This window comes from Streptomyces sp. NPDC051567, from assembly GCF_044454165.1.
Lineage (GTDB): Bacteria > Actinomycetota > Actinomycetes > Streptomycetales > Streptomycetaceae > Streptomyces.
In genome coordinates this window covers 57672-106350 of record NZ_JBITDK010000023.1, presented here as the reverse complement: position 1 = coordinate 106350, position 48679 = coordinate 57672, and the positions used below count along the sequence as shown (strand labels likewise).

Below are 48679 nucleotides of genomic sequence, written 5' to 3'. Positions count from 1 at the left end.
GGGGGGGGGGGGGGGGGGGGGGGGGGGGGGGGGGGGGGGGGGGGGGCGCCCCCCCCCCCCCCCCCCCCCCCCCCCCCCCCCCCCCCCCCCCCCCCCCAGCGCCCCCCCCCCCCCGCGCGGCCGCGTACTCGTCGTGGCCGCGGATCACGACCTCGATGCGGCCGTCGGTCGTGGAACCTCCCACTTCGAGCCGATCGCCGAGCACCCTCCGGAGCAGGCCTGTCCCGTGGGGCGCGCATACCGCCTGGATCTCAAGGGGCGTTCGCTTGCGGTCGACCTCGTCGGCGATCTCGCGCCAGCTCTCGGCGAGGTCGAAGTCCTCGGGTCGGTGCACGGGACCGTCGGTCGGGTCGGCGGACGACACGCGGTCGATCCGGAAGGTCCGCCGGCCGGTCTCGGTGCTGGAGACGAGGTACCACGACGGACCTTTGGCGACGATGCCCAGCGGGTGGACGGTTCTCTCGGTTTCGGCGCCGTTGCGGTCGACGTAGCCGAGCCGCACCTGGACACCGCGGATCACCGCGTCCTGGAGTTCGTCGAGGAAGCGAGGTGGTCGGTGCTCGACCCGGCTCGCCCCCCATCGTCGCGGGTCCGTGACCAACGACGACGCCGCTGCCTCGGCCTGCACCCGGAAGGGCTCCGGCAGGGCATGGACGAGCTTGCGCAGAGCTGCTTTCACAGCAGGCGTCGCAGCCGAGGCCGGGCCGGCGACCAGGAACAGGGCGCGGGCCTCACTCGCGGTCAACCCGGACAGGTCGGTGCGGGCGCCGCCCACGAGGCGCCAGCCGCCGCCTCGGCCCTGCAGGGAGTACACGGGCACCCCGGCCGTGGCCAGGGCGTCGAGGTCGCGGCGGGCGGTGCGCTCGGAGACCTCCACCTCTCGGGCGACCTCTGCTGCTGTCACCTGCTCGCGCCGTTGCAGCAGGAGGAGGATGGCCACCAGCCGGTCGGTTCGCATGCCGACGACACTTCCACATGAAACCGGTCGTGGGGTGACCGGTTTCGGTCACCAAGATGGTGACATGACCTCACCGGCGAGTCCCACCACCCACGACCGTATCGACCCTCGGCCTGTCAGGGGTGCGCCGACGCCGTCTTCGGGAACCTTCGCCGCCTGATCACCCCAGAAAGATGGAGAGGAAATTCCATGTTCGATCCAACCGATTTCCCCAGGCCCACCCTTGTTCCAGTCAACGGTGTGGAGCTCGAAGTCTTTGAAGCAGGCCGGCAGAATGCCGGAAATCCCATTGTGCTCTGTCACGGCTGGCCGGAGCACGCCTTTTCCTGGCGCCATCAGGTGCCCGCCCTCGCCGCAGCGGGCTACCATGTCATCGTCCCGAACCAGCGGGGTTATGGCAACTCATCCCGTCCGGCCGAAGTGACGGACTACGACATTGAACACCTGTCGGGTGATCTCGTCGCACTTCTCGATCACTACGGGTACGAGGATGCCACCTTTGTCGGTCACGATTGGGGTGCAATGGTCGTCTGGGGACTGGCCCTGCTGCATCCGAACCGTGTAAACAAGGTGATCAACCTGAGCCTGCCTTACCAGGAGCGCGGAGAGAAGCCCTGGGTCGAGTTCATGGAAGACGCACTTGGCGGCGACTTCTACTTTGTCCACTTCAATCGGCAGCCAGGCGTCGCGGACGCCGTGTTCGAAGAGAACACATTCCAGTTCCTTCGCAACCTGTACCGGAAGAACAAGCCCCCCAGGGAGCCTCAGCCTGGTATGGCGCTGATCGATCTCGCCAGAGCGGGAACGCCACTCGGTGATCCCGTCATGAGCGACAGCGAACTGGCCGTTTTCGTCTCCGCCTTCGAATCGACAGGGTTCACGGGCAGTGTGAACTGGTACAGGAACTTGGACCGCAACTGGCGCTTGCTGGCGGACGTGAACCCGGTCATCCAGCAGCCCACGCTCATGATCTACGGCGACCGGGATGTGGTCCGGAGGTCTGAGAAGCTGGCGGAGTTCGTACCCCATGTGGAAGTGGTCGATCTGGATTGCGGTCATTGGATCCAGCAAGAGAAGCCGGAAGAAACGAACCAGGCGATGACGAAATGGCTGGAAAAGCAGAGCGCCATTTAGTTGCTCGTGATCCGGTTCGTGATCCGGTTCGTGATCCGGTTCGTGTCGCCTGAAGCTCTTCGAGTCGTCGGGCCGTGTGTGAATCCCTCTTCGATCGAGGCCCGAGCAGTCCCGCCGGCGCAGCGAGCGGTACGGACGGAAGCCGGCCTGTCCCGACTGCGGACGGGCGGCGGCTCCAGCCCGGGGAATCCCCGGCGCCTCGCACACGAAGCGCCGGGGACCTCGAAGGGTATTCCTTACTCGCGACCCTTTACCCGCGACCCCTTACCGGAGCTCCCGTCGAGGAGGCGGTGGGCGTCAGCGCTTCCAGACGGTCGCACGCCAGGTCGTCGCGTTGCCGGCGCCGTCGGTACCGACGGCGAATCCGGCGATCACTCCGGCGTCGTTGATCGCGAACGCCGCGGCATAGGGACCGAGAGACGACGGCGGCAGCGGGACGACCGTACCGTCAGGCTTCCACAACAGGGCCTTGTCCAACGCGGGGTTACCGGCCGGCGGCCACGCGTACCCGACGGCCGTCCCCCGGTTGTTGATCGCCAGTACCTCCCCGGCCTCTTCCGCCGGATTGGCGAGCACGGTCCGGGTGCCGTTCGCGTTCCAGCGGGCCGTGTCACCGTTCGGGTCGTCCTCCAACGAAGCCCCCACGGCGGTGGCCGCCCGGTTGACGTCGTATCCCCGCCCGCGCCCGGCGTCGCGGACGGTTCCGTCGGCCGCCCACACCAGGACCCGGTCGTACTCCGTGCTCCCGGCGAGCCGCCCGTGACCGAGGACCACGCCGTTGTCGGTGATCCGGCTCGTCCGGGCCGCGTCGAACCCCGCCGGGAGGGGCAGCGCGCTCACGACACCCGCCGCGTTCCAGCGCACGGGGTGCGCGGGGTGCGCGGGGTGCGCGGGGCCACCGGTGCCGTCGCGCTTCTCGGTCCACCCGACCGCCGTGCCCGCATTGTTGACCGACGTCGCGGTGCCGCTGTTGTCGCCGGGCAGCACGGGCAGGTCGGTCCTGGTGCCGTCGGACTGCCAGCGCAGGGGGTGGGAGCGGTTGCTCTCCTCGGACGCGTCGCCGACCGCGACCCCGGAGTCGTTGACGGCCGACGCGTTACCGCCGCGAGACCCACCGGGAAGCGTCAACCGTGTCGGGGTGGCGCCCGGTGTCCAGCGGACGGGGTGGGAGTTGGGCAGGCTGTTGTAGGACAGGCCGACCACCCATCCGCGGTCGCTGAGCGCGGTCGTGCGGCTGAACTGTTCACCGGGCAGCGGCGCCAGGCGGGTGTAGCCGGGGCGGCCGGCGTTCCACCGGATCGCGAGTGGCCCGTCGGAGCCCTCCACGTAGTACTCGCCGATGACCGTGCCGCTGCTGTTCAGCCCCTTGACGAAACTGTGGAGCCCTCCCGGCGGGATCGGGAGCAGCCGTGACGTCGGCAGCAGTTCGAAGGGTTCGGCCACCGCCACGGGCGCCGAACCCAGGAGGAGCAGGGCGGTCGCCGCCGCGGCGGCAAGGGTTACAGGTCGGGGAGAGCGCAAGCGGGCCATCCGGACACTCCTGATCTCTTCAAGGACATCGGCATACAAGTGCATGGGCATTCGTCTGTTCCAGGCCGGCTGGGAACCCGCTTCGCGGCTCAAGTTTCCGCCCCTGGTGATCCGTTGACAGCCAGATCTCCGAAACGGCTGGATTCGTACGCCCGTTCACTTTGCTCTGCGCCACCCGCTGTCCGACATGGCCGCCCCGCCCCACGGACGGGCCCGGCCTCCAGGTGACGGCGCCCCAGCAGCACTTCCGGTCCCACGGCTACGGTCGCGGCCGACGGCCGGTGAACGCCCTCGCCCGCCCGTGCACGGCAGGAGACCACGGCGACTTCCGGCCACCCGCTCGGCCCCCATGCCCCCGCGCGGCACCACCCCCCGGGCCGACCGGGGGCAGCCCAGGCATCCTCAGGCGGTGCCATCGAGCAGTGGGCGCCGGTGGCCCCGGGGACGAGAGCGTGCTGCGGGCGGCCGTGGCACACGGCCCGGTACGCGCCAGGATCGATGCCTCCCACGTCAGCGCTGTACTCCACCGGCGTCCCATGAGCCTGAGATTCGCGCAAGAGTGCACGGGTTGACGGCGCTCCGCCCCGGGGGCCGACCGTCCTTGCTGTGCTACGGGACGGGCAAGCCAGTCCCCTTACGCGGAGACCTTGATGAACGCGCCGCTGCCCCTGGGGTTGCAGACATGTGCATGGCGCCGGCCCCGGAGGCAGGCCCACCTTGACCTGCACGGAAGTGGTCCGGGCCAGGTGCTGCCGGTCCCGGCGGGAACCCCTGCCGGACGCTCCGGGGCGGCTCCGGTCACCCACTGGCCGTGTGAAACTGCCCGGGAAGTACCGGGCCGCTGGGCAGGGACGTCATGAGCAGCAGGGGGAGCGCGGTTCACGTGGCCGACGCGTACGAGGCGTACGAGGCGTACGAGGCGTACGAGGCGTACGAGGCGTACGAGGCGTACGAGGCGTACATCGAGGAGGCCGGGTTCTCCGAGGTTCCCTACGGCGGCACACCGCGCGAACAAGGAGACATGACCACGGCGGCGTGACGCAGACGCCCGGTGGTACGGGTGGCCGGTGTTGTCGTCCTCCGGCCACCCGTACCTTTGGGGCGGGTTACTTCCAGACGGAGATCTGGTACCTCGGGAAGTAGATGTGGCCGGGCCAGACCTTCTTCTTCCAGATACCGAAGGCGAGGACGACGCCCTTGCCCCGCTGCTTACGCTTCTTGTCGAACTGCTTGCCGATGGTCTTGGCCCCGACGCCCACGACCGCCAGGGCCGCGCTCAGAGCGGCGAGTACCCCGCCGCTGCCGACACCGATCGCCGCGCCGATGATCTTGGCGGCGTTGCCGCCCCACTTCAGGGCGTTGGCGAGCTTCTTGACCTTGCTGTCGTAGAGGTAGTAGCGCCAGACCTTGCTCCAGCCACGGCCGTCGAGGTCCACCATGGAGATGGGGTCGGCGGGGTAGCCGTAGTAGTTCGGCGAGCCGGAGGGGACGGGGTCGGGGGACAGGAAGCGTCCGGTGACCGGGTTGTAGAGGCGCACGCCCATCAGCTGGATGCCGGTGAGGGTCTCGCTGGAGCGCTGCTCGGTGCCGAGCCAGTTGTAGCGGGTGGCGGGCTGCCCGGTGCGGGGGTTGCCGTACTCGTCGTTGTCGAGGACCAGGGGGGCTTCGGCCGGGTCCAGCGGGAGCTGGAGGGCGATGTCACCGTGGAGGTTCGACAGTTGGAGGGTCACGCCGCCCTGGGCGGCGGTGGTGGCGGAGAAGAGCCCGCCCGCGGCTTCGACGTTCCGGGTGACCTGGCCGGTGGCCACGTCCTCGACGATCCAGCGGGGGTTGTCGCTGTTGCCGTCGTAGTGGTTGCGCTTGTTCTGCTCGGGCACCCAGGTTCCGGCCTGGTCGCTCTCCACCGTCCAGCCGCGCAAGCGGTGGGCGGCGTCCAGGGTCCAGCTCTGGCGCCGGCCGTTGGCGGTCTGCTGCCGGACCAGGTCGTTGTTGTAGTAGGCGAAGGTGCTGCCCTGCTGGGCGGTGGTCCGGCCGAACGCGTCATAGCTGGTGCCGGCCTCGACGAGCCGGTCACCGGTGTCGTAGGCGTAGGTCTTGCCGGTGCCTGCGGTGGTGGGGCAGTCGGTGCCGGGGGCGCCCTCGATGGTGGTCAGGCCGGTGCGGTTGCTGCGCTTGTCGAAGGTGTAGGTGCGGGTGGTGCAGGTCTCGCCGACGGTGTCGCTCACGCGGGTGAGGCGTCCGGCCCGGTCGTAGCCGAAGTCCTGGGCGGACCAGCCGGAACGGGAGACGGCCTGCCCGTGGGCGGAGGGGGTGACGGTGTCGGAGTAGACGGTGACGCCGTCGATGTCACGGGTGTAGACCCGGGACAGCGGGGTGCCGGTGGCGTCCTCACGGCTGGTGAGGGTGTAACCGCCGGAGAGCTTCTCGCTCGCGACCCGGCCGTCGGCGTCGTAGGCGGCCGAGAAGGTGCCCGCGACGGAGTCGGTGGTGGAGGTGACCAGGCCGCGCGGCTCGATGGCGTGGTCGTAGGCGTAGGCGACGGTGGACGGCACCGAGTCGGTGATCTTCACCGGACGGTTCAGCAGGTCGTACTCGGTACGGGTGACGCCGCCGTCGGCGTCGGTGTAGGAGATGAGACGGCCGAGCTTGTCGTACTGCTCACTGATCGTGCCGCCGGTCGGCGCCGTCGTCTTCACGACGTTGCCGGTGTGCGGGTCGTACTCGAAGGTCTGGTCCGGCACCGCGGCGCCGGTCCCGCCCATGGTCTTCACCGAGACGGTACGGCCCGCGTTGTCGATCTCGGCGAGCGTGGTGCGGGTGACACCGTTGGCGGTGGCGACGGTCTTGAACTCGTCGCCCCACCAGGTGTATTCGACGGTGGTCACCGGGAGTTCGGCCGGGGCCGTGCCGCCGCCGGTGGTGGCCGCGGCCGGGCCCGTGGAGCAGGGCAGATCGGCCCACTCCGGGCGGCCGGCGCAGGCGCCGGTGCCGGTCGCGGACCAGTAACGGGTCACGAAGGTGGCGGCGTCGGTGCCGCTGGACCCGGCCCGCAGGGACTTGACCGCACGGCCCTGGGCGTCGTACTCGGTCGCCTCGGTGATCGCCAGACCGGCCGGGTCCTGGATGGTGCGCAGGGGCAGGCCCTTGGCCCAGTCGTAGACCGTCTGGGTCACCCGGGCATCGGCGTGCAGGGTCGGGTGGATCAGCAGCTGGGCACCCTTGGTGACCTTGGTGACCTGGTCCTCGACGGTCGCGCTGCCGTCGGTGGGGCGGCCCGCGTCGAACTCGTTCACGTCCCAGTTGCGGGCGACGACCGAGGTTCCGGCGGGGGCGATGGTGGTGCTGCCGGACTTCAGGTCATCGGTCAGGGTGACCCGCCGCAGCGGACCGAGCTCCTGGAGCTCACGGGTGCCCTTCTCGTCGAAGGACGAGCGGGTGGAGAGGAGTTCGGCACGGTCGGCGGTGGGCAGGCCGTTGATGCCGAGGTCGGCCAGCGTGGCCCGGTCGGCCTCGGTGGCGCCCAGGGCCAGGGCCCGGTTGCCCTCGGTCAGCTCACGGACGCTCTCGCCGTGGTTGTTGTAGGCGCTGGCGGAGATGTGGCCGCCGGGAGCGGCGGCGTTGACCTCGCGCCCGGAGGCGTTCAGGTAGGTCACCGAGGCGCGCCGGTAGTCGGCGGCGGCCAGGGTGGCGCCGTCGTGGCTCGTGGGGACGGTGTCTGCGGGCAGGACGGCGGTGGCGTCGGTGGGGGCGTCGCTCTGGCCCCAGGCACGGACGTTGTTCGCGCCCATCTGGTACGGGGCGCTCGCGCCGGTCAGCGGGACGTCGTAGACGAGGCTGGTGTGCGCGACGCCTTCCTCGACATCGGGAGTGCCCTGCTTGAGGCCCTTGCGGGACGCCTTGAGCAGCATGCCCTCACCGGCGGTGGCGGCGTTGCCGACCTTGCCGTAGGCGAAGTCCCAGCCGAGCTCCGACTTGGTGTGGTACCAGGTGATCCGGCCCTGCGCGTCGTAGGAGTACTGGGTCTGCATGCCCTGGTTCAGGTGCGGGTTCCACTGCTGGCGGAGCCTGCCGCCCAAGTCGTAGCTGTAGACGGCGACGGACTGGGAGGTGGCCGTGGCGGCCCCGCCCCAGGTGGACCACAGCCGGATCTCCTTGACCTGACCCGCGACGTCACCGAAGTCCGCGCCGCCCGACCAGCCGGTGGCGGTGGTCGTGGTGGCGTAGACGAACTCCAGGATCCGGCAGCCCTTGGTGGCCGGGGTGGTCGCGCAGGTCGCCGCGGGCACCGCGGAGGTCGGGATGATGACCCGGTGCGGGCGGGTGAGGGTCTTACCGCCCTCGGTCACGGTCTCGGAGATCACCGTGGTGGTGGAGTTGTCCACCCCGTCCTTGCTGACGCTGCTGACCGGCCAGTTCTGGCCGTTCGGGCCCGCCTTGGCGAAGGTGACGACGGCGCCGTCGGAGTCGGTGAGCGTGAAGGTGCCGGTCAGCGCCCCGGTGAGGGCCAGGTGCCCGGCGCCGGGCTCCGCCTTCCAGGTGCCGCCGGCGGCGGCGGTGAAGCCGGTCTCGGTGCCGGTGTCGTCCACGGCCGCGACCGAGGTGGCCGAGGTCTGCTTCAGATAGACGTAGGAGGTCTCGCGGCCCTCGGTGCTGGTGCCTGAGGTCCACTCCTTGCCGAAGATCGCGGCCTGGCCGTCCTCGACCGCGCCCGCGCCCGGCTCCCGGGAGGAGGCGGTGCGGGTGACGGAGGTGCCGAACGCGTCCGCGTCGGTCTCGGTCAGCGCGAAGTCACCGGTCAGCAGATTGACCGTACCGGGACCTATGGGGTTGCTGGGTGCCTCGCCCGCGGTGCGGTCCACCGTCACCGTGTGGTGCGGTGAATAGAGGTAGCCGGCGGTGCCCGAGGTGAAACCGGCCCGGACGTCGATCGCGCCGTCCGTGGTGAGGGTGTCGGTGATGTTCCAGGTCAGACCGGCCGGGTTGCCCTGCGGGGCCGGGGCGGGCCAGCCCGCGAGGGCCGAGCCGTCGGCCTTGCGGACGTTGGCGGCCGGAACGTCCTTCCAGGTGTCCGTCTCACCACGGCGGTACTGGTAGACGACGCCGGTGTGGTTGTCCTTGCCCTGGGCGGACAGGCCCACCCGGCGGGCCGGACGCTCGCCCTCACCCGGGGTCAGCAGGGCGGCGCCTGCGCCGGCGGCGAAGGTGTAGGAGGTCTCGGCCGAGACATTGCCCGCGGCGTCGACGGTGCGGGCCTTCAGGGTGTGCTCGCCCGCGCCGAAGGTCAGGGTCCGGGTGACCGGAGCGGTGGCGTTGACCGTGGTCCAGGCCGCGCCGTCGAGCGCGTACTGCACACCGGTCCGGTCCGAGGCGGGCGGGGTGAGGGTGAACGCGCCCGAGAACAGGCCGTCGACGTTCGGGGTGCCCGCCCACTGGCCCGCGGGGAAGTCCGTGGAGGACACGGCGGAGACGGCCGGGGCAGTGGTGTCCACCGTGAACGTCTGCCACGGCGACCAGGAGCCGTTCCAGGTGGAGCCGTCCTCGACGGCGGCGCGCCACTTGTACTCGCCCGGGGCGAGCGCGGTGGTGGGCGTCCAGGGGGCGTTGGCGCCGGAGGCGACCCACGCGGACTTGCCGGCCTGGAGGGCGGCGGCGGTCGGCGTCCAGATCTCGTAGCTGAGCCGGACCGTGTTGCCGTCCGGGTCGGTGGCCTTGCCGGTCAGCGTCGGCGTGGTGTCGTTGGTCGCCCCGCCGGTCAGCGGGGAGACCGGGGACGCCAGGCCCGGCTTGGTGTTGTAGGTGACCGACATGTACGGCGGGTTGGTGGCGGAGTTACCGGAGCGGAACGCCTTGGCGGTGCCCGCGGCGAGCTCGCTGGTGGCCCGGAGGCCCAGGGAGTTGTTCGGCTTGCCATTGGCTGCCCAGGCGGCGGCCAGTGTGGTGATGTCCGGTGATATCCAGTCGGTCTTGCAGCTCGTGGCCGCGTCGATCGTCGCCCACTTGGTGTTCCAGCTGGGCTGGTTGGTCCAGCGGGTGGCCGTGGTCGGCAGGGAGGTGTCGTAGATGTCGATGCTCTGCGGCGTACACGACCCGGCCTGGCGGGCCAGGTTGAGCCGGGCCTGGATGATCTGCTTCCCCGCGATGCCCGTCGTGGGGAAGTTCAGGTACGAGCGGGTCGCCTTCCCGCCGGTGGGCCCGACGCGCAGGTAGCCCTCCCCGGAGGTGTCGGTGGTGAGACCGTCCCGCACATAGGTGTCGAAGCCGACGCCGATGTTGACGGCAGGGTCCACGGTGACCGGGAACCGGGTGGCCGGGTCCGCGAGGTACTTCGCGTCCGGGGTCAGCGTCAGATCGATGTCCGCACCCCGCTGGGTGACCTTCAGGCCCACATCGGCACGGTGCGTGGGAACACCGTTCGCGTCGACCCGGGCGTCCCACATCACCGGGGCGGGCAGCACGCCGATCTGCTTGCCCTCGGCGTCGAGGAAGCTGATCGAACGGTCCTCGTTCGCCTGGGCCTTGATGCCCTTGGCGCTCAGCGTCAGCGTGACCGTGCCGGTCGCGGCGATGGCGCTGCGGTCCTTCAGCTCCAGGAACTGCTCGAAACCGGTCCGGGTGGATTCGATGATCAGATCGGTTTGGGTCAGGGCGTCGCGGTAGCGGGCGGTGGTGCCCTCGACCTCGGGCTCGGGCAGCGCCCCGCGCCAGTGCAGGCCCAGCTCCACGCCGCCCTCGGCCGCCAGGGTGACCAGCGGCACCGACGGGGTCTCCGCCTGGCCGGGCGCTCCGGCGGAGCGGGCCTTCGCGGCCTGCTCGGCGGGGGTGGGGCCCGCCAGTTTCAGGCCGAGCGGGTGCGCCTTGGCGCGGACCCCTCCGTCGGAGTTCTTCACCAGCTCGACATCGATGTCCTGCCAGGTGCCCGAGGCGTCCTGGTAGCGCAGCGGGCCACTCCCGGCCTCCACCGTGGTGGTGCCGTCGGGGTTGGCGAACACCGAGGAGGACTCGGTGCGTTCCGACAGCGCCTCGACGCGCTTGCCCGAGAGCCGCGCGGCGACATGCGCGGACGCCAGGTCCTTCGCGGTCTTCGCATGCGCGGCGGGCTCGGCCGGGGCGGCGGGCGCGGGCTGCGCGGGCAGCGCCACGGCCTGGCCGGTGGCCGAGACGACCAGCGCGGTCTCCACCGCCATCACGGTGGCCACCGCCAGCGCCACCCGGGACAGCACCCGGGCCCGGCGGGGCCGTGGCCGACCGGAGGAAAAGGATAAACGGGTGAAACAGGCCAGGTGTGGTCTCGCCCGTTCCTCGGTCCCACGACGCATACGAATACCCTTCTGACACACGAGGGGCCCACTGCCCCACGCCTCAGGGCATCCTCACACCTACTCCCTGTAATTTGCCATACCTTTACCGAGCGTTCTCCAGCCCGCCGGGCGGCCACGCTCCGCCGACCGTGAACCCCTCACCCCGGTGGCCCCGAGGCCGTCCGGACGGCGCCAACCAGGCCGTCCCTTCCGAATCCTGCCGGTCGAGCGCGCGTCGGCCGGTGCCACCGCGTTCTCCTCCAGCTACCGCTGCGAGGCGCGGCGCCGGTCGGCGCGGGCGAGGCAATTTCCGTAAGGGACGGCCTGGTCGGTGGTACCGGGACGGCTCGGGTCGGTGTGTCGGCAGCCCGGGAAATTCGTGCTCACAAGTCACACCAGACACTTGCGCCTCTATGGCAACCGCAGGCATTTGCCGTTCGGTGGCTCCGGCTTCAAAGCCCGAGCACAAGTTGCACACATCCCCTCTCCAGACGGGCGCCCATGCTCTAGATTGACCCTGCTTCGCACGCTTGGACACGAGGCGACACATGGTGATCCACAGGTCCGGCTATGACGGACCGCCTGCCGTCGTGTCCCGGTACACCGGCCTGGGGTGATCGATTCTTGGAGCCCGAGAGGGGGCCTCAGGTGTGGGGAGCAACCGTCAACGGGTTCCCGCGCACCTCGAAATTCCGGCAACACGCATGTCCGCTGTCGGCCGGGTGGGGTGTTCACCTCGCGCCGCAGGGGCGGGCCTCCCGGGCGGCGCAACCATGCGGAGTGAACACGTCGAGTCCACTGGCGATCTGGGGGGACTGTGCAGCAGGGGCAAGGGAAGTCGGCCGACCCGCTCTTATCGGCCTTATCGGCGCGCGAGCGCCCGGTGCTCGCCACCGGGAGCCCGGCCACCGTGCGCGACCTGATCACCCGCACCCGCGCGTTCCCCCACCTCGGGTGGCGGGTGGAGACGGTGTGCGTGCCGGACGGTTTCCGGCCCGGCGGTGACCGGCGGGACGGGGTACCGGACATCGGCCGACCGGCGGACGTCACCCATCACGTCCACCACGTCCGCCCCGACGGCTACCGTGCCGTCGCGCCGCGAGCCGTGTTCCAGAGGCAGGGGGCCCGTTTAGGGCAAGGGGCCCATGTGACGCGCGGGGGACGTCGTCCGGTCGGCTCGTGGACGGCAGGCCGAAGAGGTCTGCCCGGGGGGAGGAACGAGTGATGAGGGTCAGCGTCTTAGGCCTGGGCTACGTGGGCTGTGTGTCGGCCGCGTGCCTGGCCAGCTTAGGTCACGAGGTCATCGGGGTGGACGTGAACCAGGTGAAGGTCGACCTGGTCAACGCCGGCAAGGCCCCGGTGGTCGAGGAACGGATCGGCGAACTCATCGCCGAGGTCGTGCGGACCGGAGCGTTACGCGCCACCGGTGACGTCCGCGAGGCGATCATGGGCAGCGAGGTGTCGCTGGTCTGTGTGGGCACACCGTCGGAGCCCAACGGCAGCCTGTGCACCACCTACCTGGAGCGGGTCACCGAGCAGATCGGTGCCGCCGTGGCCGAGCGGGGTGGGCGGCAGACCGTCGTGTTCCGCAGCACCATGCTCCCGGGCACCTGCCTGAACCTGCTGGTACCGATCCTGGAGAAATACACCGGCGGCACGGCCGGGGTGGACATCAGGGTCGCGGTCAACCCGGAGTTCCTGCGCGAGGGCACGAGCGTGCGGGACTTCTTCGATCCGCCCAAGACCGTCATCGGCGAACTCGACCCGGCGAGCGGCGACGTGGTGGCGGCGCTGTACGAAGGACTGCCCGGCGAGGTGTTCCGGGTGCCGATCCCGACGGCCGAGGCGATCAAGTACGCGGACAACGCGTTCCACGGCCTCAAGATCGGCTTCGCGAACGAGCTGGGCGCGGTGTGCCAGGCGCTCGGGGTCGACTCGCACCAGGTGGTGGACGTGTTCCTGGCCGACCGCAAGCTGAACATCAGCCCCGCCTACCTGCGGCCCGGCTTCGCCTTCGGCGGCTCCTGCCTTCCCAAGGACTTGCGCAGCCTGCTCCACGCGGCGCGGCGGGCCGACGTCTCGGTGCCCATCCTCGCCCACGTACTGCCCTCCAACGCCGAACACCTTCAGCGCGCGGTGGAGATGGTCGAGCGCACCGGCAAGCGCCGGGTGGGCCTGTTCGGGTTGTCCTTCAAACCCGGCACCGACGACCTCCGTGAGAGCCCGCTCGTCGAGCTGGCGGAGAGACTCTTCGGCAAGGGGTACGACCTGCGGATATACGACCCCAACGTGAACCTCTCCCGGCTGCTCGGCGCGAACCGCGAGTACATCGAGACCCGGCTGCCGCACCTCGCGCAGCTGCTCGCGGAATCCGTCGGCGAGGTGCTCGAACACGCCGAGGTGTGCCTGGTCGGGACCAAGGACCCGGCCGTGCTGTCGGCACTGCCCCATGGGGAGAGCCCCGTGATCGTCGACCTCATCCACCTTCCCGACGCCGCGGCGCGCCGGACCGAACCGGGGTACATGGGCCTTGCCTGGTGACACATCGTTCGATGACGCGGTCGGCGTCGACGGGCCGTCCCGTCGCGCGCTGATCCTGGTGGAGAACCTGTCGGTGCCGTTCGACCGGCGGGTGTGGCAGGAGTGCGCGACGCTGCGCGACGCGGGCTGGACCGTGCACGTCATCTGCCCTCAGGGCGCGACGCGGGACACGGAACCGGAGGTGGAGATCGACGGGGTGCGCATCCACCGCTACCCGTTGCGCGCCGCCACCGGAGGGCCGGCCGGCTATCTGCGGGAGTACGGATCGGCGTTGTGGCACACGGTCCGGCTGGCCCGCAAGGTCGGCCCGGTCGACGTGGTCCACGCCTGCAACCCGCCGGACCTGCTGTTCCTGCCGGCCCTGTGGCTGAAGCGGCGCGGAGCGCGGTTCGTCTTCGACCAGCACGACCTGGTGCCCGAGCTGTACCTCTCCCGGTTCGACCGCGGTGAGGATCTGCTGTACCGCGCCGTGCTCGCGCTGGAACGGCGGACCTACCGGGCCGCGGACGTCGTGCTCGCCACGAACGAGAGCTACCGGGACGTCGCGCTGCGCCGTGGCGGCCGGCGGCCGGAGGACGTCTTCGTGGTGCGCAGCGCGCCCGACACCGACCGGTTCCGGCCGGTACCGCCCGAGCAGGAGCTGAAGCGCGGCAAGCCCCATCTGCTGTGCTACCTCGGTGTCATGGGCCCGCAGGACGGCGTCGACTACGCCTTGCGGGCCCTCGCGAAGCTGCGCGACGACCTCGGGCGGACCGACTGGCACGCGGTGTTCGTCGGCTCCGGCGACAGCTTCGACGCGATGGTGGAGCTGTCCCGGCGGCTCGGGCTCTCGGAGCAGGTGCAGTTCACCGGGCGCATCCCGGACGCCGACCTGGTGCGCTACCTGTCCACCGCGGACGTGTGCCTCTCCCCCGACCCGCGCAATCCGCTCAACGACGTGTCGACCATGAACAAGGTCCTGGAGTACATGGTGATGGGCCGGCCGATCGTCTCGTTCGACCTCCGGGAGGCGCGCGTCTCCGCCGGTGACGCCGCCGTCTACGCGCCCGCCGACGACGAGGCCGCGTTCGCCGGGCTCATCGCGCTGCTGCTGGACGATCCGGAGCGACGGGCCCGGATGGGCAGGATCGGCCAGGAGCGGATCAGCGGGCCGCTCTCCTGGCGGAACTCGCAGGCGTCGCTGCTCGCCGCCTACGCCGCAGCCTGCCGCGACGCCGCTCCGGCGTCGGCGGGCGAACCGGACCGGTCGGGGAGGAGGCCGCGCCGTTGAGCGACGACACGATACGCCTGGCCACGCTGGGCCGGATCATCCGTCGGCGCCGGCGGCTCCTCACCGTCCTCGCGGTGGTGGGCGCGCTCGTCGGCCACGGCGCCTCGTCGCTGTTCCCGCCGCAGTACACGACGTCGGCATCGGTACTGCTGCCGGGGGCGTGGCAGGAGCGCGAGCTGCTGACCCAGGCGGAGATCGCGACCAGTTCGGTGGTGCTCGACCGCGTGACCGCCACGCTCGGCTGGACCGGGGTCAGCGGCAGCGAGTTACGGGACCGGGTGAGCGCCACGGCCGCCGACGGGAACATCATCAAGATCTCGGGCACGGCCGACACCCCGGAGCGCGCGCAGCGGCTCTCCGACCAGGTGGCCCAGCAGTTCGTCACGTTCGCCGCGCGGATCACGGGCGCCCGCACCGACCCCGAAGCGGCGGCGCGGCCCGAGGCGCTGCGGCAGATGGTGGTGCAGACCAGCCTCCGCATCACCGAGCTGGCCGATGCGGCCGATCCGGGCAAGAGCGTGGAGGGCGTACAGACCCGCACCGAGCTCGCGAAGCTGCGTACCGCGTTGCAGGAGGCCGTCAAGAAGCTGGACCAGGCCGACCCGGCGGCCGGCAAGGCCGCCATGGTCGTCATGGGGCCGGCGGCCCGGCCGGCCGGTGAGGCGCCGCCGACGAGGGTGCAGCTGATCGTCGGCGGGGCGCTGCTGTTCTTCCTGCTCTCGGTCGGCGGCCATCTCGCCGCCGCGCGGACGAGTCGTCGGCTGCGCACCGAGCCGGAGATCGCGGCGGCGCTGGGCTCGGCGCTGCTGGGCAGCGTCGACGTACCTGTCGACGGACCCGGTGACGAACCTGATGACGGACCCGGTGAGCGGCGCGCGCACCGGCCGGAAGGCCGTGGCCCGTGGGCCCGTGTCCGCCGGTTGCTCGGCGTCGACGTCCGGTGGGACGTACCGGCCCCGCAGACCTCCGGCGACGAGGCCGGCCGGCAGATCCGCTACCGGCGGGTGTGCGCCCGCCTCCGGGACCGGCTGCCCGCTCCCCGGCAGCTGCTGGTCGTCGTCCCGGACGGGGACGAGATCGCCCGCAGGGCCGCCGGGCGGCTCGTCGCCGAGGCCGGGAGCGGTCCTTCCCCGAGCGCTTCGGACCGGGGACACCCCGTACTGCGGGTGGTGGGGGTGTCGGTGTCCCGGCCGCTGGTGCCGGACCGCGGCGACGAGTGCGGTGTCCTGGTCGTGCTCAGCGCGGGCAGCTGGACCGCGGAGGAACTCGCCGGCCTCGCCGAGGCGTGTGCGGATGCCGGGCAGGAGATCGTCGGCGTCGTCCTCGCCGGCGAGGTCCGGGCCCGTCCCGCCCGGCCGTCCCGCCCGGCCGGCCGTCCCGCGGACGACGGCACGCCGACGGCCGGGGTGGGCGTCGGCGCGGCGGGAGGTCCGGTGTGACGAGCACGGCTTCGGAGCCGCCGGCCGCCGCTCCGCTGATCGACCTCCAGGCGCTGGTGGTCGCGGTGCGCAGGCGCCGCCGCCTCTGGTGCTCGATGGCGCTGGTGGGGCTGCTCGTCGGCGCGGCGGTGGCGGTCCTCAGGCCGCCGCCGCCGACCGCGGTGACCACGGTGCTGGTGGCGCATCAGGCGGACCAGCCGAACGACCCCGGGACGCTGATCCGCACCGACGTCGGGCTCCTGCACACCACGCGGATCGCCGGTAAGGCCCTGGAGTCCCTCGGGTCCCCGGACACACCGGAGGACTTCATGCGGGACTACGGAGGTATCGGCTTGTCGAACAACCTGTTGCGGATCACGGTGACGGGTGACAGCGACGCGCAAGCGGTGGCCCGGGCCGAGGCGCTGGCCGAGGCGTTCGTCGCGGACCACGTGCGGCGGATACGGGAAGCCGCGGACGCCGAGGCCACGACCCTGCTCGACCAGCGGGACCGCATGCAGGGCGAACTCGCCCAGGTCGACCAGGCGATCGCGGACGCGTCGCCGCAGAGCGGGCCGAAGGCGTCGGCCACCATGGAGTCGCTCTTCGCCCGCCGGGCCGAACTCACCTCGCGGATCACGGACTTCGGGCGGCGCGCCGCGGAGGCGGGCATCGGCGCGCCCCGGCTCATCGCCGGCACCCAGATCGTGGACGCCCCGCGCGCGGTGCGGCACTCCCTGCCGAAGACCGCTGTCACCAACGCCGCGATCGGGCTCGTCCTGGGGCTCGTCCTCGGACTCGCGGTGGCCGCGGTCGGCGTGGTGGTGGCGGACCGCCCCGTGCTGCGCCGGGAGATCGCGGCGAACCTGGGCGCCTCGGTCGTCGCGGAGCTGCGCCGTACGTCCCGCAGGCCGGCCGGGCCGTGGCAGCGTCGACGGACCCGGGCGGCACGGACACGACTCATCACGAGCCTGGCCCGCGCCGTGCGCGGCTCCGCGGAACCGGTGTCCCTGCTGGAACTGGGCTGTGCGCGCAGCGCGGTCGCGATCGCCCTGGACCTGGCGGGCGCGCTGGCGGACGAGGGACCGGTGGTGATCGTCGATGGTCTGCCCGGCCCGCCGCTCGCCGGCCGCCGCCCGAAGCCGGGAGATCCCGCCGTGGTCAGCGGCGGGAGCGCCGCGGCCGGGCCGCACGAGGAGCGCCGGCTCGGCGTCGGCTCGGTGGCGCCCGGCACGGCGTGGACCGACCTGACGGACCTCGGTACGCGGACCGTGCTCGTCGTGCGGGCCGGGCACGGCAGCGCCGCCTGGCTGCACACCGTGGCGCGGCACCTCGCGGACCTGCGCATCGCGGTGATCGGTGTGGTGCTGATCGACCCCGATCCGCGGGACCGGACCGACGGCACGCTGTGGGACGGGCCGCACACCGCGCCGCGCGGCCGGAGCGAGCGGCCGGCCCGGCAGAACGGGACGGGCCGGCCGCTCGCGGAGCGGCCGTCATGGGCACGGGTCCCGGACATCGACCAGGAAGCGCGGTAGGACATGTGTGGCATCGCAGGCACGTACCGGTGGCCGGACGGGAAGGTCGTGACCGACCGGCTCACCGACACCCTCGCCCACCGCGGTCCGGACGGGGCGGGCCGCTACAGCCACCCCGCCGGTGACGGCGAGGTGCACCTCGGGCACCGCCGGCTGGCCGTCATCGACCTGTCCGGGACCGGCGCCCAGCCGATGGTCTCGGGCGGCCTCGCCCTGACGTACAACGGCGAGCTGTACAACGCGCCCGAACTGCGCGGCGAACTGGCGGCCGCCGGGGTGCGCTTTCGCGGTACGTCCGACACCGAGGTGCTGCTGGAGGCCTGGCGGCGGTGGGGCACGGACTGTCTGCCCCGGCTGCGCGGCATGTTCGCGTTCGGGATCTTCGACGAGCGGACCGGTGACCTGGTGCTCGTCCGCGACCAGCTCGGCATCAAGCCGCTGTTCCTGCTCCGGCGCGGTGGGGGCCTGGTGTTCGCCTCCGAACTCAAGGCGGTCGCCGCCGCCACCGGCAGGGCGCTGGAGGTGGACCATGCGGCGCTGGTGGCCTCGCTGCTGTACTACTGGGTGCCGGACTCGCGCTGCGCGCTGCGCGAGGCGGAGAAGCTGCCGCCGGGGAGCTGGCTGCGGTGCCGGGCCGACGGCCGGGTGGAGCGCGGCCGGTTCTGGCACCTGCGGGACGTCGCCGCCGAGGGCCAGGAGCGGGCCCGGTCCGGCGAGCTGCCGGACATCGCGGCCGTCGTCGAGGAGTCGACCCGGCGCCACCTGCTCTCCGACGTGCCCGTGGCGACCTTCCTCTCCGGTGGTCTCGACTCCAGCTACCTGACGGCGCTGGCGGCCCGCGACCGGCCCGGGATCTCCGCCTACACGATCGGGTTCCGCGCCGAGGACGCCAGGTTCGAGGCGATGCCGGACGACCTGCGCTACGCCCGGCAGGTGGCCGAGCGGTTCGGCGTCGACCTGCACGAGATCGAGATCGCCCCGGACGTGCTCGACCTGCTGCCGCGCATGACGTACCACCTGGACGAGCCGATCGGGGACCCCGCCGCGATCAACACCTTCCTGATCTGTTCGGCCGCCCGGGAGGCCGGGGTCAAGGTGATGCTCTCGGGGATGGGCGCCGACGAGCTGTTCGCCGGTTACCGCAAGCACCTGGCCAACCTGCTCGCGCTGCGCTACCAGCGCGTCCCGCGGCCCCTGCGGCGCGGCCTGGCCGGGGCCGTGGACCGGCTGCCGGTCGCCACGGCCCGCCGGGGGTACCGGTCGGTGCGGTTCGCGAAGCGTTTCCTCTCCTTCGCCGATCTGCCGGAGGAGACCGCGTTCCGGCGCAGCTACACCATGTACGACCAGGACGAACTGCTCGCCCTGATCGATCCGGACCTGGCCGGGACGGTCACGGACGTGCTGACCGAGCACGCGGACGTCTACCAGGACAACGACCTCGACGACTTCGTCAACCGCATGTGCCTGGGCGACGCCCGGATGTTCCTGCCGGGCCTGAACCTCGCGTACACGGACCGTTCCAGCATGGCCGCGTCGACCGAGGTGCGGGTGCCGTACGTGGACGTCGAGGTGGTCAAGGCCGCGTTCGCGGTGCCCGGCGACCGCAAGATCGTCGGACGGCAGGGCAAGGCCGTCCTCAAGGAGGCGGCGGGCTCGATCCTGCCCCGGGAGATCGTGTACCGGCCCAAGGGCCTGTTCAGTGCCCCGCTGCGCGCCTGGATGAGCCGGGACCTGGCACCGCTGGTGCGCGAGGTGGTGCACGACGGTGTGCTCGTCAACTCCGGGTTCCTGCGCCGTGACGCGCTGGCGCGCATGGTCGCCGAGGACGCCGCCGGGCAGCGGGACTTCTCCAAGCATCTGTGGCACGTGCTGACCCTTGAGTACTGGTACCGCGGCGCGACCTCCGGCTCCGGCCGGAGCACTCACTTGACGGCTTAGGACAACAGGAGTTCGCGTGAAGCAGGTTGTGCAGAACTACAAGAGCGGTGAGCTGGCACTGCTCGACGTGCCGGTGCCGGGGTGCAAGCCGGGCGGTGTGCTGGTCAGGACGGCCTACTCGCTGATCTCCACCGGGACCGAGCTGATGAAGGTGTCCGAGGCCGGTCTGTCGATGGTGGGCAAGGCGCGCTCCCGTCCGGACCAGGTGGCCAAGGTCATGCAGAGCGTGGCCACCAACGGGGTGCCCGCCACCTACCGCAAGGTGATGGGCACGCTGGACTCCTACACGCCGCTGGGCTACTCGCTGTGCGGGGTGGTCGAGCAGGTCGGCGCCGGGATCGACGACGTGGCGGTCGGTGACCTCGTGGCCTGCGCCGGCAATGAGCACGCGTTGCACGCCGAGCTGAACTGGGTGCCCAAGAACCTCTACGCCCGGATGCCGGACGGCCTCGCGCCGCGGCACGCGGCCTTCGGCACCGTCGGGTCGATCGCGTTGCAGGGCGTGCGGCGCGGCGAGCCGCAGCTCGGTGACGTGGCGCTGGTCATCGGCCTGGGGCTGATCGGGCAGTTGGTGGCGCAGTTGCTGGGCGCCTCGGGAGTCCGTGTCGTCGGGGTCGATCCCGACCCGGTGCGCTGCGCGCTCGCCGAGCGCCTGGGTGCCGCGGCCTGCGGTGATCCCGCGTCCGCGGCCGTGGAGGCCGCCGTCGCCGAGCTCACCGGCGGTCACGGTGTGGACCAGGTGTACCTGGCCGCCGGTGGCGGCAGCAACCAGCCCGTCGAGCTGGCCGCCCGGCTCTGCCGGGACCGCGGCCGGGTCGTCGACATCGGCAAGTGCCGTCTGGACCTGCCGTGGAACGCGTACTACGAGAAGGAACTCGACGTCCGGTTCTCCCGCTCGTACGGCCCCGGGCGCTACGACCCGGAGTACGAGCTGGAGGGGCGGGACTACCCGATCGGGTATGTGCGCTGGACCGAGCGCCGCAACCTGGCGTGCTTCCTCGATCTCCTCGCCCGCGGCCGGGTCGACGTGGAACCCCTGATCTCCCACATCGCCGAGTTCGATGACGCCGTCGAGACGTACCGGCGTCTGAAGGACGGCGGCCTGAAGGCGGTGGCCGTGCTGTTCCGCTACCCCGGTCCCGTCGGGGACACGGCCCGAGCGGTGGCCCCGGCGGCGGTGGCCGTGCCCGCGGTGCGGCGCGGTGGCGCGGCGTCCGCCCCGGCCCGGTCCGTCGAGGCGCCGGTGCGGCTGGCGTTCGTCGGCGCGGGAAACTACGCGACGTCGATGCTGCTGCCGCACCTGGCACAGCGCGACGGCGTCGCGTTGTCCACGGTCGTCACCACGACGGCGCTGTCCGCGGCCAACGCGAAGCGGAAGTTCGGCTTCGCCGAGGCGACCACCGATCTCGACGCCGTGCTCGGCGACCCGTCCGTCGACGCGGTGTTCGTCGCCACCCGGCACAGCTCGCACGCCGAGCTGACCCGCAGGGCGCTGCTGGCCGGCAAGGCGGTGTTCGTGGAGAAGCCCCTGGCCCTCACCGAGGACGAGCTGGCCGGTGTGCTCGCGGCGGTGGAGGAGTCCGGCAACGACCGGCTACAGGTGGGGTTCAACCGCCGGTTCGCGCCGCTGTTGCAGGAGGCCAGGAAGCGGTTCGGTGCCCGGACCGGTCCGGCGAGCCTGCGTTACCTGGTCAACGCGGGCCGGTTGCAGCACGGCAGCTGGTACCTCCGGCAGGGAACCGAGGGCTCGCGCTTCGTGGGCGAGGGCGGACATTTCATCGACACGGCGAGCTGGCTGGTCGGGGCCGACCCGGTCTCGGTGTACGCGGTCGCCTCGTCCGGCAACGAGGACCCGCAGGTCGTACTGCGCTACCCGGACGGGTCCACCGCCACCATCAGCTACGTCACCACCGGCTCGCCCGGCTTCCCCAAGGAGACCCTCGATCTCGTCGCGGACGGCAAGGTGTTGCGGCTCGACGACTTCGTCCGTGCCTCGGTGTACGCGGACGGCGGGGCCGGCCGCAAGCGGTGGGTCAGTTCGCGGCTGCCCAGGGCCCGGGACAAGGGCCAGTCCGCCCAGCTGGCCGCGTTCGTCAGGGCCGTGCGGACCGGCGGCCCGATGCCGGTGCCGCTGGAGTCGCTGGTCGCCACCACGGCGGCCACCCTCGCCGTGCGGACCGGCCTGGTCAGCGGCGCGCCGGTGACGTTGGCGGGGGCGTGATGACGGTGAACTCGGGGAGTGCGGGCTGGTACCTGCGGCGGCTGTCCCGGATGGGACCGCGGGAGGTCGGCGGCCGGGTGGGCGACGCGGTGCGCAGGCGGCGGTGGCGGTCGTCGCCGCCGGACAGCCCGGGAGTGACCGGCGCCCGGTTCACCGCGGTACTGCCCGCCGGGGTGATCGCGGCGGTGCCGCCGGACGCCGCGAAACGCCTCGTCGCCGAGGCGGACCGGCTGATGGCCGGGCACGCCGCGTACTTCGGGGTGGCCCGCGAGGACCTGGCCGACCCGGACTGGTGGTACGACCCGAGGACCGGGCGCCGGGCTCCGTCGGCCTACGCCTTCGACGTGCCGTACCGCGACGAGGAGGCGGTCGGGGACATCAAGCAGATCTGGGAGCTGTCCCGGCACCAGTACCTCACCGTGCTCGCCGCCGCCTACGCGGTCACCGGGGACGAGCGGTACGCGGAGCGGGTGGCCGAGCACCTGCGGTCGTGGTGGGCGGCCAACGCGCCGCTGCGCGGAGTGCACTGGGTCAGCGGCATCGAGCTGGGGATCAGGCTGCTGTCCTGGGTGTGGGTCCGCCGGCTGCTCGACGGCTGGCCGGGCGCGGCCGGGCTGTTCGAGGACAACCCGGTGGCGCTGCGCCAGATCTGGCACCACCAGCGCTGGCTGGCCGCCTTCCCCAGCCGGGGGTCCTCGGCGAACAACCACGTCATCGCCGAGGCCGCCGGGCAGTTCGCCGCGGCCTGCGCCTTCGGCTGGTTCCCCTCCTCGGCGCGCTGGCGGGCCGGCGCGCTGCGGTCGCTGGAGCGGCAGCTGCGGAGCAACACCTTCGGCTCCGGGCTCAACCGCGAGCTGGCCACCGAGTACCACGGGCTGGTGCTGGAGCTCGGCCTGGCCGCGGTGGCCGAGGCGGATGCCGCCGGTGTGGCGGTGCCCGCGCCGGTCCGGCTGGTGCTGCTGCGGATGACCGACGCGCTCGCGGCGGTCGTGGACGGCCGGTTACGGCCACCGCGCCAGGGGGACGCGGACGACGGGCACGGTCTGGTCGTGGACGGCGCGGGCACCGACCGCTGGGCCTCGCTGCTGGCCACCGGGGAGGCCGTGTTCGGCCGGCTCGCCTGGTGGCCGACGGTGACCGGCACCGATGTGCGCACCCCGCTGCTGGCCGCGCTCATCCGGCCCACGGCACCGGCCGTGACCCGCCCGGCGAGCCGGCCGGCCCACTTCGCCGACGCGGGGATGACCATCCTGCGCGGTCCGGCGGAGATCTGGTGCCGCTGCGACGGTGGTCCGCACGGGTTCCTGTCCATCGCCGCGCACGCCCACGCGGACGCGCTGTCCGTGGAGGTCCGCCACGACGGGGTCGACGTGCTCGCCGATCCGGGGACGTTCTGCTACCACGGGCAGCCCGAGTGGCGGCGGTACTTCCGCTCGACCCTCGGCCACAACACCCTGCGGTTGGACGGCGGTGACCAGTCCGTCTCCGGCGGGCCGTTCCTGTGGACCCGGCATGCCCGCAGCCGCGTCCTGGTCGCGGACCCGTCCGGCGCCTCCGGCGGGGGGACGGCCCACTGGTGCGCCGAGCACGACGGTTACCGGCGTTCCGTGCACCGCCGCCGGGTGGAGCTGACCGCCGCGAGCCGGGAGCTGCGGGTGGTCGACGAGGTGCGCGGCGGCCCGCGCCGGGTCGCGGAGCTGGCGTTCCACCTCGGCCCGGCGATCGTCGCGGACCTGGTGGGGAACCGGGCGGTGCTCACCTGGACCCGGGACGGCGAGGACCGCTCCGCGGTCCTCGACCTGCCCGGGCAGTTGTCCTGGCGGGCGCATCGCGGCGAGACCGGCCCGCCGCTGGGCTGGTACTCCGCCGGGTTCGGGCGGAAGGTTCCCGCCACCACGCTGGTCGGCACCGGCTCCGCCGACGGCTCCGCGTCGTGGGAGGAGTTCACCACCGTGCTCAGGTTCCACGGCTAGGGGGAGGACGCGTGGTGATCAAGAGACGGCGCCGGACGTCGCCGACGGCACCGCCGGCGCTGGTCCTGCCGGCGCTGGTCCTGCCGGCGCTGGTCCTGCCGGCGGCGACCGGCCGCGTGGGCGCGCCGTACCGGCAGGACGCGGGCAGCGCCTTCCGGCCACAGGCGGGTGGTTGAGATGGGCCGGGAGCTGACGCCCGGCGGCCTGCCGGGCGGAGCGGACACCACGGGCACGCGGCCCGGCGCCCCGCCGCGCCCTTCCGGTACGCCGAGGGGCGTCGGGATCGTCTGGGGGCTGCTGATCCTCAACACGCTCGGCTCCGCCGGGGCGAAGACCGTCGTCCCGCTGCCCCGCTCCCTCATCCAGATGGTCACCATGGGCGCGCTGGTCGCCGCGTTCGCGCTGGCGCTCGCCCTCAATCTCCGGCTGCGTGTCCGGGCGAGCGCCTTCCTGCTCCTGCTCACCCTGCTGCTGGTGCCGAGCGTGATCTCCAGCGCGTCCCTGGAGTCCGGGTTCGGCGCGCTGTTCCGCTGCACCCGGCTGGCTCTGTTCCTCGGCACGCTGTGGCTGCTCAGCCGCTGGTGGGACGGGGGCCCGGCGTTCGTCCGGCACCACGTCCGGATGTACTGCGCGGTGCTCGCGTCCGTGGCCGCCGGCCTGGTCGTCTCACCGGGCGCGGCCATGCCCGATCTCTACGGCGGGCGGCTGGTCGGCGCGTTGTGGCCGCTGACCCCGCCGCAGATCGGCCAGTACGCCGCGGTGATCATCGGGCTCACCGTGCTGCTCGTCCTGGGCGGGCAGGCCGGCCGGCGCGACGCGGTGTCGGTCATCGTGCCCGCGCTCGTGCTGCTCGCGCTGACCCATACCCGGACGGCCACGCTCGGCCTGCTCGTCGGGCTGGTGCCGGCGATCGGTTCGCTCGCCGCGACCAGTGCCGCCGCCCGCCGGTTCTTCGCCTGGGCGGTGCTGTGCTCCGCCGTGGCCGCGGTGGGGTTCAACTCCGCGCTGCAGGCGTGGTTCCTGCGCGGGCAGAGCCAGGAGAACTTCTCCAACCTCACCGGCCGGGCCAAGGTCTGGGACGCCCTGCTGGCAGCTCCCCGGACGGCCTCGGAGCAGTTGTTCGGCGCGGGTCTGGGCGACAAGTCGTTCGGCGGGCTGCCGATCGACAACAGCTGGCTGGCCGTCTACCACGAGCAGGGTCTGACCGGCGTCGCCCTGGTGGCGGCGGCCGTCCTCGTGCTGGGCGGCGTCGCCTTGCTGCGTCCGCCGTCGCCGCAGCGGGCCTGCGCGATCTTCCTGATCAGCTACTGCGCGATCGCGTCGTACACCGAGGCCGGGCTGGGCGACGCCTCGCCGTACCTGCTGCACCTGACCGTGGCCGCCTCGCTGCTGGTGGCGCCCGCCGCGGCCGGTCCCCGCCCGGCGCCCGGAGTTGCGCGACGACGCGTACCGCGACGGGCCCGCACATCGGAGGTGATCTGACCATGCACGTCCTCGTGGTGCACAACCGTTACGCCTCGGCGCAGCCGAGCGGGGAGAACAAGGTCGTCGACCAGGAGGTGGCGCTGTTGCGCGAGGCCGGCCACCGGGTCGAGGTGTTCGAGCGGCGCAGCGACGACATCGCCGCCCGGTCCCTGCTCGCCAAGGCCGCGCTGCCGCTGCTCGTGCCGTGGAACCCGGCGGTCCGCGCGGAGCTCGCCGCCCGGCTCCGCTCCGGGCGGCCGGACGTGGTGCACGTCCACAACGTGTTCCCGCTCCTGTCGCCCGCGGTGCTGGCCGCCTGCGCCGACGCCGGTGTGCCCGCCGTCGCCACCCTGCACAACTACACCCAGGTCTGCCCGCCCGGCACGCTGCGGCGCGACGGCCGGCCGTGCGGCGAGTGCGTCGGGTCGGCGCCGCTGCCCGCCGTCCGGCACGGCTGCTACCGCGGCTCCCGGCTGGCGACGGTGCCGCTCGCGGTCAGCCTGTCGGTCAACCGGCGGCGGTGGTGGTCCGGGGTGGAGCGGTTCTTCTGCATCTCCGCGGCGCAGCGCGAGGTCCTGGTGCGGGCCGGTATGCCGCCCGAGCGGCTGGCGGTGAAGCACAACTTCGTGCCCGAGCCGGGCATCCGCCGGGCGGGCGCGGGCGAGCACCTGCTCTATCTGGGCCGGCTCGCGGAGGCCAAGGGGGTGCGGCTGCTCATGGCCGCGTGGGACGAGCTCGCCGCCGGCGGTGGTGTGGGCGTGCCGCTCGTGGTCGCCGGGACGGGGCCACTGGAGCGGGAGGTGAGCGCCTGGGCGGCGGGCCGGGACGACGTGCGCTGCGTCGGCCTGTACGACCCGGCCCAGTGCCGGCGGGCGATCGCGCGGTCGGTCGCGGTGGTGGCTCCCTCGACGTGGCTGGAGGCGTTCGGCCTGGTGGTCGTGGAGGCGATGGCGGCCGGGGTTCCGGCCGTCGCCGCCGGTCACGGCGCCTTCGTCGAACTCGTCGAGGACGGGGTGAGCGGGCTGCTGCACCGGCCGGGCGAGCCCGCCTCGCTCGCGGCCAGCATCCGCCGGATCACGGCGGAGCCGGCCCGCAACCGGGAGATGGGACTGGCGGCCCGGCGCCGTTACGAGCAGGGGTTCAGCCCGGCCGTCGGGCTGGAGCGCCTGGTGGAGGGGTACCGCACCGCGATCGCGGGGCGGTCCGGCGGCGGCAACGGCACGCCGCCGACCGGAAACGGAAACGCTGGCCCGCCGCGGGACATCCGCGCGGGCAGGGATGGGGGCAGTAGATGACACGATGCCGACTCTGCGGCTCGGCGACGCTGGCGAGCGTCGTCGACCTGGGGGCGACCCCGCCGTGCGAGAGTTTTCTCGCCGCGGACCAACTGGACCGGCCGGAGCCTACGTACCCGCTGCACCTGCGGGTCTGCACGGACTGCTGGCTCGCGCAGATCCCGCCGCTGATCACGCCGGAGGAGACGTTCACCCAGTACGCGTACTTCTCCTCCTACTCGACGTCCTGGGTGGAGCACGCGCGGACCTTCGTCGCCGACGCCGTGCGGCGGCTGCGTCTCGGTCCCGAGGACCGGGAAGCCTTCGTGGTGGAGGTCGCGAGCAACGACGGGTACCTGCTCAGGCACCTGGTGGACCGGGGTGTCCGCTGCCTGGGCATCGAGCCGTCGGTGAACGTCGGCGCCGCGGCGCGGGACGCGGGTGTGCCCACGCTCACGGAGTTCCTGGACCCGGCCACCGGCGCGGCCGTCCGCGCCGAGCACGGCCCGGCGGACCTGGTCGTGGCCAACAACGTGTACGCGCACATCCCCGACGTGGTCGGGTTCACCCAGGGGCTGCGCGCCCTGGTCGCCGACGACGGCTGGGTCTCCATCGAGGTGCAGCACCTGCTGACCCTGATCGAGGAGAACCAGTACGACACGATCTACCACGAGCACTTCCAGTACTACACGGTCGCGTCCGCGGCCCGGGCGCTGGCGAGCGGTGGGCTCACGCTCGTGGACGTCGAACTGCTGCCCACGCACGGCGGCTCCGTCCGGCTGTGGGCCCGGCCCACCGGCGTGGCCGGCGAGCCGACCCGGCAGGTGGCCGAGGTGCTGGACCGGGAGAAGGCCGCGGGGCTGCGGGAGCTGTCGGGGTACACCGAGTTCTCCGCCCGGGTGGCCAAGGTGCGCCGGGACCTGCTGCGGTTCCTCATCGAGGCGGCCGAGCGCGGGGAGACGGTCGTCGGCTACGGCGCCCCGGGCAAGGGCAACACCCTGCTCAACCACTGCGGCATCCGGCCCGACCTGCTCCCGTACACGGTCGACCGCAACCCCTACAAGCACGGCAGGTTCACCCCGGGCACCCGCATCCCGATCCTGGCGCCCGAGCAGATCGCCGCCGACCGGCCCGACTACGTCCTCGTCCTCCCGTGGAACCTGCGGGCCGAGCTGGTCGAGCAGTTGTCCTTCGTGCACGCCTGGGGCGGCCGGCTGGTCTTTCCCATACCGCAACTGAGCATCGTCGAGGTCACGTCGTGAAAGAGGTAGTCGTGAAAGAGGTAGCAGCATGAAGGTCGTCCTGTTCTGCGGCGGTTACGGGCTGCGCATGCGCAGCGGAACCTCCGACGACGTGCCCAAGCCGATGGCGATGGTCGGCCCCCGGCCGCTGATCTGGCACGTCATGCGCTACTACGCGTACTTCGGGCACACCGAGTTCATCCTGTGCCTCGGGTACGGGGCGCACCACATCAAGGACTTCTTCCTCAGCTACGAGGAGACGACGTCCAACGACTTCGTGCTGCGGGGCGGGCGGACCGAGCTGCTGTCCACCGACATCTCCTCCTGGACGATCACGTTCGTGCAGACCGGCATCGAGTCGCCGATCGGGGAGCGGCTGCGCCGGGTGCGCCAGCACCTGGACGGCGACGAGATGTTCCTCGCCAACTACGCCGACGTGCTCACCGACGCCCCACTGCCGGAGATGATCGACCGGCTGGCCCGGAGCGACGCCGGTGCGTCGATGCTGGTGGTGCCGCCACAGTCGTCGTTCCACTGCGTGGACCTGGGCGAGGACGGCCTGGTGGGGGGCATCACCCCGGTGAGCGAACTGCCGCTGTGGGAGAACGGCGGCTACTTCGTGCTCCGCCAGGAGGTCTTCGACCACATACCGGAGAACGGGGACCTGGTCGCGGACGGATGTGCCCAACTGGCCAAGCGGGGGCGGCTGGTGGCGCACCAGCACCGCGGCTTCTGGAAGCCGACCGACACCGTGAAGGAGCGGGCCGCGCTCGACGCCGCCTACGCCGTGGGCGAGCGCCCGTGGGCCGTGTGGGAACGGGACGGGGCGGTGGCGGGCGCGACCGGCGGCCCTCGCCCGGGCCGGGCCGGGGCCGCCGGGGCGGGGGCCGCGTGATCCGGCTCGGGACCGGTCACCTGGACCGGCTCGTCGCGGTGGGGGCGCACTGCGACGACATCGCCATCGGCGCCGGTGGCACGCTGCTGACGGTGTGCCGGGCGCGGCCGGGCATCCGTGTCGACGCGCTGGTGCTCTCCGGCGGTGGCGGCGAGCGGGAGGAGGAGGAGCGGGCCGCGCTCGCCGCCTTCTGCCCGGGCGCCGAACTGCGGCTGACCGTGCTCAAGCTGCCGGACGGCCGGCTGCCCTCGCACTGGGACGAGGCCAAGGCCGCGGTCGAGGAGCTGCGCGGGCGGACCGAACCGGATCTGGTGCTCGCGCCGCGCACCGATGACACGCACCAGGACCACCGCGGCCTGGCGAAGCTGGTCCCCACCGCGTTCCGCGACCACCTCGTGCTCGGCTACGAGATCGTCAAGTGGGACGGCGACCTCGGCCGTCCGGCCGCGTACCAGCCGCTGTCGCCGGAGATCGCCGAGGAGAAGGTGCGGCTGCTGCAGGAGCTCTACCCCTCGCAACGGCACCGGCCCTGGTACGACCGGGAGGCCTTCCTCGGTCTCGCGCGCATCCGCGGCATCGAATGCCGCGCGCGCTACGCCGAGGCGTTCGCCGTCACCAAATTCACGCTCAATCTGGGGGGATGAACCTTGCGCGTACTACTGACCGGACACCAGGGCTACCTGGGCACCGTGATGGCTCCGGTCCTCGCGGCCGCCGGGCACGAGGTCGTCGGTCTCGACGCTGGCCTGTTCGCGGACTGCGTCCTCGGCCCGCCGCCCGCGGACCCGCCGGGGCACCGGGTGGACCTGCGCGACGTCACGGCCGCCCACGTGGCCGGGGTGGACGCGGTGATCCACCTGGCGGCGCTGTCCAACGATCCGCTGGGATCGCTGGCGCCGGACCTGACCTACGACATCAACCACCACGCCTCCGTACGGCTGGCCCGGCTGGCCCGCGAGGCCGGGGTGTGGCGCTTCCTGTACGCGTCGACCTGCTCCGTCTACGGCGCCGCGGGCGGGGACGACCTGGTGGCCGAGGACGCCCCGCTGCGCCCGGTGACGCCGTACGCGGAGTCCAAGGTGCGGGTGGAGGACGATCTGCACGCGCTGTCCGACGGCGACTTCAGCCCGGTGTTCCTGCGCAACGCCACCGCCTTCGGCCACTCGCCCCGGCTGCGCGCCGACATCGTGCTGAACAACCTGGTGGGCCACGCGCTCCTGTCCGGCGAGGTGCTGGTGCTCTCCGACGGCACCCCCTGGCGCCCGCTGGTGCACGCCGCCGACATCGCACGGGCCTTCGCGGCGGCGCTGGTCGCGCCGCGGGAAGCGGTGCACGGCCGGGCGTTCAACATCGGCAGCGAGACCAACAACGTCACGGTCGCGGAGATCGCCGGGCAGGTCGCCGAGGCGGTGCCCGGTGCGCGGGTGAGGATCACCGGGGAGAGCGGCGCCGATCCGCGGTCGTACCGGGTGGGCTTCTCCCGGTTCCGCGAAGCGGTGCCCGGCTTCGACTGCGAGTGGACGGTGAAGCGGGGCGCGCTCGAACTCGCCGACGCCTACCGGAAGTTCGGGCTGACCCGGGAGGACTTCGAGCGGCGCTTCACCCGGCTGGCCGTGCTGCGCGCGGCGTCCGAGGCGGGCGCCGTCGACGACACCCTGCGGTGGCGCCGGTGACCGCGGCCGGCGAGGAGATGTACGCGCTGGTGGAGCGGCTGTACCCGCTGTGCCGGAGCATCACCGGCGACGGGGTGCGCGCCACCTTGGACATCGTCGGCGAGTACGTTCCGCTGCGGGTGCACGAGGTGGCGACCGGGACCCAGGTACTCGACTGGACGGTGCCGCAGGAGTGGAACGTCCGGGACGCGTACATCGCCGACGCGGCCGGGAAGCGGGTCGTCGACTTCGCCGCGTCCAGCCTGCACGTGCTCGGCTACAGCGTGCCGGTGTCGGCGACCATGCCGCTGGCCGAGCTGCGCGCGCACCTGCACACCCTGCCGGACCATCCGTCCTGGGTGCCGTACCGCACCAGCTACTACACGCCGCAGTGGGGGTTCTGCCTGGCCCAGGAGACCCTGGACGCGCTGCCGGACGGCGAGTACGAGGTGCGGATCGACTCCACGCTCGCCGACGGCCACCTCACCTACGCCGAGCACGTGGTCCCCGGGCAGGTCGCCGACGAGGTGATCGTCTCCTGTCACGTCTGCCACCCGTCGCTGGCCAACGACAACCTGGCCGGGATCGCGGTGGCGGTGTTCCTGGCCCGGGCGCTGGCGGAGCGGACGCCGTACTACACCTACCGGTTCCTGTTCGCGCCCGGCACCATCGGGGCGATCACCTGGCTGGCCCGCAACGCGGAGCGGGTGGACCAGGTCAAGCACGGGCTGGTGCTGGCCTGCGCCGGAGACTCGGGACAGCTGACGTACAAGCGGAGCAGGCGCGGCGACGCGGAGATCGACCGGGTGGTGCGGCACGTGCTCCAGAGTTCGGGACGCCCGCACCGGATCACCGGGTTCACCCCGTACGGCTACGACGAGCGGCAGTTCTGCTCGCCCGGGTTCGACCTGGGCGTGGGCTCGCTCTGCCGGACCCCGTACGCGGGCTATCCCGAGTACCACACCTCGGCGGACGACCTGGACTTCGTCTCCCCGGAGGCGATGGCGGACACCCTCGCCGTCTGCCGCGAGGCGTTCGCCGTCCTCGACCGCAACCGGAGCTACCTCAATCTCAGCCCCTACGGCGAACCGCAGCTGGGCCGGCGCGGGCTGTACGACTCGCTCGGCGGACGCAGCGACGCCAAGCAGGCCCAGCTGGCCCTGCTCTGGGTGCTCAGCCTCTCCGACGGCGGGCACAGTCTGCTGGACGTCGCCGAGCGGTCCGGGCTGCCGTTCGACACCGTCGCCGCCGCGGCCGACGCCCTGTGCGGCGCCGGGCTGGTCAAGGCATGACGCCGATGACCGCCGAAGGGGGGAAGGCGGCGGCGGACCGGGACGGACAGGCCCGGTCCACCACCGAGCGGGGCCTGGTCGGCCGGCTCTCCTGGGGGCTGGCCGACCAGGCGGTATGCAGCATGACCAACTTCGCGGTGGGGATCTGTGTGGCCCGCTCGCTGGGGCTGGCCGCGTTCGGCGTGTTCAGCCTGGCCTGGGTGACCTACGGCGTGGTGCTCGGCGTCTCCCGCGGGCTGGCCACCGATCCGCTGATGGTGCGCTTCAGCGGCGTGCCGGTCGCGTCCTGGCGCGCGGCGGCGGCCCGGTCGTCGGGTACCGCGCTGGGCGTCGGCGGCGCCCTCGGCGCGGTCTGCCTGGTGGCCGGGCCGGTGCTGGGCGGCAGCGTGGGGCCCGCGTTCACCGCCCTCGGCGTCGTGCTGCCCGCGCTGCTGCTCCAGGACGCCTGGCGGTTCTCGTTCTTCGCCGCCGGCACCGGGCGGAAAGCCTTCGTCAACGACCTCCTGGCGGGCCTCGCGCTCGTCCCGGCCATGGTGGTGGCGGCCCGCGTGGGCAGCGTGGCCGCCTTCGTGCTCGCCTGGGGCGCCGCCGCCGCGGTGGCCGCGGGGTACGGCTGCTTCCAGTCCGGCATCCGGCCCCGGCCGGCCGGGGCGCCCGGGTGGCTCCGCGAGCAGCGCGACCTCGGCTACCGGTACCTGGTCGAGAACGTCGGGGTCAGCGGCGCGTCCCAGCTGCGGGCGTACGGCCTCGGTGTGATCGTCGGGGTCAGCGCGGTGGGTGTGGTCCGGGGCGCCGAGCTCCTGCTCGGCCCGTTCCTCGCCGTACTGATGGGGCTGTCGCTGGTCACCGTCGCGGAGGCGGCCCGGGTGCTGCGGCGGGCCCCGCACCGGCTGGGCCGGTTCTGCCTCCTGCTCGGCGGCGGGCAGGCCGCCGCCGCGCTGCTCTGGGGCGCGGCGCTGCTGCTGGTGCCGGACCGCTTCGGTGAGCTGGTGCTCGGCGACGTCTGGCACGCCGCCTCGCGGCTCGTCGTGCCGGCCACGCTCGGCGTCGCGGGCGCCGCCCTCGGCGTCGGCGCCGCGGCCGGGCTGCGCGCCCTCGCCGCGGCCCGGCACAGCCTGCGCTGCCAGATGCTCGCCTCCGCCTGCTACGTCGGCGGCGGGCTCGGCGGGGCGGCCGTGGCCGGCACGGTCGGCTCGGCCTGGGGCGTGGCCGCCGCCACGTCGATCGGCTCGGCCCTGTGGTGGCTGCACCTGCGCTCCGCCCTGCGCGAGCACCACCAGAACCCCACCGGACAGAACCCCACCAGAACCCCATCCGCGAAGTGAGGACGCCATGAACGCCCGTCCCAGGCTGAGCATCGGCCTGCCCGTGTACAACGGCGAGGAGTACCTGGCCGAGTCGCTCGACGCCCTGCTCGGCCAGACCTACGAGGAGTTCGAGCTGGTCATCTCCGACAACGCCTCGGCCGACGGGACCCAGGACATCTGCCGCCGCTACGCCGCGCGGGACTCGCGCGTCCGCTACCTCCGGCTGCCCCGGAACATCGGCGCCTCACCGAACCACAACCGGGTGTTCGCCGAGTCCCGCGGCGAACTCTTCAAGTGGGCCTCGCACGACGACCTGTACGCCCGGGACCTGCTGCGGCGCTGCGTCCAGGCGCTGGACGAGCGGCCGGACGTGATCGTCGCGCACACCGGCCAGGCGGTCATCGACGGCGACGGCCGGGTGAAGGTCCCGTACGAGTACGGGCTGGCCACCGATTCCCCGCGCCCGCCGGAGCGCTTTCGCAGCCTGCTGTTCGAGCCCGGTGGGGACGACTTCTACGGGGTGATGCGGGCCGAGGTGCTGCGCCGGGTGAAACCGCTCGACAGCTACCACCACGCGGACCGTACGTTCGTCGCCGAGATCGCCCTGCACGGGCCCTTCCACCAGGTGCCGGAGCTGCTGTACTTCCGCCGCGACCACCCCAACCGTGCCGAGCGGGCGAACCCGGACAAACGCTCCCGGTGTGTCAACCTGGACCCCCTCCGGGCAGGCCCGCTGCACCCGACGCCCCGGCTGCTCGCCGAGTACGTCTGGGGCTTCGTCGCGGCGGTCCGGCGGGCGCCGTTGTCCCCCGCCGACCGGCGCGCGTGCCACCGCCACCTGGCCGCGTGGATGGCCAGCCGGGTCCGGCCGGGCGCCGGCGAGCGGGTCGAGGACCGCGCCCCGGTCGACCCGGCCCTGCTCACCGTCTCCGTCGACGCCCTCGTCGCCGGCCGTGAGGGGGGCCGGGCATGACGTCCGGGGACGGCACCCCGGTGCGCGTCGGGGTGTTCGGCCTGCTCGGCTCCGGAAACCTCGGCAACGACGGGTCGCTCGAAGCCGTGCTCGGCTACCTCCGCGCCGCGCACCCGGAGGCGGTCGTGGACGCGTTGTGCGGCGGACCCGAGGTCGTCACGGCCCGGTACCGGATACCCGCGACGCGGCTGCACTGGTACCGCGGGGAGTACCGGACCGCGTCGCGGGCGGGCACGGTCGCGGCGAAGGGGCTGGGCAAACTCGTCGACGCCGTCCGCACCGCCGCCTGGGTGCGCCGGCACGACGTGGTGATCGTGCCGGGCATGGGCGTCCTGGAGGCCACGCTGCCGCTGCGGCCGTGGGGTTTCCCGTACGCGCTGTTCCTGCTCTGCGCGTCCGGCCGGCTGTTCGGCACCCGGGTCGCGCTGGTCAGCGTCGGCGCCGCCGCGATCGGCAACCGGCCGACCCGGGCCCTGGTGCGCTGGTCGGCGCGGCTGGCCGCGTACCGGTCGTACCGGGACGCCCCGTCCCGCGACGCGATGCGGGCGATGGGCGTGGACACCTCGCGCGACGAGGTCTACCCGGACCTCGCCTTCTCCCTGCCGACGCTGCCGACGCTGCCGGCGGGCGGACCCGGCAGCCCCTCGGTCCCGCCGGGTCCGCCGGGCCCGGTCTGCGTCGGCGTCATGGCCTTCCACGGTGGCGACGACGACCGTGCCCGGGCCGGGGAGATCCACCGGCGCTACCTCGACGGGACGATCCGCTTCGTCCGCGCGCTGGCCGAGGAGGGCCGGCCGGTGCGGCTGCTCACCGGGGACGAGGTCGACGGGCCGGTGGTCGCCGCGATCCTCGACGCGGTGGACTCGCCGCTGGTCACCGCCGCCGAGACGGCCTCACTGGCCGACCTGATGAAGGAGATGGCGGCGGCCGACACGGTGGTGGCCGTCCGTTACCACAACCTGATCTGCGCGCTGAAGGTCGGCACGCCGACGCTCGCGCTCAGCTACGCGGCGAAGAGCGACGCGCTCATGGCCCAGATGGGTCTTGCCGCGTACTGCCACCCGGCGCGCGAGGTGGACGCCGATCGGCTGCTCGAACAGTTCCGGTCGCTGGAGCGGCGATCGGCGGAGTTGCGGCGCACCCTCACCGAGCGGAACCTGACCGCCGCCCGGCGCGTCGGGGACCAGTTCACCGCCTTGACCTCGGCCCTCTTCCCGGCGGCCGACCATACCCATACCCACACCCACGACCTGCGGGAGGCTCCATGAAGACGACCGAAGTCCCGGCGATCGCCGGCGCGTACCTGTTCGAGCCGACGCCGTACGCCGACGAGCGCGGTTTCTTCTGCCGCACCTTCGACGCCGACGTGCTCCGCTCGGTGGGCCTCGACCCGGACGCCTTCGTCCAGGACAGCGTGTCCCGCTCGGTCCGGGGCGTGCTGCGCGGCCTGCACCTGCGCTCGGGTGCCGGCGAGGCCAAGCTCGTGCGGTGCTCGTACGGAAGGGTCTTCGACGTCGTCGTGGACCTGCGGCCCGACTCGCCGACCTACCGCAACCGGGCCTTCTTCGACCTGTCCGACGAGACGCAGACGACCCTGTACGTCCCGGCCGGGTGCGCGCACGGCTTCCAGGCACTGACCGGGACCGCCGACGTCTCGTACCGGATCGACCGCCCGCACGATCCGGCCGAGGACGTGACGATCGCCTTCGACGACCCGGAGCTCGCCATCCCCTGGCCGCTGCCGGTGCTGTCGATGTCCGGGCGGGACCGGGAGGCACCGAGCCTCGCCGAGGTCCTGCGGCGGAGGGAGGGCGAGGTAGCCGTGGACGGTGTGGGCAGCGAGGTCGGCGTGGACGGCGAAGCGTTCCCCCTGCCCCGGTCGCGGAGGGCGAACGAGCGGCTGCACGCCATGATCCCCGGGGGCGCGCACACCTACGCCAAGGGCGACGACCAGTACCCGCAGGACATGGCCCCGGTCATCAGCCACGGCCGCGGTGCCCACGTGTGGGACGTCGACGGCAACCGCTACGTCGAGTACGGCTCCGGCCTGCGGTCGGTCAGCCTCGGCCACGCCCACCCGCGCGTGCTGGAGGCGGTGCGGCGGGAACTCGGCCGCGGCGGCAACTTCGTCCGGCCGTCCGTCGTGGAGGTCGAGGCCGCGGAACGTTTCCTGGCCACGGTGGCGACCGCCGAGATGGTGAAGTTCGCGAAGAACGGCTCCGACGTCACCACCGCCGCGGTGCGCCTCGCCCGCGCCGTCACCGGGCGCGCGCGGGTGGCCATCTGCGGCGACCAGCCGTTCTTCTCCGTCGACGACTGGTTCATCGGCACCACGCCGATGTCCGCCGGTGTTCCGGCGGCGACCACCGAACTCACCGTGGCGTTCCCGTACGGGGACCTGGCCGCCACCGAGGAGCTGCTCACCCGGTACCAGGACGAGATCGCCTGCCTGATCCTCGAACCCGCCGGCCACACCGAGCCTCCGCCCGGGTACCTCGCCGGCCTGCGCGAGCTGGCCGACCGGCACGGCTGCGTGCTGGTCTTCGACGAGATGATCACCGGCTTCCGCTGGTCCGAAGCGGGTGCCCAGGGCCTGTACGGCGTCGTCCCCGACCTCTCCACGTTCGGCAAGGCGCTGGGCAACGGGTTCGCCGTCTCCGCGCTGGCCGGGCGCCGTGACCTGATGGAGTGGGGCGGGCTGCGCCACTCCGGCGACCGGGTGTTCCTGCTGTCCACCACGCACGGTGCGGAAACACACTCGCTGGCCGCCGCGATGGCCGTGCAGACCACCTATGTGGAGGAGGGCGTCACCGCGCGGCTGCACGCCCTCGGCGAGCGGTTGGCCGCCGGGGTCCGCGAGGCCGCGGCCGGCATGGGCGTCGGCGACCACCTCGTCGTCAGGGGCCGGGCCAGCAACCTGGTCTTCGCCACCCTCGACGAGAACCGGCAGCCGTCGCAGCGCTACCGCACCCTGTTCCTGCGCCGGCTCCTCGCGGGCGGAGTGCTGGCCCCGTCGTTCGTGGTGAGCAGCGCGCTCGGCGACGCCGACATCGACCACACCGTCGACGTGGTGGCCCAGGCCTGTGCGGTGTACCGGAAGGCACTGGACGCCGCCGACCCCACCCCCTGGCTGGCCGGGCGGCCGGTGAAGCCCGTCTTCCGCCGCCTGGTGTGAGGTGACATGACGTGCCGTGATGTGATGTGACGTCAGTGATGCTCCCGCCGACCGGCGTCGGCCAGCCGGTCGGCTGCCCAGGTGGCCATCCGATCGGCTGCCCGGTCGACCAGCCACGCGGTCGCCGGTATCACCGCCAGCGCGGTGCACCAGCCGCCGAGGACGTCGGTCGGGTAGTGCGCGCCGAGGGCGACCTGCGCCCAGCCCATGGCGCCGCCACCGACCAGCGCCGCGGCGCACACGAGGGACGTGCCGGCCGTCCTGCCGAGGCCGAGCCGGCCGCTCGCGAGCAGCGCCAGCACGAGGGCGAACGCGGCGAGGAAGGCGGTGTGCCCGCTCGGGTAGGACAGGTGCCCGCCGTTGATGGTGCGTCCCACCACGTACTTGAGCAGCGTCGTCGTCCCCACGGTCAGGCCGGGGCCGACCACGACGAGCACCGCCGCGCGAGGACGCCGGAGCAGCAGGCAGCCCGTCACGGTGGCCACGACCAGCGTCGCCGCTCCGGCGGGCTCCCCCAAGAAGTCCGTGGCCAGGGCGGTGCGGTGCCACGCCGGCGGCACACCGTACACCGCCGCCGAGATCCGCGCGTCCACCGTGCCGGGCGTGCCGTGGCCGGCGTACAGGACCCCGAGCGCGACGACCGTCAGCGTGGCGAGGGCCGCGATCAGCCCGAGCCACGCGCGCAGCGACGGGGGCAGCAGCGCGGCCTCCGGCCGGCCGGTCACCTGCCCACCGCGCCCGGTCGGCCCGCGCCATCGCCGGGACCGTCGGCTCGTACGGGCGGGGTGACGGGCCCGTCGAGCACGCACGGGGACGGGCCGACTTCCAGATCCGCTCGGGCTTCCAGGCCCGCTCCGGCCAGGCGATCCAACGCGAGCCCCCGTCGTCGTGTCCGACCCACCCGAAGCGACCGCGACTGCCCGTCACCCCGGCCAAGAGCATCGGGATCGGCCGCTCCTTGCCACCCTAACCAACAACCCGGTCACCCGAACGCGAATCCCCGGACCGGCTCCACCAGGTGCCGCTGCGGACACACCCGCACCAAGAACGACCCAGCCCTCGGCACCCCACTCGATCCGGACCGCTACGACTCCACCGACGCCGCCTTCCGGAACGCCCACGCACCCGCCCTGTGGGCGCGCCCGTTCTCCCTCTCCGCCGCAGTAGCAGGCACCCCCCAACGCCTGCCCCAGGTACGCCCGGGTCTCCTGCACCAAGCTCGCCGAACACCAGCGCCGCGCACTGATCCACTTCCACTCCGCGATCCGCCTCGCCGGTCCGACGGTCAACGGCCGCGCCCGCTCCTTCGCCTTCGCCTTCGGTAAGCAGATCGACGTAAGGAGCGTCCGGTCCACCGCCTTCCAGACCGGGACCACTATCACCGAGGGCAAGGTCGCCGGATACGTCGCCAAGTACGCCACCGAGGGCACCGAAGCCGCGACCGGCGCCCTCGGCCACCATCTGAAGAAGCTCACCGACCTCTGGACGGAATCCGTACCCGAGCACGCCGCCCGCGTGATCCGCACCGCATGGACCCTCGGCGCCCGCGACGACCTCAACACCTGAACCTGCGCAAGTGGGCCCGCATGCTCGGCTTCCGCGGCCATTTCTCCACCAAGACCGCGCCCACTCCACCACCCTCGGCACCGCCCGAGCCGCCCTCGCCCACTGGACCTACGACGACACCGGCCTCACCCCCGACCTCGAACGAACAGGTGGTGGCAACTCGTGCATGACGACGAACTCCTCACCGTCCCCGAAACGATGGCCCACCTCAAGATCGGCCGCTCCGCCCTCTACAACCTCCTGCGCACCCGCCGCCTGGCCTCCCTGACCATCGGCCGCGCCCGCCGCATCCCCGCCCACGCCCTCGCTGACTACGTCCAGCGCCGTCTGGAAGAGGCAGCCCGCTGACCGCCCCCAAGCACAAGAAGGCCCGCGCCAACAGCGAAGGCACCATCTACCAGCGCAAGGACGGACGCTGGGAAGCCGCCGGCTACGTCCTCGCCGCCGACGGCGCCCGCAAACGCGTCCGCGTCTACGGCACCACCCGCAGAGAGGCCACCGACAAACTCGCCGAGAAGATCGCCGACAGCAACCGCGGCCTCCCTGTCGCCACCGCTGACAGCACGCTCGGTGACTACCTGACCTACTTGGCTGGGCAGCGTCGCCGTCCACCGGCTCCGCGAGAACACCCACACCCGCTACGCCACCTGCGTCCGCCTCCACCTCATCCCCGGCCTCGGCACCAAGAAGATCGCGCGCCTCACCGCTAAGGACGTCCGCACCTTCCTCGACCGCCTCCGCACCACCTGCCAGTGCTGCACCCAAGGGCTGGATACGGAACGGAAGAGGTGCTGCGCGATCGGCGAGTGCTGCCAGAAGCGGCTGTCCGCCTTGACCGTGACCTACGTGCACTCGGTGCTCAAGTCGGCGCTGGAACACGCCGTCCGCGAAGACGAACTGCCCCGCAACGTCAAGACCACCACGCACCAGCCCAGGCGCTTCCAGCCCCTCACCGCGACCGAAGCCCGCCAGTTCCTCGACGCAGCCCGCGCCGACCGGCTCCACGCGCTGTACGAACTCGCCCTCCGCACCGGCCTCCGCAAAGGCGAACTCCTCGGCCTGCACCGGGAAGACCTCGACCTCACCACCGGAACGGCCAGCATCCGGCGCTCGCTCCAGCGCACCCGCACCGGCGACCTCACCCACCTGCCCACCAAGACCCGGGCGTCCGAACACCGTATCGCCCTCCCCACCGAATGCCTCCGCTCCCTCAAGGAGCACAAGCAGCAGCAGGCCACGGAGCACGAGACGGCAGGGTCAGTCTGGAACGACATCGGCCTCGTCTTCACCACGCCCACAGGACGACCTCTCGACCCTGCCAACCTCACCCGCCGCATCCGCAGCTTCCTCAACCGGGCCGGACTCCGGCAGATCCGCTTCCACGATCTCCGGCACTCGGCGGCGACCCTCCTCCTGGAGCAGGGCGTCGAACTCGTCGTGATCAAAGAGCTGTTGGGGCACGCCCACATCGGCGTCACCGCCACCGTGTACGCCCACGTCCGGCTCCGCCTCCAACGCGACGCCATCAACCTCCTCGGCCACGCCCTCCGCAACCCCACCGAGACCACCAGCAAGCCCAACGACGGCCACGAACCACCCTCCTGCGCAACCCCCGTCCGCTGACGTTGCCGTCAACTACTGCCGTCAAACGGCATCGAGCCCTCATCGACATCCCTGTCGATGAGGGCTCGTGCGGCTTTTTCAGGGTTCTTGACTCCTCAGCCGAGAGGGCGTCGAAAATTCAAATGAACCCAATTTCGGCAAAGGCGACGGCGCATCGTTCTCACTGAAGCGTCCACTCGCCCAATGGGATTGGGCGGACTCCAGCCTTCATCATCGAGAACATCGCATTGCAATCTTCCCCATATCGATAGACCGATGAATCGAACCCTGCGTAGAGCCTTCCGTTGCTTCCCGAATATACGGTCAGATGGAAGCTGTCCACTCCAATCGGAAACAGAGCGGCGCCAGCTACCTCTGCGCATCGCCGAGCCACGTCCGCATCACGGGTGGTGCACACGGCGGACGGATCGAAATGCGTCGAGCTTGAGATCCTCTCTCCGGCGATAACGAGGGCTGGAAGGTGGTCGACCTTCAGGCCGAGATATTCGCCCAAGAAGCTCCTTGCCTCCTCATGACAGGCGAAGCCGACACGTTCCAGACCTGCCACGATGGCATCCGCTTCACGACGTACCCCAGCCATCTCCCAGCCAAACGAGCTGAGGAATTCCTCTAGCTCCGACTCACGCATTCTTCTCACCTCGATAGGTCTGTCGCGCCGCGCCGAACAAGAACACTCTGACAGGATAGGCACGCCGCTTCTGGGGCACCCGTTGCGCTGCGAACGGTCAAGAATTCGATGTCACTCAACCGTAGCGAGCGTCCGACTTGATCCTCAAAATCGGCTCCATGTTCGGCGATCAGAGTATTGCAGGCCCGGATCTCTGCACAGTTATCAGCTCCGCGGCCGGCGATCTGCCCACCATCCGCGAGAGCGGAATCAATCTCGGGCTCGAAATAGGCTGGGCGGGACGAATGACCAGAGTGACCAGTGGAAACCATATCGGTACCCCGGAACCGAGCTGCTGCGCTCATCGTGGCGTCCGCAGGCGCCGATTGCGCTGCCGCTCTAGCCTCAGGTCCGCAATTGTGAACGAGGACCGGAGTGGCCCCCGCCAGCACATAGTACGTGTGCTACGCGACCCCTCTCTATCTGCGTATTCGCAGATCAGCGGCGGTTTCGGGTTCCGCTGATGTCCGTGGCTGTGCGGGGGAATCCGTGGGTGTTGCCGTCGCTACTGCCGTCAGGAGCGCGGGGCGCTCGGTGGTGCTGCCGCTGGCGGAGTGTCGGCGCAGGGGGACTTTACTGCCACGCTCCGGGTTCGGCGCGGAGTATGGCGCGGGTGGTCTGCTCGTAGTGCTGGTGGCCGGTTCGGGCGCAGTGTTGGGCGATCCAGCGGGTCAGCTCGTCCGGGGTGTGGAGGGTGCCGGATTCGTGGCCGCAGTTGTGTTCCTCGCCGGTGACGCAGAGCGCCTCGTAGGCGGGCAGCGCCATAGGGTCGGCAGCGGTGGTCACGTGGTACTCGCGGAACCGGTAGCGCCCTCGCGCGCCGCTCTGGCCGGGTACGCCGGCAGCCGTCTGGTCAGGCATCGTCGGCTGCTTCATCCGGATCGGGGATGCGCCGGCCTCGGGAGTCGGCGACGCGGAGGGCGTCGGTGAGGGCTTCGCTCAGTCGGCAGGCGAGCCAGCGGTACTCGGTGCCCGAGACCGTCTTCGCGCCGGGGGCGAGGACGTCCCGGGCGTACGTGAGCAGTTCCTCGCCCATGTCGAGCTGTACGGTTTCGATGCTGTCGGCGAGGCTGGTGAGGTAGCCCGTGCCATTGGTGCTGAGGTAGCAGGGTTTCCCCTCGGGCGTGGTCCACGGGAGCAGGCGGGGGCCCGTGATTCCCGATGACGCGTCGTACAACTCCCTGCGACGCATGCGGTCCGCGTCACTCCTGGGCTGGCTCACCGTGCACCCCCGACCGGGTTCGCTGATTGGGACACGGCGACCGTACGTGCGGGACTAGTCGTCATCCCAGGTGCACAGCAGGGCAGTTGGGGGATGATCGAGCGCGAAGTGCCACGCTGCGTGGCAGCTATCCGACGACGCCCAGGTAGGCGGTCATCTCGCGCATCTCCGCGGTGAGGGTGCGCTTGCGCTTCTTCAAGATCTCCCGCATCGTCTCGGCGGCCATCCGCTGGTGCCGCAGCCATTCCGGCGAGGCACGGCGGACTCCCGCCAGCTCCTCCATCGCGGCGGTGAGATCACCGGTACGGGCTTGGGCGCGGGCGACGTCCATGCGGTGGCGGTTCCAGTTGTCGTCGCTGGGGCGTCCGGTGTTCTTCCACGCCTTGGGGGACATGGCGTCCTGGCTGGACTTGCGGACGACGGTGCGGGCGTCACCCAGGATCATGGCGTCTTCGACGTCCTTCATGCCGACGGTGAGCGGGCCGAAGGTGGTCCAGTGGCGGAAGAACGATCCGGTGTGCTCCCGGCCGACGGCGGCGGCTGCCGTGTTGGCCATGCGGTGGTAGTGGCGGGCTTCCTGGGGGCGGTTGTTGCGGCCTGCGGCAGCGGCGGCGCGCAGGGCCAGCCATCCCCAGGCGGCGCATTCGTCCGGGGTGGCCCGGGACAGCCTGGGCTCGATCAGGTCGGCGGTGCGGGCGGCGAGCTGTTCGGCCTCGTCCAGTCGTCCCTGGCGCAGGAGCAGCCAGCACATGCCGATCACGCCGGATGCACCGGTGAGCTGCTCTCCGGCATGACGGGCGTCGGTGATGGCTCCGGACAGAGCGGTGTAGGCGAGGTCGTACTGGCGCACCTGGGTCAGGTAGCGCCCGGCCAGCTGGAGGGTCTCGGCGCGGGCCAGGACGGCCTGGCGGTGCTCTTCGCCGCTGTCGAAGAAGGCGACCGCGCTGTTGGCGTCCCGCAGGAGTGCGGGGAGTTGGGAGGCGACGCTCTTGTAGCTGTCGGAGTGGTACAGCAGTGCCCCGTCCTGTACGGCCCGGCGGAAGCTGCGGAGGTTCGGTTCCTCATCGGCCCGCTCGCCGGCCAGTTCGTCGGTGATCCCTACCGGCGGGGTGAGGGCGGCGCGGAGCTGGATCAGGTTGACCCGGTTCGCGTCCTCCGCGCGGCCGACCGGCTCGGGGGCGTCCGGTGCCAGCAGCGTCGCGGTGGTGACACCCAGGGCGCGGGCGAGGATGTGCAGGGTCTCCATGCGGACGGTGCCGCCCTGCTCGACCTTGCGGACCGTGCCCGGCGAGACGCCTGCGGCGTGGGCCAGTTCCTCCTGGCTCAGCCCGGATCGGCGTCGGTACTTGCGGACGTTCTCGGCCAGTTCCGTAGTCATCGCGTTCACCACCTCCAGCGCCACGGTACGCCGGACGGGCGCAACAACCGGTGGCTATCGGGCAGATACCCGCCCCGGAGCGATCACCCACCCCGACGCGGCATGCACCGCCGTCTTGCCGGGCCCCGGCAGAATCGGGGCCTGAGCGGGAGGGGTCCCTCGTCGGTCGGGCAGCTTCGCCGTGCCAGGGTTCCCCGGGGGCCGCCAAGGCTCACCTCGTGACGCGTGCGCTCGGCCTTGGCGGCCCCCGGGGGTTCCTGGTACGCCTCCGGTGACCGGGCGGCGAGGGGCCCCTCCCGCGACCTCGACCCCACGCCACGACGAAGCCGCACCCGCACACGAACCCCCTGCCCCTCAGAGAGAGGGCCGGGGTCTGGGGCAGCGCCCCAGGTACTTCGCTGTGCTGGCTGTTGCGCGCCCGGACCGGCGGGGCCGTCGCCAGCGGGGCGGAGACAGGAGCGGGCGGCGGCCCCGCAGGGCCGGAGCGCGCGCGGGCCGCGCCAGCGGACCGCCTTGATCAAGTAAAGAAACTCTGAACAGCTCCCCCGAGCTGGGCGCCCCGCTGTTCCGCCGGGTGCGGGTGGTTCAGCGTCGGCGTCTGCCTTCGTTGAGTCGGTCGCGCAGGCGCTGAGCGCTGGCGGCGGTCTCCTCGGGCGTGTAATTGCCACTGAGGCGCTTGCGTTGCTCCATGACGGCGCGCATGGCGTCACGGTGGGCGGTGGCGGCTTCGAACTCGGTGCTGGCCTTGGTGAACCGTTCCTCGGCGGCGGCGAGTTCGGCGGCTACCTCGTCATCGGTCTTGCCGCTGAGTCGTACCGCTTCCTCGTCCGCCCGGCGCTGGGCCACCATCTCCTCCAGCCCCTCGTTGTAGCGCTTGAGGAACTGATCGCGCGGGCTGGGCTGGCGGACGAAGACGCCCCGGCCCTGCACGGAGTAGACCAGCCCTTCCTCCTTGAGGACCCGCAGGGCGTTCTGCGCCGTGGAGTTGGCGATGCCGTACTGGGCTTGCAGATCGCGGGCGGACGGGAGCTTGGCACCCGGTGCGAGCCGGCCGTCCTTGATCTGCTTGCGGAGTTCGTCCGCAGTCCGCACGTACGGGGGGCGGGGATCGTCAGGGGGACTGTCGGCAGTCTGCCAACCACGCCGGAGGGTAGCGAGACCGGTGTACTCAGGATCGGACTCACCGGGATCAACCTCGTCTTCCTCTGCCGTGACGACCTCCGCTTCGGTGGCCACGATCGGCTTCGGCGCGCGGACGTAGCTGCCCCGGCCCAGGACGGAGTAGATCAGCCCCTCCTCTTTGAGGACCCGCAGGGCATTTTGGACCGTGGAGCTGGCGATGCCGAAGCGTCGTTGCAGCTCGCGCGCGGCGGGCAGCCGCTCGCCTGGGCGCAGCTCGCCGTCGTGGATGGCAGCACGCAGGACGTCGGCGGCCTGGACGTACGGCGGCCGGGGGTCCTCTCCCAGGGGCAGCTTCATGGCACGAGGGTAGCGGCGTCGGCACTCGCGGCACACCCGCGCGTCCTCGGCGTTCCAGCCGTATCGGTGTAGCGATACGAATCGAGTGTTGCGGGTGTAGCGAGTGTGCCGCTATGGTCATGGCGAGTCGATCAAGCGACTCCACCGAACAAGGGGCGTGATGGCATGGCCATGACTCGTATCCGTGTTGCTCTGCTGCGGTCGGCGGTGTGTATCGCGGGCACCGAGCCGGTGCTGAAGATCAAGGACCAGCAGACCGGGGAGGTCGCTACCGACCGGCAGACCGGGGCATCGCTGTACACCGTGACTGTGATGCTCATGGAGGACGGCCGGGCCGAAGTCCTGAAGATCACGGTCCCGGAGACCGGTCTCGCGGCCGGACTGAAGCCGGGGGTGATGGTGCGGCCGGTGGACCTGTTCGCCACCCCGTGGGCGCGGATCTTCAACGGCCAGCTCTCCGACGGCGTCGCCTACCGGGCCGCCCGCCTGGACCTGGTGACCGTGGAGGCGGCCCAGTGATCCGCTTCGAAAACCCCACGCCGGAGCGGGAGTTGTATCCGCTCCGACCCCTGCCGGGGGCCGAGGGCAAGGGCACGTTCGCCGTCTCGGCGGCGTTGCTTGATCTGCTCGGCCTGAGCCCGGAGCACGCGGCCCGCCTCGACCTGGGCGACATGCTGCACCTGATACGTGAAGAGGGGGCGTGACGTGGAAGCCGTGACGCGATACGCGCCGGACGCGCTGCTGGTCGCGGTCGTGCTGACCGGTGTGTGGCTGCTGGTGACGGTGGTGCGCTACGTCCGGGCCGACCGGGGTACGCGGGCCAGCATGCGGCAGGCCGTGCGGGTCCGCTGGGGCTGGGTACGCCTCGCGCGGATGGCCGGTCTGACGGTCATCGACAAGACCCCGAGCCTGCTCGCGCAGATCACCGCCCAGAAGGACGGTGCCACCCCCGCGCCCCGGGTACTGACGCCGAAGATCAAGGTGAAGCCCGACCGGTTCGGGGTGATCGTGCGGGCGCGGACGCTGCCGCAGGTCGGTTTGGAGGAGTACCAGAAGTCGGCGCGGTTCCTGGCGGATGCCTGGCGGTGCACGCGGGTGTCCGTGCTGCCGGATGGCCCCGGCAAGGTGGTGATCCGGGGTGTGCGCTCCGATCCGCTGACCACGCCCACTGAACACCGGCCCACGGGTCGGCCGCCCGGGGATCTGACGCGCTGGGAGCTGGGGGTGGACGAGTTCGCCGCGCAGGTGTGCGTGTCCCTGGCCAATGTGCCCGGGGTGACGGTGGCCGGCGTCCCGGGTGCGGGCAAGACCTCGGGGGTCAACAAGTTCGTCTGCGACTTCGCGCCGTCGGCGGCCGTGCAGTTCGCGACGGCGGACGGGAAGGTGTCGCGGGCTTCGGAGGGCGACTACGCCGACCTGGTCAAGCGGATGTTCGCGTTCTGCGGGGATGACCTGGATGAGGCGAACGCGCTGTTCAAGCGGCTGGTGGAGCTGCGTAAGCGGCGCTCGGCGACGATCCGGGACGTGCTGGGCGTGAAGAACATGTGGCATGTCGGCCCGTCTCCGGAGTGGCCGCTCACGGTCCTGATCATCGATGAGGCGCACACGTACTTCCGCGAGTACAAGGGCAGCGACCCGGCCACGAAGCGACTAGCCGCGTTGACGGCGGAGAACGCCCGGCTGGTGGAGGACCTGGTCAAGAAGGGCCGCAGCGTCGGCATCCTGGTGATCCTGATTAGCCAGAAGACCACCGGCGATGCCATCCCCACTTTCATCCGCGACGTGTGCCCCATCGGGCTGTCCTTCGCGCAGAAGACGGTGGAGGCCGCGGTGGCCGCTCTGGGTGAGGACATCCGCAACTGGCCCGACGCCAGCCCGGTCACCTTGCAGGACCCCGCCTACGTCGGCGTCGCGGTGATGGCGATGCAGGGCCGCCCCGGCTACACCCGCATCCGCACCCCCTACGTCTCCGACGCCGACGCGGCCCGCGTCGCCGAGGACACCTCGCACCTGACCGCCGACCCGGACCTGTGCCTGGACGCCCTCCTGCGCTCGACCGGCCGGACGGCAACGCCCGCGCCCTCGCTCACCAAGTGATCCCGAAACACCCACGCCGGAAGGGAGGTTGAGATCATGGCGGAGGAACGGTTCACCCGGCGCACCGTGACCGTGGTCATGGCGGTCATCGCGGCCCTGGCCTTCGTCTTCTCCTTCGGCAACGTCTGGGCGCTCGCCCTGCGGCTCGGTGTCCCCCGTCCGATCGCGCCGCTGATCGCCCCCATGGTGGACCTGTCCGTCGTCGGGCTCCTGGTCGCTCTGCGGTTCCTGGCCCTGCGCGGGGTGTCCAAGTCGGAGTTGAGGGCCGGTACTCGGCTGCTGCACCTGTGCGGGCTGCTCACCCTCGCTCTGAACACCGCCGAACCGCTGCTGGCCGGACGCTACGGCCGGGCCTGCCTGGACACCGTCGCCCCGCTCCTGCTCCTCGGCTGGGGCCACGTCGGCCCCACCCTCCTCGCCCAGTTCCACACCCCCGCACACCCCACCCCGCACCTGGAGGAAACTGCCGCTGCTCTCCCCGAGCCGGTGCACGACGAAGCACCCGCCCTCGAATCAAGGCCCCCGGCCCCCGACCCCGACGTCGTTGCCGCCCTGACCGAGGAACCGCAGCCCACTCCGGCTCCGCCCGCTGCTCCGCCCGTCGTCGTCAAGGCGGCCCAGCTCGCCTCCGGACCTGCCCTGCCGGCCGCCCTGCTGAACGCGGCCCAGCGCATCGCGGACACCCACCGCGCCGAGCACGGCACCCGATCACCGCCGCCCACCTGGGCACGCGCATGGGCGTCGCCCTGCCGGTGGCCACCGCCGCACTCGCTCAGCTCTGAACCCCGGCCCTCACCGTCCAAATCCCCCTCGCTTCAATCCACGCCGCCCCTGGGCCTGGTTCGTCATGCCCCGAGCAGCACCAACACGCCTTCCAGTTCGGCTGGTTGCTGCTCGGGGCCACCCACCCGACAGAAGGGACACGCCCCGAATGGTCACCCTGGACCTGCGCCACGTGGCAAGCCCCGCCGTGCGGAACCTGCTTCACCTGGTCAACCACCCCGACTTCGACCGCGCGCAGCAGCAGATCGAACGCCTCGGCGGCTGCACCGAACCCGTCCGCCTGACCGGCCAGAGCACGACCATCGACACCATGACCGGTGAGGTGCTGCGCTCCTACACCGCCTCCGATGAGCCCACTGGCAGCCTGCTGACCGCGTGCGGCAACCGCCGTGCCTCACGCTGCCCGGCCTGCTCCCGCCTCTACGCCGCCGACACCTACCACCTCATCCGCGCCGGCCTGTCCGGGGGCAAGACCGTGCCCGACACCGTCCGCATTCATCCCCGCGTCTTCACCACCCTCACCGCCCCCTCCTTCGGCCCCGTCCACAACCGCCCCGACACCCGGCCCTGCCGCTGCGGAACCCGCCACGAATCCACGGACCCCATGCTCGGCACCCCACTGAATCCGGCGACGTACGACTACGTGGGCGCGGTCCTCTTCAACGCCCACGCCGGAACCCTGTGGGCACGCTTCACCACCTATCTGCGCCGGGAGCTCGCCATCCGGCTCGGCATGACCCAGAAGGCCGCCCGCACTGTGCTGCGGGTGTCC

Annotated in this window: 37 protein-coding genes and 5 pseudogenes (1 of these 42 running past the window's edge); 32 read left to right on the top strand and 10 right to left on the bottom strand. The window is 72.0% G+C overall.

Features of this window, described 5'->3' with window-relative positions; genetic code table 11:
• Positions 1–127 precede the first annotated feature (127 nt).
• Positions 128–958, bottom strand: a pseudogene (locus tag ACIA5F_RS23290) (helix-turn-helix transcriptional regulator); the annotation flags it as partial.
• A gap of 189 nt (positions 959–1147) precedes the next feature.
• Between ACIA5F_RS23290 and ACIA5F_RS23285 the strand changes: the two are divergent.
• Positions 1148–2092, top strand: coding sequence for an alpha/beta fold hydrolase (locus ACIA5F_RS23285; RefSeq protein WP_399355940.1), 945 nt, complete (start codon positions 1148–1150; stop codon positions 2090–2092).
• Between the two features lie 297 nt (positions 2093–2389).
• Here the strand turns inward: ACIA5F_RS23285 and ACIA5F_RS23280 are convergent, their stop codons facing one another.
• Positions 2390–3622 (bottom strand): hypothetical protein, encoded by a 1233-nt coding sequence (locus ACIA5F_RS23280; protein WP_399355939.1) that lies wholly within the window; start codon positions 3620–3622, stop codon positions 2390–2392.
• Positions 3623–4478: 856 nt separating this feature from the next.
• On the opposite strand from ACIA5F_RS23280, the gene ACIA5F_RS23275 reads away from it, so the two are divergent.
• Positions 4479–4661 (top strand): hypothetical protein, encoded by a 183-nt coding sequence (locus tag ACIA5F_RS23275; protein ID WP_399355937.1) that lies wholly within the window; start codon positions 4479–4481, stop codon positions 4659–4661.
• 67 nt (positions 4662–4728) lie between these two features.
• Here ACIA5F_RS23275 and ACIA5F_RS23270 read toward each other — a convergent pair whose 3' ends face one another.
• Positions 4729–10830, bottom strand: a complete 6102-nt coding sequence (locus ACIA5F_RS23270) for a DNRLRE domain-containing protein (RefSeq protein WP_399355935.1) — start codon at positions 10828–10830, stop codon at positions 4729–4731.
• 967 nt (positions 10831–11797) lie between these two features.
• On the opposite strand from ACIA5F_RS23270, the pseudogene ACIA5F_RS23265 reads away from it, so the two are divergent.
• The 21 genes and pseudogenes from ACIA5F_RS23265 to ACIA5F_RS23165 form a co-directional block, all read left to right on the top strand.
• Positions 11798–12016, top strand: a pseudogene (locus tag ACIA5F_RS23265) (sugar transferase); the annotation flags it as partial.
• A 128-nt stretch (positions 12017–12144) separates the two neighbouring features.
• A complete protein-coding gene (locus ACIA5F_RS23260; RefSeq protein WP_399355933.1) occupies positions 12145–13461 on the top strand; it encodes a nucleotide sugar dehydrogenase in 1317 nt (438 codons plus the stop codon).
• Entirely contained in the window at positions 13451–14731 is a 1281-nt protein-coding gene (locus ACIA5F_RS23255) for a glycosyltransferase family 4 protein (RefSeq protein ID WP_399355931.1), read from the top strand. The genes ACIA5F_RS23260 and ACIA5F_RS23255 overlap by 11 nt, the downstream gene beginning before the upstream one ends.
• Complete coding sequence (locus ACIA5F_RS23250) at positions 14728–16170, top strand: polysaccharide biosynthesis protein (RefSeq protein WP_399355929.1); 1443 nt, start codon at positions 14728–14730, stop codon at positions 16168–16170. The genes ACIA5F_RS23255 and ACIA5F_RS23250 overlap by 4 nt, the downstream gene beginning before the upstream one ends.
• Positions 16167–17687: a Wzz/FepE/Etk N-terminal domain-containing protein gene (locus tag ACIA5F_RS23245; RefSeq protein WP_399355927.1), complete on the top strand. Its 1521-nt coding sequence runs from the start codon at positions 16167–16169 to the stop codon at positions 17685–17687. The genes ACIA5F_RS23250 and ACIA5F_RS23245 overlap by 4 nt, the downstream gene beginning before the upstream one ends.
• A 3-nt stretch (positions 17688–17690) precedes the next feature.
• Positions 17691–19625 carry an asparagine synthase (glutamine-hydrolyzing) gene (gene asnB / locus ACIA5F_RS23240; RefSeq protein WP_399355925.1) on the top strand — a complete coding sequence of 645 codons (1935 nt, stop codon included), beginning with the start codon at positions 17691–17693 and terminating at the stop codon, positions 19623–19625.
• A 16-nt stretch (positions 19626–19641) separates the two neighbouring features.
• Positions 19642–21846, top strand: a complete 2205-nt coding sequence (locus tag ACIA5F_RS23235) for a bi-domain-containing oxidoreductase (protein WP_399355923.1) — start codon at positions 19642–19644, stop codon at positions 21844–21846.
• Positions 21846–23819, top strand: coding sequence for an alginate lyase family protein (locus ACIA5F_RS23230; protein ID WP_399355920.1), 1974 nt, complete (start codon positions 21846–21848; stop codon positions 23817–23819). The genes ACIA5F_RS23235 and ACIA5F_RS23230 overlap by 1 nt, the downstream gene beginning before the upstream one ends.
• Positions 23820–23830: 11 nt before the next feature.
• The gene (locus ACIA5F_RS23225) at positions 23831–23995 is read left to right on the top strand and encodes a hypothetical protein (protein WP_399355918.1); all 165 of its coding nucleotides are present in this window, start codon (positions 23831–23833) and stop codon (positions 23993–23995) included.
• Position 23996: 1 nt separating this feature from the next.
• On the top strand, positions 23997–25301 hold the full coding sequence (locus tag ACIA5F_RS23220) for an O-antigen ligase domain-containing protein (RefSeq protein WP_399355916.1): 1305 nt from the start codon (positions 23997–23999) through the stop codon (positions 25299–25301).
• 2 nt (positions 25302–25303) lie between these two features.
• The gene (locus ACIA5F_RS23215; RefSeq protein ID WP_399355914.1) at positions 25304–26578 is read left to right on the top strand and encodes a glycosyltransferase; all 1275 of its coding nucleotides are present in this window, start codon (positions 25304–25306) and stop codon (positions 26576–26578) included.
• On the top strand, positions 26575–27819 hold the full coding sequence (locus ACIA5F_RS23210; RefSeq protein ID WP_399355912.1) for a class I SAM-dependent methyltransferase: 1245 nt from the start codon (positions 26575–26577) through the stop codon (positions 27817–27819). The genes ACIA5F_RS23215 and ACIA5F_RS23210 overlap by 4 nt, the downstream gene beginning before the upstream one ends.
• 28 nt (positions 27820–27847) lie before the next feature.
• A complete protein-coding gene (locus ACIA5F_RS23205; protein ID WP_399355910.1) occupies positions 27848–28693 on the top strand; it encodes a glucose-1-phosphate cytidylyltransferase in 846 nt (281 codons plus the stop codon).
• Entirely contained in the window at positions 28690–29337 is a 648-nt protein-coding gene (locus tag ACIA5F_RS23200; protein WP_399355908.1) for a PIG-L deacetylase family protein, read from the top strand. Before ACIA5F_RS23205 ends, ACIA5F_RS23200 begins: the two co-directional genes overlap by 4 nt.
• A gap of 3 nt (positions 29338–29340) precedes the next feature.
• Positions 29341–30366: an NAD-dependent epimerase/dehydratase family protein gene (locus ACIA5F_RS23195; RefSeq protein WP_399355906.1), complete on the top strand. Its 1026-nt coding sequence runs from the start codon at positions 29341–29343 to the stop codon at positions 30364–30366.
• On the top strand, positions 30354–31637 hold the full coding sequence (locus ACIA5F_RS23190; RefSeq protein ID WP_399355904.1) for a DUF4910 domain-containing protein: 1284 nt from the start codon (positions 30354–30356) through the stop codon (positions 31635–31637). The genes ACIA5F_RS23195 and ACIA5F_RS23190 overlap by 13 nt, the downstream gene beginning before the upstream one ends.
• Positions 31634–32962, top strand: a complete 1329-nt coding sequence (locus tag ACIA5F_RS23185; RefSeq protein ID WP_399355902.1) for a hypothetical protein — start codon at positions 31634–31636, stop codon at positions 32960–32962. Before ACIA5F_RS23190 ends, ACIA5F_RS23185 begins: the two co-directional genes overlap by 4 nt.
• Positions 32963–32969: 7 nt before the next feature.
• Positions 32970–33917, top strand: a complete 948-nt coding sequence (locus ACIA5F_RS23180; protein ID WP_399355901.1) for a glycosyltransferase family 2 protein — start codon at positions 32970–32972, stop codon at positions 33915–33917.
• Positions 33914–35185, top strand: coding sequence for a polysaccharide pyruvyl transferase family protein (locus tag ACIA5F_RS23175; RefSeq protein WP_399355899.1), 1272 nt, complete (start codon positions 33914–33916; stop codon positions 35183–35185). Before ACIA5F_RS23180 ends, ACIA5F_RS23175 begins: the two co-directional genes overlap by 4 nt.
• A pseudogene (rfbC, locus tag ACIA5F_RS23170) lies at positions 35182–35727 on the top strand (dTDP-4-dehydrorhamnose 3,5-epimerase); the annotation flags it as partial. The gene ACIA5F_RS23175 and the pseudogene rfbC, both read left to right, overlap by 4 nt.
• Before the next feature lie 39 nt (positions 35728–35766).
• Entirely contained in the window at positions 35767–37092 is a 1326-nt protein-coding gene (locus ACIA5F_RS23165; protein ID WP_399355950.1) for a glutamate-1-semialdehyde 2,1-aminomutase, read from the top strand.
• Positions 37093–37124: 32 nt separating this feature from the next.
• Here the strand turns inward: ACIA5F_RS23165 and ACIA5F_RS23160 are convergent, their stop codons facing one another.
• A complete protein-coding gene (locus ACIA5F_RS23160; RefSeq protein ID WP_399355897.1) occupies positions 37125–37817 on the bottom strand; it encodes a phosphatase PAP2 family protein in 693 nt (230 codons plus the stop codon).
• On the opposite strand from ACIA5F_RS23160, the gene ACIA5F_RS23155 reads away from it, so the two are divergent.
• The 4 genes and pseudogenes from ACIA5F_RS23155 to ACIA5F_RS23140 all read left to right on the top strand — a co-directional run bounded on the left by ACIA5F_RS23155 (position 37701) and on the right by ACIA5F_RS23140 (position 40281).
• On the top strand, positions 37701–38417 hold the full coding sequence (locus ACIA5F_RS23155; protein ID WP_399355895.1) for a replication initiator: 717 nt from the start codon (positions 37701–37703) through the stop codon (positions 38415–38417). The two genes, ACIA5F_RS23160 and ACIA5F_RS23155, sit on opposite strands and share 117 nt — an antisense overlap.
• A pseudogene (locus tag ACIA5F_RS23150) lies at positions 38332–38658 on the top strand (replication initiator); the annotation flags it as partial. The gene ACIA5F_RS23155 and the pseudogene ACIA5F_RS23150, both read left to right, overlap by 86 nt.
• 162 nt (positions 38659–38820) lie before the next feature.
• Complete coding sequence (locus ACIA5F_RS23145) at positions 38821–39006, top strand: helix-turn-helix domain-containing protein (RefSeq protein WP_399355893.1); 186 nt, start codon at positions 38821–38823, stop codon at positions 39004–39006.
• A pseudogene (locus tag ACIA5F_RS23140) lies at positions 39003–40281 on the top strand (tyrosine-type recombinase/integrase). The gene ACIA5F_RS23145 and the pseudogene ACIA5F_RS23140 overlap by 4 nt, the downstream one beginning before the upstream one ends.
• A gap of 160 nt (positions 40282–40441) precedes the next feature.
• Here the strand turns inward: ACIA5F_RS23140 and ACIA5F_RS23135 are convergent.
• The 6 genes from ACIA5F_RS23135 to ACIA5F_RS23110 form a co-directional block, all read right to left on the bottom strand.
• Positions 40442–40909, bottom strand: coding sequence for an SUKH-3 domain-containing protein (locus ACIA5F_RS23135; protein WP_399355891.1), 468 nt, complete (start codon positions 40907–40909; stop codon positions 40442–40444).
• A 5-nt stretch (positions 40910–40914) separates the two neighbouring features.
• Positions 40915–41220 carry a YwqJ-related putative deaminase gene (locus ACIA5F_RS23130; RefSeq protein WP_399355948.1) on the bottom strand — a complete coding sequence of 102 codons (306 nt, stop codon included), beginning with the start codon at positions 41218–41220 and terminating at the stop codon, positions 40915–40917.
• Between the two features lie 301 nt (positions 41221–41521).
• The gene (locus ACIA5F_RS23125; RefSeq protein WP_399355889.1) at positions 41522–41809 is read right to left on the bottom strand and encodes a hypothetical protein; all 288 of its coding nucleotides are present in this window, start codon (positions 41807–41809) and stop codon (positions 41522–41524) included.
• The gene (locus tag ACIA5F_RS23120) at positions 41802–42140 is read right to left on the bottom strand and encodes a hypothetical protein (RefSeq protein ID WP_399355887.1); all 339 of its coding nucleotides are present in this window, start codon (positions 42138–42140) and stop codon (positions 41802–41804) included. The genes ACIA5F_RS23125 and ACIA5F_RS23120 overlap by 8 nt, the downstream gene beginning before the upstream one ends.
• A 157-nt stretch (positions 42141–42297) precedes the next feature.
• The gene (locus ACIA5F_RS23115; RefSeq protein ID WP_399355885.1) at positions 42298–43548 is read right to left on the bottom strand and encodes a helix-turn-helix domain-containing protein; all 1251 of its coding nucleotides are present in this window, start codon (positions 43546–43548) and stop codon (positions 42298–42300) included.
• 585 nt (positions 43549–44133) lie between these two features.
• On the bottom strand, positions 44134–45027 hold the full coding sequence (locus tag ACIA5F_RS23110; protein ID WP_399355883.1) for a GntR family transcriptional regulator: 894 nt from the start codon (positions 45025–45027) through the stop codon (positions 44134–44136).
• Between the two features lie 165 nt (positions 45028–45192).
• Here ACIA5F_RS23110 and ACIA5F_RS23105 point away from each other — a divergent pair, with 165 nt between their 5' ends.
• The 5 genes in view from ACIA5F_RS23105 to ACIA5F_RS23085 are tightly spaced (at most 36 nt apart) and all read left to right on the top strand, a layout consistent with a single transcriptional unit that may run on beyond the window.
• On the top strand, positions 45193–45546 hold the full coding sequence (locus ACIA5F_RS23105; RefSeq protein ID WP_399355881.1) for a hypothetical protein: 354 nt from the start codon (positions 45193–45195) through the stop codon (positions 45544–45546).
• Positions 45543–45731, top strand: coding sequence for a hypothetical protein (locus ACIA5F_RS23100; RefSeq protein ID WP_399355878.1), 189 nt, complete (start codon positions 45543–45545; stop codon positions 45729–45731). The genes ACIA5F_RS23105 and ACIA5F_RS23100 overlap by 4 nt, the downstream gene beginning before the upstream one ends.
• 10 nt (positions 45732–45741) lie before the next feature.
• On the top strand, positions 45742–47124 hold the full coding sequence (locus ACIA5F_RS23095; RefSeq protein ID WP_399355876.1) for a cell division protein FtsK: 1383 nt from the start codon (positions 45742–45744) through the stop codon (positions 47122–47124).
• Positions 47125–47160: 36 nt separating this feature from the next.
• On the top strand, positions 47161–48228 hold the full coding sequence (locus ACIA5F_RS23090) for a DUF2637 domain-containing protein (protein WP_399355875.1): 1068 nt from the start codon (positions 47161–47163) through the stop codon (positions 48226–48228).
• On the top strand, positions 48113–48679 hold the 5' portion of the coding sequence (locus ACIA5F_RS23085; RefSeq protein WP_399355946.1) for a replication initiator. It continues 810 nt past the right edge of the window; the window shows 567 of its 1377 coding nt (coding positions 1–567); it begins with the start codon at positions 48113–48115; the stop codon falls past the right edge of the window. Before ACIA5F_RS23090 ends, ACIA5F_RS23085 begins: the two co-directional genes overlap by 116 nt.

What these genes read in the sequence shown, in the direction of transcription:
- ACIA5F_RS23285 (WP_399355940.1), top strand. Translation starts at nt 1,148, where the DNA reads ATGTTCGATCCAACCGATTTCCCCAGGCCCACCCTTGTTCCAGTCAAC.
- ACIA5F_RS23280 (WP_399355939.1), bottom strand. Translation starts at nt 3,622, where the DNA reads ATGGCCCGCTTGCGCTCTCCCCGACCTGTAACCCTTGCCGCCGCGGCG.
- ACIA5F_RS23275 (WP_399355937.1), top strand. Translation starts at nt 4,479, where the DNA reads ATGAGCAGCAGGGGGAGCGCGGTTCACGTGGCCGACGCGTACGAGGCG.
- ACIA5F_RS23260 (WP_399355933.1), top strand. Translation starts at nt 12,145, where the DNA reads ATGAGGGTCAGCGTCTTAGGCCTGGGCTACGTGGGCTGTGTGTCGGCC.
- asnB (WP_399355925.1), top strand. Translation starts at nt 17,691, where the DNA reads ATGTGTGGCATCGCAGGCACGTACCGGTGGCCGGACGGGAAGGTCGTG.
- ACIA5F_RS23230 (WP_399355920.1), top strand. Translation starts at nt 21,846, where the DNA reads ATGACGGTGAACTCGGGGAGTGCGGGCTGGTACCTGCGGCGGCTGTCC.
- ACIA5F_RS23220 (WP_399355916.1), top strand. Translation starts at nt 23,997, where the DNA reads ATGGGCCGGGAGCTGACGCCCGGCGGCCTGCCGGGCGGAGCGGACACC.
- ACIA5F_RS23215 (WP_399355914.1), top strand. Translation starts at nt 25,304, where the DNA reads ATGCACGTCCTCGTGGTGCACAACCGTTACGCCTCGGCGCAGCCGAGC.
- ACIA5F_RS23210 (WP_399355912.1), top strand. Translation starts at nt 26,575, where the DNA reads ATGACACGATGCCGACTCTGCGGCTCGGCGACGCTGGCGAGCGTCGTC.
- ACIA5F_RS23205 (WP_399355910.1), top strand. Translation starts at nt 27,848, where the DNA reads ATGAAGGTCGTCCTGTTCTGCGGCGGTTACGGGCTGCGCATGCGCAGC.
- ACIA5F_RS23185 (WP_399355902.1), top strand. Translation starts at nt 31,634, where the DNA reads ATGACGCCGATGACCGCCGAAGGGGGGAAGGCGGCGGCGGACCGGGAC.
- ACIA5F_RS23180 (WP_399355901.1), top strand. Translation starts at nt 32,970, where the DNA reads ATGAACGCCCGTCCCAGGCTGAGCATCGGCCTGCCCGTGTACAACGGC.
- ACIA5F_RS23175 (WP_399355899.1), top strand. Translation starts at nt 33,914, where the DNA reads ATGACGTCCGGGGACGGCACCCCGGTGCGCGTCGGGGTGTTCGGCCTG.
- ACIA5F_RS23135 (WP_399355891.1), bottom strand. Translation starts at nt 40,909, where the DNA reads ATGCGTGAGTCGGAGCTAGAGGAATTCCTCAGCTCGTTTGGCTGGGAG.
- ACIA5F_RS23130 (WP_399355948.1), bottom strand. Translation starts at nt 41,220, where the DNA reads ATGGTTTCCACTGGTCACTCTGGTCATTCGTCCCGCCCAGCCTATTTC.
- ACIA5F_RS23125 (WP_399355889.1), bottom strand. Translation starts at nt 41,809, where the DNA reads ATGCCTGACCAGACGGCTGCCGGCGTACCCGGCCAGAGCGGCGCGCGA.
- ACIA5F_RS23120 (WP_399355887.1), bottom strand. Translation starts at nt 42,140, where the DNA reads ATGCGTCGCAGGGAGTTGTACGACGCGTCATCGGGAATCACGGGCCCC.
- ACIA5F_RS23115 (WP_399355885.1), bottom strand. Translation starts at nt 43,548, where the DNA reads ATGACTACGGAACTGGCCGAGAACGTCCGCAAGTACCGACGCCGATCC.
- ACIA5F_RS23110 (WP_399355883.1), bottom strand. Translation starts at nt 45,027, where the DNA reads ATGAAGCTGCCCCTGGGAGAGGACCCCCGGCCGCCGTACGTCCAGGCC.
- ACIA5F_RS23105 (WP_399355881.1), top strand. Translation starts at nt 45,193, where the DNA reads ATGGCCATGACTCGTATCCGTGTTGCTCTGCTGCGGTCGGCGGTGTGT.
- ACIA5F_RS23090 (WP_399355875.1), top strand. Translation starts at nt 47,161, where the DNA reads ATGGCGGAGGAACGGTTCACCCGGCGCACCGTGACCGTGGTCATGGCG.